Annotated in this window: 57 protein-coding genes (2 of these 57 running past the window's edge); 39 read left to right on the top strand and 18 right to left on the bottom strand. The window is 41.5% G+C overall.

The features are described from left to right. Positions 1 to 245, top strand: partial view of a CoA-disulfide reductase gene (locus D9X91_RS13355; RefSeq protein ID WP_121681138.1) — the final stretch only. Its footprint begins 1,396 nt before the window's first position; only the last 245 of its 1,641 coding nucleotides appear in the window; its start codon lies beyond the left edge, outside the window; it ends in the stop codon at positions 243 to 245. Between the two features lie 85 nt (positions 246 to 330). On the opposite strand, the gene D9X91_RS13360 is transcribed toward D9X91_RS13355, so the two are convergent. After that, the gene (locus D9X91_RS13360) at positions 331 to 1,260 is read right to left on the bottom strand and encodes an AraC family transcriptional regulator (RefSeq protein WP_121681139.1); all 930 of its coding nucleotides are present in this window, start codon (positions 1,258 to 1,260) and stop codon (positions 331 to 333) included. Positions 1,261 to 1,499: 239 nt separating this feature from the next. Here D9X91_RS13360 and D9X91_RS13365 point away from each other — a divergent pair, with 239 nt between their 5' ends. From D9X91_RS13365 to D9X91_RS13380, 4 genes are all read left to right on the top strand, one after another. Further along, positions 1,500 to 2,351: an aldo/keto reductase gene (locus tag D9X91_RS13365; protein WP_121681140.1), complete on the top strand. Its 852-nt coding sequence runs from the start codon at positions 1,500 to 1,502 to the stop codon at positions 2,349 to 2,351. Positions 2,352 to 2,565: 214 nt separating this feature from the next. Next, complete coding sequence (locus D9X91_RS13370; protein ID WP_121681141.1) at positions 2,566 to 3,711, top strand: MFS transporter; 1,146 nt, start codon at positions 2,566 to 2,568, stop codon at positions 3,709 to 3,711. A gap of 161 nt (positions 3,712 to 3,872) precedes the next feature. Further along, on the top strand, positions 3,873 to 4,811 hold the full coding sequence (locus tag D9X91_RS13375) for a hypothetical protein (RefSeq protein WP_121681142.1): 939 nt from the start codon (positions 3,873 to 3,875) through the stop codon (positions 4,809 to 4,811). 349 nt (positions 4,812 to 5,160) lie between these two features. Further along, the gene (locus D9X91_RS13380) at positions 5,161 to 6,141 is read left to right on the top strand and encodes a phosphotransferase enzyme family protein (RefSeq protein WP_121681143.1); all 981 of its coding nucleotides are present in this window, start codon (positions 5,161 to 5,163) and stop codon (positions 6,139 to 6,141) included. Positions 6,142 to 6,600: 459 nt separating this feature from the next. Here D9X91_RS13380 and D9X91_RS13385 read toward each other — a convergent pair whose 3' ends face one another. From D9X91_RS13385 to D9X91_RS13395, 3 genes are all read right to left on the bottom strand, one after another. Further along, a complete protein-coding gene (locus D9X91_RS13385; protein ID WP_121681144.1) occupies positions 6,601 to 6,990 on the bottom strand; it encodes a hypothetical protein in 390 nt (129 codons plus the stop codon). 93 nt (positions 6,991 to 7,083) lie between these two features. Then, positions 7,084 to 10,116 (bottom strand): efflux RND transporter permease subunit, encoded by a 3,033-nt coding sequence (locus D9X91_RS13390; protein WP_121681145.1) that lies wholly within the window; start codon positions 10,114 to 10,116, stop codon positions 7,084 to 7,086. Positions 10,117 to 10,260: 144 nt separating this feature from the next. Further along, positions 10,261 to 11,667, bottom strand: coding sequence for a pyridoxal phosphate-dependent decarboxylase family protein (locus tag D9X91_RS13395; RefSeq protein ID WP_121681146.1), 1,407 nt, complete (start codon positions 11,665 to 11,667; stop codon positions 10,261 to 10,263). A gap of 107 nt (positions 11,668 to 11,774) precedes the next feature. Here D9X91_RS13395 and D9X91_RS13400 point away from each other — a divergent pair, with 107 nt between their 5' ends. The 5 genes from D9X91_RS13400 to D9X91_RS13415 all read left to right on the top strand — a co-directional run bounded on the left by D9X91_RS13400 (position 11,775) and on the right by D9X91_RS13415 (position 16,859). Further along, positions 11,775 to 13,175, top strand: coding sequence for an aminotransferase-like domain-containing protein (locus D9X91_RS13400; RefSeq protein ID WP_121681147.1), 1,401 nt, complete (start codon positions 11,775 to 11,777; stop codon positions 13,173 to 13,175). A gap of 89 nt (positions 13,176 to 13,264) precedes the next feature. Next, positions 13,265 to 13,915, top strand: coding sequence for an SDR family oxidoreductase (locus tag D9X91_RS13405; RefSeq protein WP_121681148.1), 651 nt, complete (start codon positions 13,265 to 13,267; stop codon positions 13,913 to 13,915). 556 nt (positions 13,916 to 14,471) lie between these two features. Beyond that, positions 14,472 to 14,642, top strand: a complete 171-nt coding sequence (locus D9X91_RS22520; protein ID WP_158598318.1) for a hypothetical protein — start codon at positions 14,472 to 14,474, stop codon at positions 14,640 to 14,642. Positions 14,643 to 14,799: 157 nt separating this feature from the next. Next, a complete protein-coding gene (locus tag D9X91_RS13410; RefSeq protein WP_121681149.1) occupies positions 14,800 to 15,522 on the top strand; it encodes a response regulator transcription factor in 723 nt (240 codons plus the stop codon). After that, the gene (locus D9X91_RS13415; protein WP_121681150.1) at positions 15,519 to 16,859 is read left to right on the top strand and encodes a sensor histidine kinase; all 1,341 of its coding nucleotides are present in this window, start codon (positions 15,519 to 15,521) and stop codon (positions 16,857 to 16,859) included. The genes D9X91_RS13410 and D9X91_RS13415 overlap by 4 nt, the downstream gene beginning before the upstream one ends. A gap of 50 nt (positions 16,860 to 16,909) precedes the next feature. Here D9X91_RS13415 and D9X91_RS13420 read toward each other — a convergent pair whose 3' ends face one another. The 7 genes from D9X91_RS13420 to D9X91_RS13455 all read right to left on the bottom strand — a co-directional run bounded on the left by D9X91_RS13420 (position 16,910) and on the right by D9X91_RS13455 (position 22,997). Next, positions 16,910 to 17,686 carry a helix-turn-helix transcriptional regulator gene (locus D9X91_RS13420; RefSeq protein ID WP_121681151.1) on the bottom strand — a complete coding sequence of 259 codons (777 nt, stop codon included), beginning with the start codon at positions 17,684 to 17,686 and terminating at the stop codon, positions 16,910 to 16,912. 18 nt (positions 17,687 to 17,704) lie between these two features. Next, on the bottom strand, positions 17,705 to 18,280 hold the full coding sequence (locus D9X91_RS13425) for a LysE family translocator (protein WP_121681152.1): 576 nt from the start codon (positions 18,278 to 18,280) through the stop codon (positions 17,705 to 17,707). 81 nt (positions 18,281 to 18,361) lie between these two features. After that, the gene (locus tag D9X91_RS13430) at positions 18,362 to 18,715 is read right to left on the bottom strand and encodes a DUF3139 domain-containing protein (protein ID WP_121681153.1); all 354 of its coding nucleotides are present in this window, start codon (positions 18,713 to 18,715) and stop codon (positions 18,362 to 18,364) included. A 71-nt stretch (positions 18,716 to 18,786) separates the two neighbouring features. Beyond that, positions 18,787 to 20,067 carry an MFS transporter gene (locus tag D9X91_RS13435; protein WP_158598319.1) on the bottom strand — a complete coding sequence of 427 codons (1,281 nt, stop codon included), beginning with the start codon at positions 20,065 to 20,067 and terminating at the stop codon, positions 18,787 to 18,789. A gap of 291 nt (positions 20,068 to 20,358) precedes the next feature. Then, on the bottom strand, positions 20,359 to 21,504 hold the full coding sequence (locus D9X91_RS13440) for a winged helix-turn-helix domain-containing protein (protein WP_121681155.1): 1,146 nt from the start codon (positions 21,502 to 21,504) through the stop codon (positions 20,359 to 20,361). A 27-nt stretch (positions 21,505 to 21,531) separates the two neighbouring features. After that, complete coding sequence (locus tag D9X91_RS13445) at positions 21,532 to 21,798, bottom strand: hypothetical protein (RefSeq protein WP_121681156.1); 267 nt, start codon at positions 21,796 to 21,798, stop codon at positions 21,532 to 21,534. Positions 21,799 to 22,229: 431 nt separating this feature from the next. Continuing rightward, positions 22,230 to 22,997 (bottom strand): TSUP family transporter, encoded by a 768-nt coding sequence (locus D9X91_RS13455; RefSeq protein ID WP_121681158.1) that lies wholly within the window; start codon positions 22,995 to 22,997, stop codon positions 22,230 to 22,232. A gap of 210 nt (positions 22,998 to 23,207) precedes the next feature. Between D9X91_RS13455 and D9X91_RS13460 the strand changes: the two genes are divergently transcribed. The 7 genes from D9X91_RS13460 (at position 23,208) to D9X91_RS13485 (ending at position 30,280) form a co-directional block, all read left to right on the top strand. Further along, complete coding sequence (locus D9X91_RS13460) at positions 23,208 to 23,591, top strand: VOC family protein (RefSeq protein WP_121681274.1); 384 nt, start codon at positions 23,208 to 23,210, stop codon at positions 23,589 to 23,591. A 194-nt stretch (positions 23,592 to 23,785) separates the two neighbouring features. Further along, entirely contained in the window at positions 23,786 to 24,328 is a 543-nt protein-coding gene (locus tag D9X91_RS13465) for a DUF4865 family protein (RefSeq protein WP_121681159.1), read from the top strand. A gap of 109 nt (positions 24,329 to 24,437) precedes the next feature. Then, positions 24,438 to 24,596 (top strand): hypothetical protein, encoded by a 159-nt coding sequence (locus D9X91_RS22740; protein WP_199738111.1) that lies wholly within the window; start codon positions 24,438 to 24,440, stop codon positions 24,594 to 24,596. 468 nt (positions 24,597 to 25,064) lie between these two features. Continuing rightward, on the top strand, positions 25,065 to 28,190 hold the full coding sequence (locus tag D9X91_RS13470) for an MMPL family transporter (protein ID WP_158598320.1): 3,126 nt from the start codon (positions 25,065 to 25,067) through the stop codon (positions 28,188 to 28,190). Between the two features lie 244 nt (positions 28,191 to 28,434). Then, positions 28,435 to 28,950 carry a YehS family protein gene (locus tag D9X91_RS13475; RefSeq protein WP_121681161.1) on the top strand — a complete coding sequence of 172 codons (516 nt, stop codon included), beginning with the start codon at positions 28,435 to 28,437 and terminating at the stop codon, positions 28,948 to 28,950. 258 nt (positions 28,951 to 29,208) lie between these two features. Further along, positions 29,209 to 29,454, top strand: coding sequence for a hypothetical protein (locus tag D9X91_RS13480; RefSeq protein ID WP_121681162.1), 246 nt, complete (start codon positions 29,209 to 29,211; stop codon positions 29,452 to 29,454). A 91-nt stretch (positions 29,455 to 29,545) separates the two neighbouring features. Next, positions 29,546 to 30,280 carry a 2-phosphosulfolactate phosphatase gene (locus tag D9X91_RS13485; RefSeq protein ID WP_121681163.1) on the top strand — a complete coding sequence of 245 codons (735 nt, stop codon included), beginning with the start codon at positions 29,546 to 29,548 and terminating at the stop codon, positions 30,278 to 30,280. Positions 30,281 to 30,518: 238 nt separating this feature from the next. On the opposite strand, the gene D9X91_RS13490 is transcribed toward D9X91_RS13485, so the two are convergent. After that, the gene (locus D9X91_RS13490; RefSeq protein ID WP_121681164.1) at positions 30,519 to 30,749 is read right to left on the bottom strand and encodes a hypothetical protein; all 231 of its coding nucleotides are present in this window, start codon (positions 30,747 to 30,749) and stop codon (positions 30,519 to 30,521) included. A 264-nt stretch (positions 30,750 to 31,013) separates the two neighbouring features. Here D9X91_RS13490 and D9X91_RS13495 point away from each other — a divergent pair, with 264 nt between their 5' ends. Together D9X91_RS13495 and D9X91_RS13500 are read left to right on the top strand one after the other, a co-directional pair. Next, complete coding sequence (locus D9X91_RS13495) at positions 31,014 to 32,102, top strand: glycosyltransferase (protein WP_121681275.1); 1,089 nt, start codon at positions 31,014 to 31,016, stop codon at positions 32,100 to 32,102. 1 nt (position 32,103) lies between these two features. Then, positions 32,104 to 33,747 carry a glycosyltransferase gene (locus tag D9X91_RS13500; protein WP_121681165.1) on the top strand — a complete coding sequence of 548 codons (1,644 nt, stop codon included), beginning with the start codon at positions 32,104 to 32,106 and terminating at the stop codon, positions 33,745 to 33,747. A gap of 22 nt (positions 33,748 to 33,769) precedes the next feature. Here the strand turns inward: D9X91_RS13500 and D9X91_RS13505 are convergent, their stop codons facing one another. Further along, a complete protein-coding gene (locus D9X91_RS13505; protein ID WP_407644193.1) occupies positions 33,770 to 35,095 on the bottom strand; it encodes a collagen-like protein in 1,326 nt (441 codons plus the stop codon). Between the two features lie 495 nt (positions 35,096 to 35,590). Between D9X91_RS13505 and D9X91_RS13510 the strand changes: the two genes are divergently transcribed. The 8 genes from D9X91_RS13510 (at position 35,591) to D9X91_RS13550 (ending at position 44,446) form a co-directional block, all read left to right on the top strand. Beyond that, a complete protein-coding gene (locus tag D9X91_RS13510; protein ID WP_121681166.1) occupies positions 35,591 to 36,157 on the top strand; it encodes a DUF4256 domain-containing protein in 567 nt (188 codons plus the stop codon). 47 nt (positions 36,158 to 36,204) lie between these two features. Beyond that, on the top strand, positions 36,205 to 36,636 hold the full coding sequence (locus tag D9X91_RS13515; protein ID WP_121681167.1) for a GNAT family N-acetyltransferase: 432 nt from the start codon (positions 36,205 to 36,207) through the stop codon (positions 36,634 to 36,636). 143 nt (positions 36,637 to 36,779) lie between these two features. Continuing rightward, positions 36,780 to 37,637 (top strand): hypothetical protein, encoded by an 858-nt coding sequence (locus D9X91_RS13520; protein ID WP_121681168.1) that lies wholly within the window; start codon positions 36,780 to 36,782, stop codon positions 37,635 to 37,637. Between the two features lie 398 nt (positions 37,638 to 38,035). Beyond that, positions 38,036 to 40,357, top strand: coding sequence for an RNA polymerase recycling motor HelD (helD, locus tag D9X91_RS13530; protein WP_121681170.1), 2,322 nt, complete (start codon positions 38,036 to 38,038; stop codon positions 40,355 to 40,357). Positions 40,358 to 40,825: 468 nt separating this feature from the next. Next, positions 40,826 to 41,821, top strand: a complete 996-nt coding sequence (locus tag D9X91_RS13535) for a beta-propeller fold lactonase family protein (protein ID WP_121681171.1) — start codon at positions 40,826 to 40,828, stop codon at positions 41,819 to 41,821. A gap of 391 nt (positions 41,822 to 42,212) precedes the next feature. Next, on the top strand, positions 42,213 to 43,088 hold the full coding sequence (locus D9X91_RS13540; RefSeq protein ID WP_121681172.1) for an NAD-dependent epimerase/dehydratase family protein: 876 nt from the start codon (positions 42,213 to 42,215) through the stop codon (positions 43,086 to 43,088). Between the two features lie 136 nt (positions 43,089 to 43,224). Continuing rightward, on the top strand, positions 43,225 to 43,800 hold the full coding sequence (locus D9X91_RS13545) for a histidine phosphatase family protein (protein WP_121681173.1): 576 nt from the start codon (positions 43,225 to 43,227) through the stop codon (positions 43,798 to 43,800). Positions 43,801 to 43,954: 154 nt separating this feature from the next. Next, on the top strand, positions 43,955 to 44,446 hold the full coding sequence (locus tag D9X91_RS13550) for a magnesium transporter (protein WP_121681174.1): 492 nt from the start codon (positions 43,955 to 43,957) through the stop codon (positions 44,444 to 44,446). A gap of 190 nt (positions 44,447 to 44,636) precedes the next feature. On the opposite strand, the gene D9X91_RS13555 is transcribed toward D9X91_RS13550, so the two are convergent. Further along, the gene (locus D9X91_RS13555) at positions 44,637 to 45,071 is read right to left on the bottom strand and encodes a hypothetical protein (RefSeq protein WP_121681175.1); all 435 of its coding nucleotides are present in this window, start codon (positions 45,069 to 45,071) and stop codon (positions 44,637 to 44,639) included. A 29-nt stretch (positions 45,072 to 45,100) separates the two neighbouring features. Continuing rightward, a complete protein-coding gene (locus D9X91_RS13560; RefSeq protein ID WP_121681176.1) occupies positions 45,101 to 45,889 on the bottom strand; it encodes a GNAT family N-acetyltransferase in 789 nt (262 codons plus the stop codon). A gap of 207 nt (positions 45,890 to 46,096) precedes the next feature. On the opposite strand from D9X91_RS13560, the gene D9X91_RS13565 reads away from it, so the two are divergent. From D9X91_RS13565 to D9X91_RS13585, 5 genes are all read left to right on the top strand, one after another. Further along, entirely contained in the window at positions 46,097 to 46,426 is a 330-nt protein-coding gene (locus D9X91_RS13565; protein WP_121681177.1) for an HIT domain-containing protein, read from the top strand. A gap of 52 nt (positions 46,427 to 46,478) precedes the next feature. Beyond that, complete coding sequence (locus D9X91_RS13570; RefSeq protein WP_233569791.1) at positions 46,479 to 46,862, top strand: hypothetical protein; 384 nt, start codon at positions 46,479 to 46,481, stop codon at positions 46,860 to 46,862. A 110-nt stretch (positions 46,863 to 46,972) separates the two neighbouring features. Then, positions 46,973 to 47,632, top strand: a complete 660-nt coding sequence (locus D9X91_RS13575; RefSeq protein WP_121681179.1) for a hypothetical protein — start codon at positions 46,973 to 46,975, stop codon at positions 47,630 to 47,632. Positions 47,633 to 47,741: 109 nt separating this feature from the next. Continuing rightward, positions 47,742 to 48,107, top strand: coding sequence for a hypothetical protein (locus D9X91_RS13580; RefSeq protein WP_121681180.1), 366 nt, complete (start codon positions 47,742 to 47,744; stop codon positions 48,105 to 48,107). Positions 48,108 to 48,257: 150 nt separating this feature from the next. Beyond that, positions 48,258 to 48,917, top strand: coding sequence for an HAD family hydrolase (locus tag D9X91_RS13585; RefSeq protein WP_121681277.1), 660 nt, complete (start codon positions 48,258 to 48,260; stop codon positions 48,915 to 48,917). Between the two features lie 44 nt (positions 48,918 to 48,961). Here D9X91_RS13585 and D9X91_RS13590 read toward each other — a convergent pair whose 3' ends face one another. The 3 genes from D9X91_RS13590 to D9X91_RS13600 all read right to left on the bottom strand — a co-directional run bounded on the left by D9X91_RS13590 (position 48,962) and on the right by D9X91_RS13600 (position 50,886). Further along, complete coding sequence (locus tag D9X91_RS13590) at positions 48,962 to 49,648, bottom strand: HI0074 family nucleotidyltransferase substrate-binding subunit (RefSeq protein WP_267900816.1); 687 nt, start codon at positions 49,646 to 49,648, stop codon at positions 48,962 to 48,964. A gap of 475 nt (positions 49,649 to 50,123) precedes the next feature. Further along, on the bottom strand, positions 50,124 to 50,438 hold the full coding sequence (locus D9X91_RS13595) for a hypothetical protein (RefSeq protein WP_121681182.1): 315 nt from the start codon (positions 50,436 to 50,438) through the stop codon (positions 50,124 to 50,126). Then, positions 50,428 to 50,886, bottom strand: a complete 459-nt coding sequence (locus D9X91_RS13600; RefSeq protein WP_121681183.1) for a sigma-70 family RNA polymerase sigma factor — start codon at positions 50,884 to 50,886, stop codon at positions 50,428 to 50,430. The genes D9X91_RS13595 and D9X91_RS13600 overlap by 11 nt, the downstream gene beginning before the upstream one ends. 618 nt (positions 50,887 to 51,504) lie before the next feature. Between D9X91_RS13600 and pyrH the strand changes: the two genes are divergently transcribed. The 7 genes from pyrH to D9X91_RS13635 all read left to right on the top strand — a co-directional run. Beyond that, the gene (gene pyrH, locus D9X91_RS13605) at positions 51,505 to 52,242 is read left to right on the top strand and encodes a UMP kinase (protein ID WP_121681184.1); all 738 of its coding nucleotides are present in this window, start codon (positions 51,505 to 51,507) and stop codon (positions 52,240 to 52,242) included. Positions 52,243 to 52,392: 150 nt separating this feature from the next. After that, on the top strand, positions 52,393 to 53,397 hold the full coding sequence (locus tag D9X91_RS13610; protein WP_121681185.1) for a serine hydrolase domain-containing protein: 1,005 nt from the start codon (positions 52,393 to 52,395) through the stop codon (positions 53,395 to 53,397). Positions 53,398 to 53,755: 358 nt separating this feature from the next. After that, positions 53,756 to 54,343, top strand: a complete 588-nt coding sequence (locus D9X91_RS13615) for a GNAT family N-acetyltransferase (protein ID WP_121681186.1) — start codon at positions 53,756 to 53,758, stop codon at positions 54,341 to 54,343. Between the two features lie 270 nt (positions 54,344 to 54,613). Further along, positions 54,614 to 55,090 (top strand): GNAT family N-acetyltransferase, encoded by a 477-nt coding sequence (locus D9X91_RS13620; protein ID WP_121681187.1) that lies wholly within the window; start codon positions 54,614 to 54,616, stop codon positions 55,088 to 55,090. 110 nt (positions 55,091 to 55,200) lie between these two features. Continuing rightward, entirely contained in the window at positions 55,201 to 55,716 is a 516-nt protein-coding gene (locus tag D9X91_RS13625) for a GNAT family N-acetyltransferase (protein WP_121681188.1), read from the top strand. A 156-nt stretch (positions 55,717 to 55,872) separates the two neighbouring features. Beyond that, entirely contained in the window at positions 55,873 to 56,676 is an 804-nt protein-coding gene (locus D9X91_RS13630; RefSeq protein ID WP_121681189.1) for a nucleotidyltransferase domain-containing protein, read from the top strand. Positions 56,677 to 56,700: 24 nt separating this feature from the next. Further along, on the top strand, positions 56,701 to 57,671 hold the 5' portion of the coding sequence (locus D9X91_RS13635; RefSeq protein WP_233569793.1) for a serine hydrolase domain-containing protein. Its footprint extends 61 nt past the window's final position; 971 of the gene's 1,032 nt are visible here — the first part of the coding sequence; the start codon lies at positions 56,701 to 56,703; its stop codon lies beyond the right edge, outside the window.

The raw sequence follows: 57,671 nt of genomic DNA on the forward strand, positions 1-57,671 counted from the left end.
AAAAAGGCGGGTATCTGCTGGACGTGAGGGAACCGGAAGAAAGAGAGTGTGGCTTCATCACAGGATCAGTCAATATCCCATTAGGCGAGCTGAGGGACCGGCTGCAAGAGCTTCCGGATCAGCACATTTATGTCAGTTGCCAAGTCGGCATGAGAGGATACCTCGCCGTGAAAATCCTAATGAATCATGGGTTCAAAGCCAGCAATTTGAGCGGCGGTTATAAGACATACGTGTTAGGGAAGTAAGATGAAGAGAGGGGGAGAGGCCCTTCTCTTTTTCTATATAGTGAAGGACGCTCCATTTTCTCCACCAAAAAAGAACACCCACCCATTAGCTAGGGGATTCTGCATTGGTCGTTTCATCATTGTTCGCTCGCAGGCGCTTAATATCTTCTTTAGGCGGTAAGCCGAACATACGTGAATATTCTCGGCTGAATTGAGATGGGCTTTCATATCCTACCCGGAATGCAACGTCTGCTGCATCTTCAGCCTCGGATAATAACAGGCTCCGGGCTTCTTGAAGTCTCAGTTGTTTTTGGAATTGAATGGGGCTCATCGCGGTTACCTCTTTAAAGTGCCGATGAAGTGAAGAAACACTCATATTTGCTATTTCTGCAAGTTCCTCGATTTTAAAAGACTTTTCATAGTTTTTCATAATATGTTCGATCACGTCACTGATTTGATGAGTGGAACTGCCTTCAATTGCTATTTGTTTTAACATTCCGCCATGTTCCCCTTGCAGAACCCTATAGATAATTTCTTTCACAATTAGCGGGGCAAGTACCTTGATGTCTTTCGGAGTATCTATTAAACGAGATAATCTGGTTACCGCGTCCAGCAAGGACGGCTCTATTTTACTGACATACATACCTCTTTTGGCATTTACCTTTTTGTCGACTTCCAATTGGAATTCACGTAAAACCTCCAGGATTTCACTTGGTGTAAATTCTAGTTTGAGAGCCAGATAAGGAACTTCGGAAGAGGCTTCAGTGACTTGTCCTGAAATTGGCAGGTTAACAGATGAAACAAGGTAATCTGCAGGCCCGTACTGAAAACGCTCCTGTGATAACAATACCTCCTTCATTCCTTGAACCACAATGCATAACGAAGGCTTATAAATTCCGTAATTTGGTCCAGTATCATTAGAATAACGGGAGAAAAATAATGACGGAATAGCAGTCTTATGAGATCCGTCCCGTTCTGTGTGATTTTCTACGATATTGGCGAGCTCAACTCTTTGTTTAGATAATTGTTCAAACATAAAATCCTCCTTTGATTTCTTCCCCCATGATGGTTTCATTATAATGTAAATTCATTTTTTAAGTAAATGGACATGAGAGGATTGTGCAATCATCTGGCAGGATTATGATACCAGTCCAGATTTCATTTATTGCATAATGATGAAGACGGAAGTAACGATTTTATTTATGTTCGCGAAACTTTTAAATCATGCGGGTAAGTTGCAAAATCATCAATAATAAAATATAGGAGGAATTTGTTATGCAAAAAGTTATTTTAAACAATGGTGTCGAAATGCCAATACTCGGTTTTGGTGTCTATCAAATCCAAGATGAGAAAGAATGTGAACAAGCTGTTTATGAAGCTATTAAGGCAGGCTATCGTCTGATTGACACCGCTGCCTCTTATCTAAATGAAGAAGCGGTCGGCAAAGCTATTAAGCGGATCGGTGTTCCGAGAGAGGAATTGTTTATTACGACGAAATTATGGGTTCAGGATACAGGCTATGAACCCACAAAGAAAGCATTCGAAAAATCGCTCGAAAGACTGCAGCTGGATTATTTAGATTTGTACTTAATCCATCAGCCATTTGGTGATGTGTACGGTTCTTGGCATGCGATGGAGGAATTGTATCGCGAGGGCAAGGTTAGAGCCATTGGAGTCAGCAACTTCTACCCGGATCGTCTGACAGATTTGATTATTCATAATGACGTTGTTCCTGCTGTAAACCAGGTTGAAACACATCCTTTCAACCAACAAATAGAAAGTGCTAAATTGATGAAAGAGAACAATGTTCAAATTGAGTCATGGGGACCGTTTGCTGAAGGAAAAAATAACATGTTCCAAAACGAAATCCTAGCATCAATAGCCGAAGAGCATAATAAATCCGTTGCCCAGGTGGTTTTACGCTGGTTAACACAAAGAGGCGTCGTTGCGATTCCAAAGTCTGTTCATAAGGAAAGAATCATCGAAAACTTCAATATCTTTGACTTTGAATTAAGAGAAGAAGAGATGGAAAGAATTGCTGCATTAGATACGAAACAAAGCTTGTTCTTTTCGCATCAAGACCCTGAAATGGTGAAATGGATCGGGACCCGAAAACTTAATATTTAATGTTCTTTCTCAGAAAAACTCGCTGCCGTTCCGGTAGTGAGTTTTTTGCATTTCTTAGAATTTTTTCTACTATTTTCACCTTCCAGCCATTTTAGAGGAATGGGCAATGATATGGCAGGAATGTGATACCGGCCACCTGATCGCCTGGAGGATAATGATAAAGACAAAATGATGCACAATACTGATTTTTTATTTAAGGAGTTATTACAACGATATGAAAAACACTTGGAACATTTATATGCTGACGCTCATCAGCTTTTTTGTCGGAACTTCACAGTTTGGTATAGTCGGAATGCTGGATAAAATAGCTGATTCAGTGGACGTATCGATACCAACAGCTGGACAGCTGGTTACTGCATTCGCTCTCGCAAACGCAATCGGAACACCTATTATGATGATTGCTATTGCAAAAATGAATCAACGCAAGCAATTGTTGCTTGCTCTTATCATTATCATAATTGGCATCATTTCGACCATTACTCTTCCAGGCTTCGGCTTGCTGATGGCAGCGCGGGTCGTAATGGGGGTCGGAACTGGGATGTTTATCGTTACAGCCTATAATATTGCATCAAAGCTGGCTGCCCCTGGTAAGCGAGGCGGGGCGATGTCCAATATCTCGATGGGTTTTAGCTCATCTCTAGTATTTGGAGTTCCCCTCGGACGGGTTATAGCTGCGTCTTACGATTGGAAGACAATTTTCTGGATTATTGGCATTTTCTGTTCACTAGCTCTTTTCGCTGTTGCGCGAACGATCCCGAACATGGAAGGCGAGGGAGGCATTCCTTTAGGAAAGAGACTTACCTTATTGAAGAATCCGCTGCTCGCGGTCACTCTATCTGTCACTTTGCTTGTTTTCATCGGCTTTTCGATTATCGATACGTATATCACCCCTTATCTGTCTGCTGTTATTCCACCAAAAATTGAAATAAGTTTCATCCTCTTCGCAATGGGCATTGCAAGTGTGATTGGCTCCAAAACAGGCGGACTTTTCGCTGATCGAATTGGCGCATTCCGCACACTAATGGGTTCAATGTTCATACAAGTTCTTGCGATGGCGTTGCTGTCCTTTGGTTCTGGATCTACAATTGTCACCATCATCTTGTTAATGCTATGGGAAATAGCCTGTTGGACGTTTGGGGCAGTTCAGAACTTTAATCTAGTTTCGATAGCCCCGGAATCATCTGGAATTGTGCTCAGTCTGAACAGCTCGTTCGTGCAGCTTGGCTTTGCTTTAGGAGCCGGTATCGGAGGAATGGCTGTAGGAGGTTTCTCCATAATGGCAATCACTTATATTAGTGCAGCATTTGTCTTATGTGCTGCTGCCATCTTCATCGTTCGTTATCATCTGTCAAATAATTAGGTGCAGATTGATATTTCGATTCGCATGCTGTTATTCCCACGGTTGAAGCGATTCATTTTTTTAAATCTATAAGAAGAAGTTCAGGGCGACCAGTTGTAATGAGAGATTTGAAACTTTTTCCATTCCCCTCCCGTAGAATATGTTATACGGGAGGGATGTTTGTGTTTTCACAGATTAATGAGCGTCTTGTTCAGGTGAAACAGGACGTGCGGAAGAAAGAGAAAATTGAAGCCAAGCTAGCAGATTATCAAAAAGAGTCAGAAATGATAGAGGAAACGATTGCTGGGCTGCGCAGACAGTTTGAGTCCGAAAAGAAGGATGTCGATAAACTGGAACGCGTCAGTCTCGCCAATTTGTTTGCCACCTTGTCGGGAAAAAAGGAAGAGAAACTATCCAAGGAACAGCAGGAAATGATTGTGGCGCAGCATAAGCTGGAAGAAGCCGAGAAATCGAAAAAGGAAATAGAGGATGCCATCCAGGAACTAATTTTGAAGCGATCAGAATTGATACATGTAGAAGAGGAGTATAAAAGACTTCTCCGCGAGAAAGAAAATATGATTAAATACAGCGACTCTCCTTCCGCGGAAATCATGCTGGATCTGAGTGAGCAGGAAGGATTGCTTAAAGCCGGCCTAACGGAGCTATATGAAGCCATTGAAGCTGGAATAGAAGTGGATCGTGCGCTTGACCGGGCCATCGAATCCCTTCGGAAGGCAGAAAATTGGGGTACATGGGATATGCTCGGTGGCGGAATGGTTTCGAGCATGATTAAGCATGACCATATCGATGAAGCGGAAGATTACCTTCATAAAGCGCAAAAGAGATTGCGCCATTTTCAAAAGGAATTGTTGGATGTGGAGGAAACCATCCATCTGGAAGTCGGCATCTCTGGAATGCTGAAGTTTGCGGATTTCTTTTTTGACGACTTCATCGCTGACTTTATGGTCCAAGGAAAAATCAAGAAGTCGCTGGACCAAGCCATCCAACAATCCGATGATGTTTACGACATTTTGTCAAAGCTACAAGAGGAATATGAAGAAAAGGGACGGGAGCTGGAAATGCTCCAAAAGCAGAAACGTGAAATGATCGAGCGTTTGTAACGTTGATTCTTTTTCGAATAAGAGGAAACCCGGAAAAGTCCTGGATTGTTCACAAGTGGATAAAGCGATGCAAGAGATTTTAGGGGATATCCCCAACTCTGCATGTCTTTATCCACTTTTTTTATCTAAATTGTGGGAAGTGATGTTTCAATCATATTTTTTCTTTTTTTATAATAAACCATTTACATTATACGGTAAAATGATTATGGAAGATTTTTTCATTTTTTAAAATGATGGAAGGGGTGACGATTTTTGAAAAGAGTGGTTAAACAAAATCGTATGTTTATGAGAGGGCTTGCTTATTAGCGTAGTTTAGTCCTCTCATAAATAGTGGGAGGAAACAAGCAAAATGATGAAGTTAAATACCATGGATAAAGGGTTGGCTTCGGATGTCGTTGCCAAAAGTCTTATTCAAAATTGGGAACATGACGAAGGTACATTAAAGTTCTGGCGCGCCAGTTCGAACTTCGTCTATGTTTTCGAGAACAACCAAGAGCAGTATTTTCTGCGATTCAGCTTAGATCAAGAGAATTCAATCGGACAAATTCAAGCTGAACTTGAATTCATGGAATACTTGGAATCGAATCGTTATCCTTGTGTTTCTCCTATCCTTTCGAAAAATGGTAAGTATATAGAAACAGTGCAAAATTCAGAAGGAAAGTATTTCTCCGTTGTGTTTAGTTCAGCCAAAGGCATTGCATTGGATGAGGATATTAACGAGCTGCAATGCGAGGACTGGGGAAGGTCGCTTGCTGCTTTGCATCAATTATCGAGGGAGTACGAGCCTTCTGATAAGAAAAGATCGATTTGGCAGGATATTTTACGTAAAATTGATGCGATGTTACAGAGATACCCTGAAGAACAAGAAGCAATTGAGGAACTTGGCAAACTTACTGAACGGCTGACATCGTTTCCGATATCAGATAGTAATTTTGGTTTAATCCATTATGATTTCCAATTGGACAACATATTTTATCAAGAGAATAATCGATCGTTTTGTGTGATTGATTTTGATGATGCGGTTTATAGTTGGTATGCTCAAGATATTGTCACTGCTCTCGATGATTTTCTTGGCGATGATAGTAACTTGGAAGATCCTAAAGTGAAATCATTTTTAAAAGGTTACAGTTCTGTAATTCCGCTGGAAGAGGAGGACATTAGCCAGTTTCCATATTTTCGTAGGTTCATGAAATTATATACCTTCTCGAGATTGCTATGGTCGCTGGAAGGCTGCGAAGTGGAAGAATCACCTGATTGGCTGGATGGACTAAAGTCAAAGTTTAATCGTGTATTAGATGATTTGAGACAGGGGTTTCGAGAGCAGCATTGAGTAAATCGGATAACAGCACTTGTTATGAATGGATAACAAGTGCTGTTTATTTGTGGATTGTACACATGTGGATAAAGGCTTAGGGATTACCCCTAAGCCTTTATCCGCTTTTTGTTTTAAGGGAGAGGGGGCGGAGGGCGAAGTTTGTCGAGAAAAGTAGAATAATCGATATATCGGGATTTTCGTAGATATATTGGTGAATTTCGTAGATATATTGAGATTTTCGAAGATAAATGTGGCAGTTTCGTAGATATCCTGGAACGCTTGCTGCGCGTGGACATGAGGAGGACCGGCAATTCCGCCGCACAGGCCCATTTTGTAGCCATGTTAGGTGAAAAGCCACCGAAATCCTGCTATTTCTCATTCATTTCACACCAAATCGATCCGTTGAGTAGAAGCAGTATGCTTTAATTGATGCTATTTTTGCTTGAAGGCAGGTGATTCTCTCATGTTTATGATTTATTCCATCATATATCGAGTTTTTTCCATCACATATGGTAATTTCTCCATCACATATCGGGGTTTTTCCATCAGTAATGGAGATTTCACCAACAGGTATAGCATTTCACCATCAGGTATCGCACTTTCTCCATCATGATTTGCGTTTTTTCCATCACATAACGTGATTTCTCCATCACAATCCGCATTTATTCCATCACATATCGGGGTTTTTTCATCAGTAATGGAGATTTCACCAACAGGTATCGCACTTTCTCCATCATGATTTGCGTTTTTTCCATCACATAACGTGATTTCTCCATCACAATCCGTATTTATTCCATCACATATCGAGGTTTTTCCATCAGTAATGGAGATTTCTCCCTCAGGTATCGCAAATCTCCACCACATATCGCGGTTTCTCCATCATACCTGATAACCATTCCATCATGGAAATGAGCGTAAAAAAAACCGCAGACATTCATCATCTGCGGCCCTCCAAAATCATTGACTAATCGTAGTGGTCCCTTGGTTTGTTTGCAGCCTTTGTTTCTTGGCTTTTTTGAAATGGAATAGTTCATAGAACGTTGGGATGACAATCAGTGTCAATAGGGTGGATACGATGAGGCCGAAAATGACGACGACGGCCAGCCCTTTTGATACAAGGTTCAAACTCATTGCCGATTCATGCTCGATTAGAAGCGGCAGCATGGCGAATACGGTGGCGAGTGCTGTCATGAGAATCGGACGGAGACGGACGGCGCCGGCTTCCATGATGGCTTCGCGGATGTTCATGGTGGCTTCGTTGTGGCGGATCCGGTCGACGAGCACGATTGCGTTTGTGACCACGATTCCGACAAGCATCAGCATTCCGATTCCGGAAGAGATGTTAATGCTGGACTGCGTGACCACCAATCCCAACAATGAGCCGATCGCAGCAAGCGGCAGCGTAACCAAGATGGCAATGCTGGCGCGGAACGACTTTAATGTCACGAGCAGGATCATGAACACGATGCCGATCGAGAACATGGCCAGTTTGCCCAGTTCGGTCAAATCATCGGATGACTGCATCGCAGAACCGGTGATCTCGGCTTTTGTGTCTTTTCCAAATGTATCATTTTTGTCCCAAGTAGCGATCTCCTTTTGAATCTTGCCGGCTACATCGACCATTTTGTCAGGATCGACTGTAGCGGTTACTTGCAGATAGTGATGGCCGTCTTTGGAATAGATGGTGCCTTGCTGTTCTTTCTCTTCGACTTTGGCGATGGTCGATAATTGAACAGGTCCATCCGCTGTCATCAGCTGCAGATTTTTCAAATCGTCGGCTGATTGGATTTCTTTCAGTGCCCCCAATTTGACTGCAGTGGTCCGTCCGTCCACTTTGATGCTTCCGATCACGGCAGGTTGAATCATGGCGTAGATGGATTTGGAGATTTCCTGGGCGTTGGAAAGCTTTGAGTCAACCGTGATGGCAATGGTCGGTTTTGTATTTTGATCATTGCTTTCGGCGTTTAGAACGCCATCGATCGTGCTGATTTTTTTCCTGACGATATCAGCGGCTTTTTGGATGTCATCTTCATTCTTGCCGACGACATCAACGGAAACAGTCGTTTTATTCGGTCCGAGCATCCCAGCAGTGTCTGCCGTCAATTCCGCATTAGGGAACTGATCTTTTGTTTTTCGGATGGCTTTCACCAATTTAGCGGAATCCGTCCCTTCTTTCGGGAAGATCATGATTTGAGCGAGGCTCGCATCTTGGGTGTTGCCGTATTTGGCAGCATCCTCATTGATTCCCGCCAATGCGATTTGGGTTTTGATCCCTTTTTGTTCAGAAAGGATGCTTTCCATTTTGGAAATTCCGTCTTTTATCTCGTTGAATGGTGTTCCGTTTTGATAGTGGAGCCCGATGGCGATATAGGCGGAATCTTTCTGGTCGACGGACCCTTTCGGCATGCTGACGAATAAGCCGATCGATCCGACGACAACGACAACGACCAGCAAGATCGGAAGCCATTTATGGTTAAGCGACCATTTTAGGACAGATGGATAGAATTTATGCTGCTTGTGCTCTTTCACCTTTACTTTCTTCATCATTCGGCCGCTTAGCGCCGGCACCACTGTCAGTGAAACGAGAAGGGAAGACAGCAGTGAACATGTGATGGTGATGGCGAATGGAGCGACAAGGTCTCTTAATCCTCCCGAAATGATCATCATCGGAAGGAATACTGCGACGGTTGTCAGGGTGGAAGACGTGATGGCAGCTCCCACTTCTTTGACAGCCTCTACGAGAAAGGCAGGTGTCAGTTCATGATCTTTCTTGCGCCGGTATATATTTTCGACGACGACGATGCTGTCATCGACCAGCCGTCCAACGGATACCGCAATTCCTCCGAGCGTCAGAATATTCAAGGTGACGTCAAGGAAGGAAAGTAAAATCAGCGTGATGCACAGCGAAAGCGGTATGCTGACGATGGTGATCAACGTCATTCGGAAGCTTCGCAGGAAGAGCCAGATGATAAGTGTGGCAAATAATGCGCCGGTCAAAACTTCCCTTGTCATCGAATTGATGGAATCCAGGACGGTATTCCCTAAATTCATCATCGTTGTTGCTTGAAGTGTTCCCTTGTATTCTTTATTGATTTTTTTAACCGTTTCCTCCACTTGTTTGCCAAGGGTGACGGCATTGGATGTGGAATCTTTCTGGACGATGATATCGATAAAATCCTTGCCGTTCAAATGGGTGATGTTTTTTGTGTTTTTCTGCATGGAAATGTCCGCAACATCCTGCAATTTCGTGCTGTTGTTCAACTTGATGTTATTCAGGTCATCAAGTGATTCTACTTTTCCTGTCACGATGATGCTTGTTGCTTCATTGTTGATGGTCTGCTCTCCGACTGCAACGGAGGCATTTCTTCCTTGAAGAAGGGTATAGAGTTTCTCTAGAGGGAATTTCGCTGCTGCTAGTTTGGCAGGGTCGACTTTGATCAGGACTTGTTGATTTTCCCCACCGTTCGTGATGACATTCCCGACACCTTTCAGGTCTTGGAACATCGGCATGATCTCATTTTCAACGGTGTTCAATTCTTGATTGCCGATCTCCTTATCAAACGTAAGGCCGAGTTCGACAATCGGAATTTCAGATGTATTCAGGTTGACGACATATGGCTTCATCACGCCATCAGGAAGATGAACCATTGTAATTCGTTCTTGGATTGCCTGTTTTGCTTCTTTGACATCAACGTCAGAATCGAACGTGACGGTCATTTGTGAAAAGTTATTGCCTGTTTGTGCGGCAACGTTTTGTTTTCCTTTGACGCCGTTCAGTGCTTTTTCAATTGGCTGTGTCACCTGTTCATCCATGCTTACCGCATCCATCCCATTTCCAATGGCTGAGATGGTCACGTACGGCTGATCGGCAGATGGCATCAGCTCCATCGGGATCGTGGTATAGCTGATAATCCCAAAAATCATTGAGGCAAGTACTGCGAAAGTCAGTGCAGCTTTATTTCGCAATGCCCATTTTGTAAACCAAGTCATAAAGAACCTCCCCAAAACAATTGTGTTAAAAACAGGTAAATTATACCTTTATTTCCACATGTTGAATAGGGGTTTTTTTTGTTGTTTATTGAAAAATAATTTTACGAAACAAAGGGACTGGTGTTTCTCTTTCTTCCAGTCAGCTCAAGAACCGATTTCTTTCGTAATTCTTATAATTTCTTTTGCTGAAATTTCAATATCCTCATAGCTTGTCTTATAGGAACAGACGCTGATCCTCATAACTTTTTTGCCAAGCCAGCTGGCTCCACCGGCCCAGAAAACGCCAGATGTTTGGACTCTCTTAATCAGTTCTTCCGTTTTGATATCATCGCGGAAATGGATCAACACTTGATTAAAAACGACATCATTGAGCACGTCCAAGCCTTCATTCGACACTATGTCAGCAAAATACTTTGCTTTTTCATGAAGCTCATCTACAAGTTCTGCCACGCCTCTTTTGCCAAGCGATTTAAACGTGGCCCATAATTCTATCGATCTGGCCCTTCTGGACATCTCCGGCGTAAACAACATGCCATCTCGATGCTCGCTGTAGATGATATACGAACCTGTCATGTGCATCGCTTCGACTAACACATCCTTATGTCTACAAAGGATCAGCCCATTGTCATATGGAGCGTTCAATGTTTTATGGCCATCCGTGGACCATGAATCTGCAAGCTGCAAGCCTTTTGTTGCGTGCTCCATTTTGCTTGAAGCCAATGCCCACAATCCAAATGCTCCATCCACATGAACCCACGCCTTTTTTTCATTTGCCAATGAGCATATGGATTCGAAGTCATCAAACGCACCCGTATTGACGTTTCCGGCTTGCAAAATGATTAGCGTTTTATGATCGATTTCAGGAAGTTCATCCACCTTCATCCGTCCTTGATCATCACAAGGTACCCTGATCACCCTTTCGCCGCCAAGCCCGATGATGGATAGGGCTTTAAAAACCGTGGAATGAGCAGCTTCCCCCACCACGACGTTAATTTCAGGTGCATTAAAGAGGCCTTGTTTACTTGCGTCATATCCTAAGTTATTCAGCAAGTAGTTTCTTCCGGCTGTCAATCCGCATAAGGTGGCGGTGGAACTTCCGCCTACAAAGCCAATTCCGGTTTCAGCCGGGAGATTCAAGACATCTTTTGTCCATTTCTCACATACTACTTCCAGCTTGGATGCCACTGGAGAAATTACATACAGCGCTGCATTTTGGTCCCACGTATCCCCAAGCCACTTAGCTCCTAATGAAGCAGGCAGGATTCCTCCGTTTACAAACCCGAAATATCTTCCGCCCGTCTGCGCGACCGTTCCGGCTGAACCGTATCGATTCAAAATCTCGAGGATGGCTTCCGTTTTTTCTGGCTGATCGGCTAAATCTTCATGAAAGTAGTCTAAATTCTGTATATCTTCCGCTTGTGGGTATACATTTCGGTCATGGATCTCATTCATATATTGGAGTGAAAATTCTCGAGCTAGACTAAGCGTATCATCGAGCTTCTCCGACCTGATCGACTTCAAAATATCACTTTCAAAATAGTCTCTCCGCATGTCACTCACCGCCCCTTTGCACTAATATTGGTACAATTAAAATTGTATCCTTGTGAAAGTAGGTAATCAATCTTAGAATTGTATGCAATACAAAAGCAGGTGATGAAATGATTGACCAATATGGAAATGAAATTAATTGGTTTCCCAAACTGAGAGATGATGGCATCCCCAAATATAAACAAATCGCTCAATCGATAGAAGATGATATTAACAATGGGGTATTAAAGCCGGGAAGTGTATTGCCGCCGCAAAGGGTTCTTGCAAACTTTCTTGGAGTCAATCATAGTACAGTGACCCGGGCGTTTAAAAATTGTGAATCCAAGGGTCTCATAAAAGGAACGGTCGGGAAAGGAACTTTTGTCAGCATAGATGCAGGCATCCCTCAAGATCTATTAAGCAGCAATGCCCAATACATCATTGATATGGGAATGGTGTACCCTTTATATGAAGTGAATGACTTGATCGAATCCTACTTAAAAGAGATCTATGAAAATATTGATCATGCTTCATTCTTGAAATATATACCGCCGGAAGGAATCGCCAAACACCGATATATTGGCGCTCAATGGGTAAAGACGCTGGGGGTCGAGTGCAGTCCTGAACAAGTGATTATTACATCAGGTACACAAAACGCCCTTTCGATCATACTTGCGACCTTATTTGAAAAAGGGGATAAAATCATCGTTGATCAATATACCTACTCCGGTTTTAAAAATATCTCCCTTTTATTTGGCATCACACTCATTCCGATAAAGATGACGGAAGATGGAATGGGCATCGATGAGCTAGAAAGCATGTGTAAAAGGGAGCAGATCAAAGGGATATACATGACGCCTGACAATCACAATCCAACCTCCATCACATTATCAGAAGCACATCGGGAAAAAGTCGCAAAAATCATTGGGAAGTACAATCTACTGTTCATCGAAGACGGAGAATTTACTTTTAGTATAGAGGGGAAATATAGACCGATCAGTGCCTACGTACCTGAAAACAGTCTCTACATCGCAGGTACATCAAAGTCGATCAGCCCTGCTTTCCGGATTTCGTATATGGTTTCACCGCTGCCGTATGTAAAAAAACTAACGTTTGGACTGAACAACTTAACCTGGATGGCGTCTCCGTTAAATGCCGAGATGATTTCACAGCTTATTCAGTTGAACTACTACGACCATATAATCGAAACCAAACTGGCGATCATCCGAGAACGAAACTTGTTGGTGGATGAGGTTCTTGGAGGATATGACATCACCGGTTCCGATACTTCTTTTTTTAGATTTTTAAAACTGCCTGGCAGGCTGACGGGAAAAGAAGTTGAAATGAAATGTCTCGAACAAGGCGTTCAAGTCTTTTGCGCAGAAAGATTCCTCGTTCATACACAAGCAGCGAATCATGCTGTCCGCCTATCCGTAAGCGGTCCGCAAACGCTTGAAGATGTAAAAAAAGGCTTGGTCATTCTCAAAAATGTTTTGGAACAATTGAGCACCGAGTCGGAAACGATCATATAATTCTGCTTTTCCGAGCACATCCGCATGCTTGACGACCAGCCTTTCTGGGTATATTACCATTGTTAATATAAATAGAAAGGATGTATTTGATGAAAGTTCTTATTGTTGGAGCAAACGGACAAGTCGGGAAGCATCTTGTTTCCTTTATTCAAGATCATAATGAGTTGGAAGCGAAAGTCATGATTCGCAAAGAGGAGCAGGCGGCCCACTTCAAAGAGCTGGGGACGGAAACGGTCGTGGTCGATCTGGAAGATGACATCCCGTCCATCGCTAAAGCATTTGATGGCGTCGATGCGGTCGTGTTTACAGCTGGATCCGGTCCAAATACAGGCGCAGACAAAACGATTTTAATTGATTTAGATGGTGCCGTGAAAACCATTGAGGCAGCCAAAAAAGCCGGCGTGAAGCGGTATGTCATGATCAGTTCCTATGACACAACACGTGAAGCGATCCAGTCGGCTCCATCATCCTTTGCGCCATATGTAGTGGCCAAGCATTATGCAGACGAATGGCTGAGGGGTACGGATCTCGATTACACGATCATCCATCCAGGTGCGCTGACGAATGAAAATGGAACAGGGAAAGTGAAGGCAGCCACGAAAGTGGAAAGAAATGAAATCCCGCGTGAAGATGTGGCCAGTGTGATTGTGGCCTGTCTGGAAAATGACGAGACGATCGGAAAAGAGTTTCAAGTCGTGAGCGGTGAGATGGCGGTTAAGGATGCGGTTGGTTCTTTATAAATGAAAATGAATGTGCGTAGCCCCTTGCTTGATGCGAGGGGCTTTTTGTTGTGTATGTGGAGGAGGGGCTGGGCGTGGAGTTTGTCGAAAAATGAAGAATAATAGATATATCGGGATTCTCGTAGATATATTGGTCAATTTCGTAGATAAATTCAGATTTTCGCAGATAAATGTGTCAGTTTCGGAGATATCCGTGTAAGCTTGCTGGATCAAGAAGGAATTTTATTGAATGATTCGCCTTATTGGACTTAATTTACAGCGCATTGGTCACTTTTGCGGTCAGATCAGGCAGAATTCTGTACTAAATCTCGCTATTTTCTAATACAAATCACACAGCTGATTGCTCTTTTTGATGATTTCACATGAATTCCATCATGTTTTGAATTTATTCCATCACATTTCGCAATTTTTCCATCATAATACGCCTTGATTCCATCACTGTTGATGGTTTCTCCATCACATTAGCGGTTTTCTCCATCACATACATTTTTTCAACCAAAAAATTACATTAATGGTAATATAGTATTATACCTATACGGATAGGGGGAGGAAATCCATGAATTCAGTTCTCAGCAGTCTGCTCAAAATTGCCGCGTTTCTATCATTTGGAGGGTTGTTGGTCATGCTGGCGTTGAATGTTGATTTTCAACGGCTGGAGCTCACATTATGCTGCATCGGATCGTTAAGTGCCTTTCTTTTGATCCGTGATAGACGGAAGGTTTCATAGACAGAATCGCAAGCCCTTTATCATCTGTAAAGGGTTTTTATTATGGCCGCCAGAATCTATTCCTGATTTCACCCATTTTCACATCTTTTTATATTTATTTTATTTTTCAATGATAGGATAAAACTAAGAATTACAGAATAATTAAGGGTGATGATAGATGAAGAAAAAAATATTGGTCGTTGATGATGATGCAGATATCGTCAGGCTGATTTCGGACAGTCTGCAGTATGAGCAGTTTGATGTGGAAACCGCTCATTCGGGGAAGGAGGCCCTCGAAAAGATCGCTTCTGAGTCGATTGATTTTCTTATTTTGGATATTATGATGCCGGGAATGGACGGGTATGAGGTGTGCCGGAGGATTCGGCAGGACCATGATTTCCCCATTCTGTTTTTGAGTGCGAAGGACCGGGATTTTGACAAGGTCATCGGCTTGGAGATCGGCGGGGATGATTATATGACGAAGCCGTTCAGCATCCAGGAATTGACCTCAAGGATCAAGGCGCATTTTCGGAAAATGGACAGGCTTTATCAAAATTTGATTCCTGCGGATAAGGGTCAGGAACAAACTGAAGCCGCAAGCAGGCAGTCGCCAAGCGCGCTGCACATCAATGAAAAAACGTATGAAGCCTCTCTCAATGGAGAGAAGCTTGACCTTTCAACGAGGGAATTTCAAATTTTGTTCTTCCTTCAGCAGCATCCCCACCAGGTGCTGTCCAGGGAGCAAATCTACGAAAGCATCTGGGGCGACGAATTCGGGGAGATGAATACCGTCACTGTCCACATTAAGAATATCCGGAAAAAGCTGGGGGAGAAGAAAGAGGCAATCAAAACGATTTGGGGAGTCGGCTATAAGTTTGTGCCAGAGGTCTTGGGCGAATGAAGCTGAAGTATAAACTGCCCCTGATTTTTTCAATACTCATCATTCTCTTTGTTTCCTTAAGCGCCTTTTATATCCGAATCGATGTCTCACAGGTGGTCTTGACCAGGATCAATCAGGAGGTCAAGAAGCTGGATGCCGGCAATCAGGCTTTTGTCGATAATCAGGTTCGGCTCCACCCAAATCGGTCTTCGCTGGAGGCTTCGGTAAAAAAAGAAGCCAAAGCACAGCAAATGAATATCTTTTTATATGATCAGACATATGATCATGTTTTAGTGACGGCGGAAGGGACGAAGCGAAAAAACTTTCTTTATTCGCATCTATATCCGGTCAGGGACCAGGCAGGTAGGATCGCGTATTTTATGAAAATTGAGCGGCCATTATCGATCAAGGCACTGGTGACAAAGACGATTTTTACGAAAAGCTTTGTCCTCTTCCTGATCCTGTTATGCTTGATTTTCGTGGTGCTATTCTTATATTTCCAGCATTATATCACGCGGCCGATCGAGCGGCTGAACGAACGGTTATCGGCCGTCTCGCTGTCAAAGTCGCTCCCGGCGCTGTCGAGTGATCGCAAAGATGAAATCGGCGAATTATATACACATGTCAAAGAGATGGAAGAGCGGATTTATGAAACGCAGGCGGAACAGGTCAACATGGTCGGAGCCATTGCCCATGATTTAAAGACGCCGCTCACTTCGATCAATGGCTTTTTGGAATTGATCCAGATGCAGAAGGATTTATCTCAAGCACAAAAAGAGGAATACTTGCAGCTGATCCATAAAAAATCCCGTCACATCACACAGCTGGTCGATGAGTTTTCCCTGTACTCGAAAAATGAAATCGCACTTCAAAAGCTGCAGGTGAAACCGGTGAAAATGGCATCCTTTTTTGAAAATATCGCGGAAGAGTATGAGGCAGAGCTATCCGGGCTCGACTACGAACTGCACTGGAAGCACACATTTTCGCCAAACGATGAAGCGCTGCTGAATGAAACGATGATAAGAAGGGTATTCGGAAACCTGTTCAGCAATATCGTCCGGTACGGTGGGAAGGACTTGAGCGGCATCTATTTGAAAGGATTCATTGAGAAGCATAAAGCCATCTTGACGCTCGAAGACAATGGGATGGGGGTGCCTAAAGGACAGCTTCCATTCATTTTTCAAAAGTTCTTTACGGTCGACAAATCAAGGCAGCGGGAGTATGGCGGCACCGGATTGGGATTGGCATCCTGCAAATCGATCATTGAAAGGCACGGGGGTTCGATCGATGCATTTCAGTCGACGCATGGCGGGCTTGGAATCAAGATCGGGCTGCCGCTGGTGAGGAATGAGGAATGAAACAACAAGGACCCGATTGGATAATCGAGTCCTTGTTTTCGAAACCAGCTTCAATTCACCTGAGACATATACTCAAATGCAGTAGTTCCGTAGACGCTTTTAAAGTGTTTGTTTAGGTGGGGCAAATCAACAAAGCCGCAGTCGGCGACAGCTGTATAGATATCTTTTGTTTTTTCGATGACCTTTTTTGCGCGTTCGACTTTGCAGTTTAGGAAGTATTGATAGGGTGAAATGCCTGTATGATTTTTGAACAATCGAATAAACTGGAATTTTGATAGTTGAAGCTCATGGCAAATATCTTCGAGCTTCAGTACGTTTTTGAGGTTGGATTGAAGCATATCCTTTGCTTTTGCTATGAGAACGGTATCTTTTCGGTGGTCTGTAGAAAGATTCGTTTGAATGAGGCTTTCTGTGAGGGATAAGAGCAGTTCGCTGCACATCGCCTCGTCTTTTCCACTGAAGATGGCTTGAGTAAGATGGATGACTTTTTGTGCCAGGTTCGCATCATACACAATAGGATTTGAAAAACGTACGATCTCTTTTCTCTCAATAATCTCCAAGAGCAATTTCGGATCGATATAAAGCATGACATAATCGAGTCCGGTTTTATCATGCGCCATTCCGTCATGCGCCTGTTCTGGATTAAAAAGCATGACGCCATTTTGATAGGATAATTGTAAATTGCCATCCAGGGTATATTGTTGAATACCGCGCAGCGTCACGCCGACAGCATACTCCTTGTGAGAGTGGGTTTTATAGGTGAAATCCGTCATGCTTGCCGACAACGCCGTAACCCCTGCCGATTTTTTATAGATAAATTTGTTCATTGTAATCACCTCACTTGACTACATCCATATCATGACAGCAGAATAAGCCAAAAATAGTGCCATTACTACATTAACAATCTTACTATGTTTTTGTAAAACCTTCTTGAATATAGTGCCGAAGAGAACCCAGGTGATGAACGCTGAAAATCCGATTAGCGTGATGGCAAAAACGCTTATGGTCAACGCCGGGATTTGGATATAGTGGGGTAAAATAAAGCTGGGTATGACAGTCATGGCAAAGAGCAGCATCTTCGGATTCAAAAACTGCATCAGAAAGCCGGTTCGAAAGGTAGCCGTTTCATTCACAGCTGTCTTTGAGGCATTCTTTTTGACGATCTGATAGGCGAGGTAGAACATATACAAGCTTCCGACTACCTGCATCACAATTAAAATTTTGGGTAGGACAGCGATCAACAGCGTATTCAACATCGTGGAAACGGCAAGTAGGATACCAAAGGCAATCGTTGCCCCGTATGTAAAGTGCATGGCTTTCTTTGTCCCCAAATTATGTGCGGTGGATAGAATGACGATATTCGTGGGGCCTGGCGTGAAAGTGACGATCATACAGTAGATGATAAAAGATGTAAAATTCATGAGGTAAACTCCTTTCAATGGATCCTCATGTAATCTTACATCTTCAGCTTAATGGCATATAGTATGTTATTGCAGAACATGTCATTCCAGATGCCTCAACTTCATTTCATTCAGCCCATTTGAATCATATGTGCCGATTTGCACAATTTGTCCTTCCCGCTCATCGTACCAATACTGCACGTGGGGTTCATCGACAAATTCGACCAGAGTCGATAATAATGCCCCTTCTTTAAATACAACTTCAACATTCCTAATTTCATTGCGTGAGTAGCCTTCGTTGGATAAATGATCAAAGGTGTCTCTTTTCAATGCATGGGCATTATACTTGTATAAGCCAAACAAACCTAAGGGGACAAGGATGGTCAAAAGCAAAAGGACAATCATTCCAACGGCAATAAATTTCATTTTCTTGCTAATAACCTGATTGTGTTCCATGAAAATAGTCCCTTCTATAATTTCTACCCAACGGCTAATTTCGTGATAATTATAGGTTGTGCAAGAATAATTTATCCAAAAGATTTCTCTTCATGAAGCGGCTCTGAACCTTTTAAAATGGTCGATTCATTCTGTTTCCAAATGAGTTTCTGCAGTAGTACGCCGGCCATGCCGATGAGCGTGAGGCAGATACCGATGAATCGGAAGGCTGCCAGGACGCCGAACTGATTGATCATAAAGCCGCCCAGCAGGGGACCGATGATAAACAGGATGCTCAAGGTGGAGTCCATGATCCCCGACACCCTGCCGATCGCTGCTTTTGGCGGTTCTTTTTGAATGAGATAATTGATCGCAGTGAATGTCACCCCATTCCCGATTCCCCCGATAAAAGCGAGACAGATTGCCAGCACAATGAAGCTGTAATCGGCAAGGAAACCAAATCCCCCCGTCATGATGCCTAAAAGCATGGTTCCCGTACCGAAGAACCAGCCATACTTCCTGATATGCTTCATCCGGTTGAGGAAAAGAACGATGAGGAGGGAACCGATGCCGATGGCTGAGATCACCCAGCCTGTCAGTTCTGCCTTATTCGGGAATACGACACTGAACAAGGTGACGAACTGGGCATCGATCATTTGGATCGTCATGGTTGTAAGGATCCCGAAAAGAATGCTAGCACAAAGGATCCTGCTGGTGAAAACGATTTTCCAGCCTTCTTTCCAAGAAGTGAAAAAACTTAATGGTTTCGTATCGCTGAGTATCTTTTTTTCTTTAAACGTGGTATTGATCAAATGGATCCTGGTGAGGATGAAGCCGGAAAGGACGAAAGAAGCTGCGTTCAGCACAATCGAGAATCCGGGGGAAAAGATCCCCGCTACCGAACCGCCGATCAGCGGTCCCACCACCTTCACCAGCTGAAATAGACTCCCGTTGATTGTCACGGCCTTCATAATGTCCTCTTCGTCCACGATGTTTCTCATCAATCCTTGCTGCGCGGGCTGGCTCACTACGCCCACCGTGTTGCGGAGCAGAAGGACAGGCAGCGCAAGCAGTGGGGAAGAGGTGAATACTAGCAGCAGCGTCAAACATGCCCGGATCCAATCCGAATGGACAAGGATCCTCAGTTTATTTCTCCGATCTGCGAATACACCTGCGAACTGCCCTAATAGAATGCTCGGAATGGCGTACATGATCGGGATGAGGGCAATCAGCATCGGATCTGCCTTCCAGCTATATCGGAACAAAATCAGCACGGCGACGAAATCAAACCAGTTTCCCAGATTTGATAGTGCATTTGCCGTAAAGTATTTGATGAAATTTCGGTCTTGCCAAATAGAAGTGCTTTTCTTCATTTTTATTACCACCCGTCTTATCTTCTTATCATCAGAATAACGGATGAATATCAGAGGAATGTCAGAGGGGGGAATATTATTCAACATAATAAAAGTGCTATGGGAAACCTAATTGCCGTACTCAGTGGACTGGAGCGGAAGGTGCGAGACTCCTCGAAAATGCATACGCATTTTCTTCGTGCGGTGTTACTCGGGGAAGTGATATCAATGTCCTGCGGAATAACGAGCGAGTCGAGACCCCGCAGCCAAGCAAGGAGGCTCGACCGTTCGTCCGCGGAAAGACACGGCAATTTATTTCAAGTAATAATCCAATTGGCTCCCGATTTTGGGCTTCAGGTCGGCAAATCTGTATTTCTCATCGTACGTCTTCAATTGTTTTTGATACTCGGGATATAAGCTGCTATTAATCTGAAATTCTTTTAAAAAGAACAAGATGGTGTTCAAGCTGATTAACAGGCCGGGGATGTATTTGGCTTCTCGGAACAATTTGAATCCTTGATCAAAATATCGTTTTGCCTCGTCCTGCTTCCCTTGAGAAAGGGCTTGGATTCCTTTGACCACATAAAAACTGGCTGTTTCCCTTGAGTAGGGGTATTTTTCGAGCGTGATTTCCATATCCCGCATCTTTTCTGTAATGATGACCGAATCATTTTGAAGAAGAGCTAAATAGAGTTCGGTCAGGAGGATGAGCGGGAGGAACCCCTCGAGCTGATTTTCCTGAATTTCCTTTTTGGATTGGCATAGTAGCTTAGCCGCTTCGTCCAGCTGGTTTGTGTACAGCATCAGTGAGACACGGTTCAGCAATCTGAGTTCGAGCCGATGGAATTCCGGCATCTCTTTTGAAGCCAGGGCTTTCGTGAAATAATCAAGGCATTTCTTTTTGTCCGTTTCAATGTAGGAATAGATATGAAGGAAGTAGTAGCATTTTTCCCAAAAAGGAATGTCCAATGAATTAACAAACCACCAGAAATTCCCCTTCATGAAGTTGAGGTACAGCTGGCTTTGCAAATCAAGCTTAAATCCGAACACCGCCTGATTTTCTTCCAGGAGCTTCAAGGCATCGCCCTGGCCATAAAGGTGATATTTGTGAAAGAGCATTTTCATATTAGAGGATACTTCCAAGTCCGATAACAAGGGACTATCATCATGCTCTGTTTTGAGTCGCAGCACATAGCCTTTTCCTCTGATCGTATCGATGCTGACTACGGAAGAGAGGGTAGCGAGCTTTTTTCGGACACGGTAAATATGGTCATCGACGGTCCTGTCGGTTGGTGCCTCCATCGGCCAAACTGCATCAAGGAGCTCATCTCTCGTAAAGATTCGTGACGGATGCTCGTATAAAAACTGAAATAAATGAAATTCCTTGGGCAACAAAACGACTTCTTCGGAACGGTATTTCACTTTACAGCCATCGTTGAAAAACTTGATTGTCTCCATTTTTTCACCTTCAACAAGATTGATGAGTTACATTTCTCCCTTTTTTACATGCTCCTTATATGCCCGTGCACTTTTTAAATGGTCCGGAATAGGCGCTTGGGCATCCTTTTGGACTGAATCCTCTTGGGGCAATAGAGTTGAAATTCGTTTATGGATCGTATTGAGCAAATGCACTCCCCTAAAAAGACAGCCGGCAATAATTCCGAAAGCAAGGATGCCTCCGACAATCGGTCCCATCGCGAAAAAGGCGTATCCTAGAGCGGTACCTAGTAATATCCATAGAAATAAGTACATATAAAGTCACCTTTCAAAAAAATTGATCGAGTTACTCATTAATTCTTTCCTTGTAATCTGAAATATCTCCATCCTCAGAGGGCCACACACGAAACTTACTCCCGTCGATTTCCACCACAGCGCTGTAATAAGAAAACCATTCTCCCCACTGTCCGCTACTGTTTATGGATACTACTTCGTGAACCTCGGGATTCTTTTTTAGTATATTGCTTTTCACCTTACTCAACTTAATGCTTGTATATAGGCAAATAGAAAAGCAGCCGGAAATGAGTATAAAAATAATGCAAAGAACAATCATTATGATCTTCTTCATGATTTACAAACTTTCTCCTTAAGGCAAAAGTGTATTACTTTTTATTATGATATTAACATAAAATTCCATCAATTCCTTCAAAAAATCCTGTGCCCCTAGGTTCGGCACAGGATGAAAATCAATGTATAAAATCAAAAACATTTTTTGCCAGCAAAATAGCAGTTATGGCGATAAATAGGGCACGGACATAACTGCTGCCGCGCTGGATCGCAAATCTTGAGCCGCAGACCGCCCCAGTCAGTTGGGCGATTCCCATGATGAATCCGTATGTATAATTCACTTGCCCTAAAAGGATGAACATCATCAGCGCTGCGATATTGCTGGCAAAGTTTAAAAATCTTGCATTCCCTGCAGCCTGTATAAAATCGAACCCGATCAATAAAAATGAAAAGATTAGAAATGACCCTGCTCCAGGACCAAGGAATCCATCATAGAAGCCGATAGCAAAGATGGCAATCATAAAAAAAACGAAGTGATGGGCAGCCAATGTTTTAGGTGAGGATACATCACCCCAATTTTTCTTGAAGATGGTATAAATGGCGACTGCTGCGAGCATGACGAGCATCAATGGCTTTAGCACATCAGGGTTCATCAAATGGACGGTCCATGCACCGAATATCGAGCCGATGAAAGCGAGCGGGAATAATTTGGAGAGGGATTTCATTTCAAGTTTTCCCGACCGGTAAAACATGATGGTACTTGTCATCGAACCGATCGTCGCGGCCAGTTTGTTCGTCGCAACAGCTCCTGCTGGACTCAGGCCGGTAAACAATAGGGCAGGAAGTGAAATCAGTCCGCCGCCACCTACAACAGAATCAACAAATGATGCTAAAAATCCAAACGAAATCAAGATGATGAGAAGTGAGGGATCTAGGTGAGAATGCAAGTATATCAACCTTTCTATTAGTCACTACTAGAATAGTAACGAATAAATTGGTTGATGTAAATCGTGCAAATAAGCAGATATTCGTCACTCATTCCTGATGTCGAAAAATAGATAAGCTTCTTCGGTGGTTTTATTTGGAAATTTTAAAATAAAAAGAATAAGATTTCATTGTATAGCTCCAAAATGCAAATCCAAGGAGGATAGGTGATCGTGCATATTTCCAGATTAGATCATTTAGTGCTTACCGTGAAAGACATTGATGCTGCCTGCTCTTTCTATGAAGAAGTGTTGAATATGGAAGTCCAGACCTTCCTGGGAGACCGGAAAGCATTGAAGTTTGGCAATCAAAAGATCAATTTGCATGAATATGGGAAGGAGTTTGAACCGAAAGCACATAAGCCTTTGCCAGGTTCGGCAGATGTATGTTTCATAACTGAAACCCCAATAGAGGCATGGATCGAACACATTTTAAACAAAAATGTAAAGATTGAAGAAGGACCAGTAACAAGAACGGGGGCATTAGGAAAAATTAGATCCATCTACTTCAGGGACCCCGATCAAAACTTAATCGAAGTTTCAAATTGCGAAGAATAGAATCCTCCATTCAAAATAAATGGCTGTTTTCTAAAAGATTGTTGTTTTTTATAGATGTTTTTCGGAAATTTATCATCTGACGCCCCTCGAAAAGCGAGCATCCTGCAGCGAAAATCAACCTTGCAGAAGTATTGATGAATAGCAACAAACTTTACAAAAAGAGCCATATAAATAAAACAAAGTGGGTGAAGAACATGATCGCAATGCAATATAAAGTGAAGCTGCCGAAGGATTATGATATGGAAATCATAAAGAAAAGGGTTCAAGACAACAGCCATAAAACCGATGGATTTCCAGGACTCAATTTTAAATTGTATTTAATCACGGAGACCAATCAGAACGAAAATCTGTATAACTGCTATGCACCGCTGTATTTGTGGAATAACCATGAAGGAATGAACCAATTCATCTTTGAGGGCTACTTTGACAACATATTGCAGTCATTTGGCTGGCAGCAGATTCAAATCGGCGTCCCGTTGACCATCAACTTGGACGAAAACATTAATCAAATGAAATACGTCGTTGAATTATCAGGGAACATTTCTGAAAGGGGTTCATTAGGGAATACGCCATTTCCTTCTGCCACTGAATATGTGAAAAATGAACCTATTGGGGACCTGCTTGTATACAATCCCGACAAATGGGGATTCAGCCATTTCGGCTTTTATCAGGAGCAGCCACAGATTGAGGTATCCAAACATTTGACAGTCTATGAGGTTTTGCATGTTTCACGATGAGTTGAATTGAGAAGTGAGTGAACATTGAATTCCCAACCTTCGGACATATGAAATGCTCTTTTGTAAATAATAAGGAAGATTGATAAAAAATTTATGTAGGAGGGTTCTTATGCCAAAGGATCAGCAAACCAATCAAACTTCTGCGGCCAACATGACACCACCAACTTCCGGAACGAATCCACAGAAAGTAAAACAGGAAATTCAAAAAGACGTAAGTGAAGGAATCGGTGCCATGACTTCCCGAGAAGCTGGTGGGATGAGGGATTAAAAGCAGTTGCAATAGATAAAAGCCTGTATCAGGTGCTATTTGATACAGGCTATTTTTATAGAAGAAGTTTTTATGGGTTGCTTAAGGGGATAAGCGCCCGTTTGAGAGACGGCCCCTGAGAAACGGTCGCATAACAGGCCGAATAGAGCCCGTTAGAAAGTCGGCATCCGTCAAACGGTCGCATAACAGGTCGAGTAGCGCCTGTTTGAGAGGTGGCCCGCGGCAAACGGTAGCAAATCCATTCGAATAGCGCTCGTTTAAGTGACAGAACAAAGAAAACAGTCACTAATCCGGGCTTACCGCCACCATGTGACAAGCGACAATCACAAATCCACCTGGTCTCTAGCATCCACTCTTCACACTTTTTTATTTTTGTTTCATTTTTCATTTATGTTTCAATGCTAGGATTTTCGATATAGGTAATCTTAAGAGAAAAGCCAGTTGAAATCATAAATGAGGTGTAGAAAAGTGAAGAGACTATTGAAGGTTCGTTGGTTGATTGCAGCAATTTGGCTGGCGGCCGTTGTGTTCCTGGCGATAAGCAGGCCGGATGTGGGGACGCTGGTGAGGGAAAAGGGGCAGCCGAAGATCCCCGATAATTATTCCTCTGTCCAGGCGAAGCATCTGCTCAATAAGTTCAACGATCACGCCAAGTCGGCGAAGAGCATGGATGTGATCGTCGTATTCCATGAGAAAAAGAAGATGACGTCCGAGCAGATCGACAATGTGAAGGAACAAGTGCAAAAGCTGAAGAAGGATGGCGACGAGTTAGGCGTGATCCGCAACCTGAATTCCTTCGATCAGCCGGAATCAAAGAATCAGCTTGTTTCCAAAGATGGCACGACCATCATGGATGTCCTGACTGTCGATAAAAAAGACCGAAGTACGAATGAGGTACGGGAAGATTTCGAGAAAGAACTGAAGGGAAGCGATGTCCCTGTTTATTTGACTGGGAATGAACTCATCAATGAGGATCAAATCAAAACGTCGCAAAGCGGTGTGAAAAAGACGGAATCGATCACCATCATTCTGATTATCGTGATCCTGATCATTGTTTTTCGCTCGCCGATCACGCCGATCATTTCGCTCTTGACCGTCGGTGTGTCGTATATCGTTTCGTTCATTCTCGTCACCCTGCTCGTCAAGTACATGGACTTTCCTTTCTCCTCCATCACGCAGACCTTTATGATCCTCGTCTTGTTCGGAATCGGGACGGATTATAACATTTTGCTCTTGAGTAGATATAAAGAGGAATTGAGCAAAGGCGGAGGGAAGCTTGATGCCATTTCGGCCACGTATCGGACTGCCGGGAAGACGGTCTTTTTCAGCGGGTTGGCCGTCCTGGTCGGTTTCAGCATCCTGGTCTTGGCGGAGTTCTCCATTTTCAGGGCAGCCACAGCGGTCGCGATCGGCGTGCTGATCTTGATCGTCACCTTGTACAGCCTGCTGCCGATCTTTATGTCGATCATGGGGAAATGGATGTTCTGGCCAATGAAAGAGGCGCGCGGCCACAGCGAAAATAGACTATGGGGGGCGCTCGGCCGTTTCTCGCTAAGAAGGCCATTCATTTCGATCATCGTCATTTTATTGCTGGCGGTCCCGATCATCCTGAACTATCAGAATGCTTTGTCGTTCAACAGCTTGAAGGAAGTCGATCCATCCTATGAATCCGTGAAAGGCTTCGACATCCTTTCCGACGCTTTTTCACCGGGAAAAGCGATGCCGCTCACGGTCGTCGTGTCGTCCGAAAAGAAAATGGATTCGAATGACCGGCTTTCGGACATCGATGAACTCACCCAGAAGATATCCGAGGTGGATGGAGTCTCGAAAGTGTATGGACCGACGAGGCCAAAGGGAGAAAAGATCGAACAATTTTATATCCAGGATCAGCTCGGGTCCATCGATCAAGGCCTGGACAAATCCAACAAAGGGATTGAAGATATTTCAAATGGATGGAAGGATGTCCAGAAGCAGCTTTCCTCCTCCAGTTCGGATAACCCGAATGCGGGCATCGATAAGCTCGTCAAAAGCACGTCGGACATGACGGACAACCTTCACGCGGTTTCAGGCGCTTTGGAAAAAGTAAATAACGGAATTGCGAGCGGTGCACAAGGGGCAGAACAGATTCAGGGAGCGCTGGGACAGCTTGCCCAAAAGAGCAACGAGCTGAATGATTCAACGATCCAATTGCTTTCTTCCTATCGAAAACTGCAGAGCGGCTATTCGGAGCTGTCAACCCGCTATGCAAGCTTCCAATCGCAGTTTTCAACACTGAAAAATATCTCGGGACAAATGCAGAATTCGATCGCAGCCCTTAAATCCGGGCACCCGGAGCTGCAGAATGATCCGAATATGAGGTCACTGGAGTCGAATGCAAAACAGCTGGGGATGCTGTCGGATAAAATGGCGGGGGCCATGAAGCAGCTGAACACACAAATGAATACGCTGAATCAATCGTTCAAAAAAGCGGATGAGGGACTGACAGCGCTCACAAACGGGCAGGAAGAACTCTCCAAGGCGAATGCCAAAATTCAAGAATCGAGCGGCGAACTGGCGAACGGTCTGAAATCCGGAAGCAATGGACAGAAGCAGATCGTTCAAAACCTCGGCAAAATGGAAAACGGATTGGTTCAGATCAATAACGGACAAAAGCAATTGCAGGATAAGCTGAGCGGCCTGTCTTCCCAGATGCAAGGTCTTGATCAAGGACTGACGAAAAGCATCGACGGATTGAATCAAGTGTCGAGCGGACTGGAAAGTACGTCAGATTACTTTAAAGAAGTCGAAAAGAAAAACGTCACTTCATCCGTCTTCTATGTCCCGGAGGATGCGAAAAATGGCGACTTCCAAAAGTCGCTTGACGCTTATATGACAAAGGACAGAAAAGACTTTAAGCTCACAGTGGAATTGACGAAGGACCCTTATTCCAAAGAAGCGATCCATGTGGTGGATAACATTCAAAAAGAATTGAATCAAGAACTTGATTCGAGCCACCTTAAAGGCAGCAAGACGGGGATCGGCGGCGTCTCTTCGATTAATCGCGATCTTGACAGCATGTCAAGTAAAGACTTCTCCCGCACGGTGATGCTGATGCTGATCGGGATCTTCCTGATTCTCATCATCATCTTAAGGCGATTTTGGATCCCGGTGTTTATCATCATATCACTGGTCGGGTCCTACTTTACCGCGATTTCGATCACCGAATGGATCATCGTGAGCCTAACCGGCAAAGAGGGCTTAAGCTGGACCGTCCCATTCTTTGCCTTCATCATGATCGTCGCACTCGGAGTAGACTACAGCATCTTTTTAATGCTGCGCTATAAGGAACACGAGAATATGCCGCCCAAAGAAGGGTTATTGCTCGCAATGAAACGAATTGGCGGTGTCGTCATCTCGGCTGCGATCATCCTGTGCGGTACATTCGCCGCCGTCTATCCATCCGGCGTTCCGGCACTCGTACAAATCGCATCAATCGTCATCATCGCCTTGCTCCTTTTGGCATTCGGATGTTTGCCGATTTTCATCCCGGCGCTCATGGCCATTCAATTGAAGTGGACGCGGTCCGATACGAGAATGGAGGACAGGGGGAAGTAGCTCCAACAAAAAACTGTGGATAAAGTTTGCAAGAAAATTTGAGGGATATCCCCAAATTTTCTGACTTTATCCACTATTTGTGTGTATCTAGTGAGTTATCCACTGTTTGAATATTAAAACGTGGTACAACGAAAAAGAACCTGTCGCACTTTCCCTTTAACATGTTACACTAGTAATTTAATGGGCATTTAGTTACTTAAAAAGACGATTTGCCTTGCCGATCGTCAATTTTGGAGGCTTACAAATGGATATGAATAATAATGATATCTTAATTCGCTTAAGGTATGCATTGGATATAAAGAATACGGAGATGCTGGAGATTTTTAAGCTTGGAGGCGTTGATGTCACACGCGAAGAGTTGTCAAAGCTGATGACAAAAACGACCGACAGCGAAGTGGATGATATTTTGGATGAAGAGAGCAATGAATGCAGCAATGTTATGCTGGAGTCCTTTTTGAATGGCCTGATCATTTTTAAAAGAGGGAAGCAAAAGCCGAAACCGGGACAGCCTGAACGTCCACCGATGATGATTCAGGATGATCGCAGTGTGAATAATGTGATGCTTAAGAAAGTGAAAATCGCATTGTCTTTAACAAGTGAGGATGTGCTGGATATTCTGGAAGATGCCGGAGTCATCATCCGAAAAAGCGAATTAAGCGCACTCTTTCGAAAAGAAGGACATGTCAATTATGTCGAATGCGGCGATCGATACGCAAGGAATTTCTTAAAAGGGCTGGCTATGAGATATAGGGAGAATTAAGTGCCCCGCAGAGATTACTCACAACTGAAATATATAGAACCCCATTGTGGATAAAGTTTGTATAGGAAATTGAGGGATATCCCCAAATTTTCAGACTTTATCCACTTTTTTTGTGTATATGTACAGTTATCCACCGATTACAACGGAGCGTGTTGTCACTTTTTAAAGCGTATTTGCCGCCAACTGTTCTCAATGGAAGTAACTTATGATAAATTTGGTTTATCAGAATTTTCCAATTGGCATAGGGGGCAATAAGATATGAATAAGTTTGGGGTTTTGTCTGTTCTAATGGTGCTGATCAGTTTATTTGCGTTTTTTATCCTGAGAGGCCCGAATGCGGATCTATCGTTAATCATCATCATTTTAGGTTCACTGTCACTGCTCGGAATAATATCGGCGGTAATTTCAAAAAGGTGGCTATCAGGGATAGTCGGTGTATTAACGAATGGGGTGGTGCTGGTATTTGTGTATTTCTTATTGTTGGCGAAAGGAATAGGCGGGTAAATTGCACATATGGGAACTTCAACATAAATGGGGTTCTCTTTCTTTATGATCATAATCGATAAAACAATTAGGCAGGGGAGAGGTTGTTTATATGACGGATGCAGTATTTAATCAAAGCCCACACAAAGTTCGATTCGAGTGGGGAGCAGAGGGAGTTCGGTGCTTGGCTCCATTATCGGATGTGGTCGTCCTGATCGATGTTCTTTCGTTCACGACGTGTGTTGACATTGCATGTTCCAGAGAAGCGTTAGTATTTCCATATCGCTACAAAGACAAGTCTGCCGAATTATTTGCCAAGTCCAATGGTGCCCTTTTAGCTAAAAAACGTGGTCAAACTCCGTCTCTTTCTCCAGGTTCGTTGGTCGAGCTGGACCAAGAAGCCCGGATCGTATTACCCTCTCCAAATGGTTCAACATGCACCGTGATCGCCAAGGAGTCGAATGCTTGTACCATTGCTGGAAGTCTGCGGAATGCCTTTGCCGTAACCACCTATATTAAACATCATTATCCGGACAAAGTTGTCAGTGTCATTGCATGTGGTGAACTGTGGCCAAGTGGTGCGCTGCGGCCGAGTATTGAGGATTTGATTGGAGCGGGAGCCATTCTTAGCCAATTTGACCAATCAAACCTTTCTCCGGAAGCGAAGGTTGCTGTGAGTGCCTTCAAATTTGCTGAACATGATATGAGAGCGGTTTTGATGGATTGTTCATCTGGCCGTGAACTGATAGAAAAAGGTTTTCCTGACGATGTTTCGATGGCAAGTGAACTGAATGCAAGCCAAACCGTTCCTGTATTTTGTGATGGGGCATATAAGCGATTTATTTAAGGATCACTTGTCATGTTTATTGGGCAAGATCTGTCGTGGAATGTCGAATAATCGATAAATCGGGATTTTCGCAGATATAATTAATATTTCGCAGATATATTTATAATTTCGAAGATAAATGTAGTGATTTCGCAGATATCCTTCAATAGTCTGCAGCTGATGAATGAGAAATGGCGGACATTCCATTAAAAGAATCGCTATCTATCGAACATCACTATTGTTTTCTCAAAATTAAGCTCTATCTCTTGTCATCGAAAGAAGAAAGAGCTTCTTTTTGCTTTCTAATAGGAAGTATATACGATTCAATGATCGCCCAGATACCAACAATCATCAGGATATAGGGCGTAATTTTACTGAATTCCCCTCTGAAAAAGAAGTATCGAAATGCCGTATAAAAGCTCAAAAGAAATAAAAATGGTGTCAGTGTCTTCCAAATAATCGTTAAAACTCTTTCTAGCTTCTTATTCATAACCCTACTCCTCTTTTTTACCTTCGCCACATAATCGAGTGACATCTTCGTGGTCTGCCACAGAAAGTTTTTTATCCCTAGAGTTTATCTATCCTTACTCAAATGAAAGCAGTCAATATTAATAAAATACCATAAATAGTAAATGGGTTAACACATTTAAACAAAACAAAATCAATCGTCCTGGTTATCGCACAAGTATTTTCTTCGCATTCTTCTCATAAATCTTTATTGATGCCTTTTACATTCAAGGGGGGATCATTTGTGATGATGACGCTCAGTTTATGCATGATTGTGCGGAATGAGGAAAAGGTGTTGGGGAGATGCCTCGATTCGATAAAAGGTTTGGTGGATGAAATCAATATCATTGACACTGGCTCAACGGATGGAACGAAGGAAGTGGCTTCGAAATATACGGATCGGGTTTTTGATTTTAAGTGGATCGATGATTTTGCGGCTGCGCGGAATTATTCGTTCAGTAAAGCGACGAAGGATTTTATCATGTGGCTCGATGCGGATGATGTGATGGTGGAAGGGGATTATGATAAGTTTGCGGCCTTGAAGGTGTTTTTGCGGGACGATGTGGATGCGGTGTCGATGCCGTATATTTTGGCTCAGAATGAAAAAGGAATTGTCACACAAAGTGTCAGAAGGAACAGGATTGTGAAAAGGAGCAATGGATTTCCTTGGATTGGTGCTGTCCATGAATATTTAGAGGTAGGGGGCAATATCATCTCCAGTGATATTCATGTGGTTCATCAGAGCCAGAAAACTGGCGTCAGTACCCGCAATTTGGACATTTATGAAAAGATGCTTGCTGATGGAAGGGAGTTTACGCCGCGCGATTTGTACTATTATGCGAATGAATGTGTCGATCACAAGCTACATGAACGGGCCATTGAGTACTATCAAAAGTTTCTTGATACCGGGGAGGGATGGGTGGAGGATTGTATCAGTTCTTGTGCCAAAATGGCGGACTGCTACTTGGCGCTGGACGACCAGGATGGTGCGGTCGATCAGATTTTGAAGTCTTTTAAATATGATATTCCACGGGCAGACCAATGCTGCAGGCTTGGATTTATCCACTTATCAAGAGAAGAGTATGAAAAGGCTGTATTTTGGTATGAGGTCGCTGTGAATCTGGATTATGAAGCGGCAAAAGCAAAAGGGGGCTTCCTGAATCATAATTGTTATACGTGGCTGCCTCATTTGCAGCTGTGTGTCTGCTACTACCGCCTTGGGCAGATCGAAAAGGCGATACATCATAATCAAATCGCCAAAGCGTTCGACCCCACGAATCGGATGGTTTTATATAATGAGGAATATTTTCAGTCGTTGACAGAACGGGAGGAGTAATATGCCTACGAGCTTTTACCAGGCCATACCGGAAATCATTGAACATGTCCGCATGGATGGACCGGCATCGATCTTGGATGTGGGAGTGGGATTTGGTAAATACGGTGTGCTTCTGAGGGAAGTATTTGATATTCCATTTGAGCGGTATGAGAAGAAAAGCTGGCAGCTGAAAATCGATGGCATAGAGGGATTCGAAGGGTACAAGAACCCGCTTCATGAGCACGTGTATGATCAAGTCATCTATGGCGATGTCGAATCCGTCATTGATCAAATGGGGAGCTATGACACCATTCTGATGATCGATGTGCTGGAGCACTTTGAGAAACCGAAGGGACTGGAAATCATTCGCAAACTGCTCGCTCATGCCAATAAATCGGTAATCATTTCAACTCCGTTATATCCCGACCCTCAGGGAGATTATTTGGGAAACTCACTTGAAACGCACAAAAGCAGGTGGAATCTAATCGATCTCCTGTCTTTCGATTTTACGTTTAAGCAAGTGAACATAGATGAAAATGGAGCGCTTCTATTTAAAATCTTTCCGCATGAAAAAAAGGAGGAACCTCCCTCGCAGCCTCTGGTGAAAAAACTGAAGATTGCTTACGTCCTTCCCCATCTGAATTTGACCGGCGGATTGAAAATGCTGCTTCACCAAATGGAACATTTAAGAAGGAGAGGACATGAAATTTATGCCGTCTATAAGGGAGATCCTGGAACAAGGGCCGTCCCGAACTGGCATCCAATCGAAGTGGATGGAGAAATCATCGTTCCACGCCATGACGGTTATAAAAATTACATTGAACACTGTGACATCATCGTTGCCGGCTGGTATCAGCAACTTCCTGAATTGATGGAAATGGCTGATAAAACCCTTTACTGGGAGCAGGGGCATAACTGGCTGTTTGGCGATTATCCAAACCTCTATGAAGCCCAGTGGATCAGGCAGGAAATGAACACTCTCTATCAATCTACGATCACGATGGCAAGTGTCTCCTCAACTGTTTCCGGTATTTTAAAAGCACGTTTTCAGAAGGACGCAGAAATTATCCCGAACGGGGTGGACACCGATTTTTATTTCCCTTTAACGGAGGAACGAAGGGAAGAGGTATTGACCATCCTCCTTGTGGGGAATCCATTTTTAAAGTTTAAAGGATTCGATGTGGCTCTAAAGGCGCTTCGCCATGTCAGGAATTTAGGGCATCACTTCAAAGTGAAGTGGGTATGCCAGCACAATCCCGAGATCGGGCATGTTCCATTTTCGATCGAGTATGTGGTTCATCCAAGCCAAGAAGAACTGAGGAACCACTTCCAAACGGCGCACATTTTCCTGTTCACTTCCATGTATGAAGGCTTTGGCATGCCGCCGTTGGAAGCCATGTCATGCGGCATTCCTGTCATTACGACAAGATGCGGCGGGATCAATGAATATGCAGACGGCGATAACTGTCTGCAAGTCGAACCAGGCGACCATTTGGGAGCGGCCCAGGCGATCATTTCCTTATTAGAAGACAAGGGAAAACGAGATGAGTTGAGGAGAAAAGGAAGGAATACAGCGTTAAAATTCAGTCTTCATGAGGTCATCGGAAAATTAGAGCATTTTATGTACAAGATGAATCATCGAATTGATGAAACAGGGACTTATTAAGGGTCCCTGTTTCATTTTGCACCTATATACTGGTATTGAGGTAAACGGCATAGATGGCGCTTGTGGTAATATTAGGGGTCGAATATAGACAAATTGCATCGTTTCGGGCAACGGGATTGCCAGCCATATTAGCGGTCCAAGTGACTGTTGCCGTGGTCAAAGCATATGGAGCATTGTTGGATACATATACCGGCTGTGCCCCGACATCCGTCGGCCTGATGGAAAAAATAATCGTTCCGGTAATGGACGCTGTCACAGTCAGTGTAATGGTCGATATGATATTTCCTGCGGCAGGGGAAGCTGCATTGTTTGGAACATTCTTGCAGACTTGAAAGAGATAGCTCCCAGCCATTAAGTTATTAATATTGATGGAGCATGAAAATCCTACTAGGCTTCCAGCCGTACCAGTAACGACATATGGGAGGACGTTGGATACAGCACCGGGAGAACCCGCAATCCGTTGAAAGCCTGAGTTCGTTCCTCCAAATAGAATGGTTTTTGTAGTGGTGTTCGGTGTTGATCCAGTGGCACCCGTAGCGCCGGTAGCGCCCGTAGCACCAGTAGCACCAGTGCTGCCAGTGGACCCGGTCGCCCCCGTAGCCCCGGTAGATCCGGTGGCTCCAGTCGCTCCGGTAGCTCCAGTGGCACCCGTGGTTCCAGTGTTTCCGGTCGCCCCGGTGGCCCCAGTAGCACCTGTGTTTCCGGTTGTTCCAGTCGCTCCTGTAGCGCCCGTTGCTCCAGTGCTTCCGGTTGCCCCAGTAGCGCCAGTACTGCCTGTTGCACCTGTAGCCCCAGTGTCGCCAGTGGCTCCAGTTACTCCAGTCGCCCCGGTAGCGCCGGTGCTACCTGTCGCGCCTGTGTCTCCAGAAGGTCCAGTGTTTCCTGTTGATCCCGTTGGCCCCGTGGCACCGGTAGCCCCAGTGTCGCCAGTGGCTCCAGTTACTCCAGTCGCCCCGGTAGCGCCGGTGCTACCTGTCGCGCCTGTGTCTCCGGAAGGTCCAGTGTTTCCTGATGGTCCCGTTGGCCCAGTAGGACCTGTATCCCCGGTAGGCCCAGCAAGTCCCATCGGACCTTGATCCCCCGTCGGTCCAGTCGGACCTGTATTTCCGGTAGCACCACCAGCGGGGCCGGTATCTCCGGTTGGGCCCTTTGATCCCGTCGGTCCAGGTGCACCCGTCGGCCCTGTCGCACCTATTTCACAAATACAAAAACTTTTATGACAGCATGGGCAGCATGAGGGAGGAAGGTGGCATCCATGATGATGCGGATGCTTATGATTGCTTAAATCATCTTGATATTTTTTTATAAAATCATAATTCTTTCCATTGTGGTTTCCTTTCTTATACAATTCTTTCACCTGCTTTTAGCAACTTATTGATATAATATGCAAATGTGAAAATTGAGTATGGACGTTTGAAACACCCTGAAAGGTATTATCTTGAGATAGAGGGGTAGAGTTTGTCTCAATTGGTCAAGTGGAAGTAAGTAAACTTTTCAAATAGCGAATATGCAGCAGTCCTTCGTTCAATGGAACTTGTCGAAAAATGTCGAATAATCGATAAATCGTGATTTTCGCAGATATAATTAATATTTCGCAGATAAATTCAGGATTTCGTAGATAAATGCGGCAGTTTCGTAGATATCCCTTTTAGCGAACAGTGAATGGACGTGAAATGAAGGCTGGAATTTAATTTCCATCTCTATTTTTCAATTCTCAGGTTCCAATCAATAGCACAAACAGAGAAAAAAGCACCTTCTAATGATAAAAAGCAGTTCCGCGACTGTCCTCGTTATTCGTACTCTTTTCTTATATAATTAGAGGAAAAGCAAAGGGGAGACGAATATGACGACGAAAAATAATGAGCTGTCATTGGAGCAGCGCGAAGAACTGCTTGGAACGTTGAAAGCGCGTTTTGAAAAAAACATGAACCGGCATGAAGGGCTGAAATGGGCGAAAGTACAAGATAAGCTTGAAACGAATATTGAAAAACTGTGGTCGCTCCATGAAATGGAAGCCACTGACGGTGAACCGGATGTTGTCGGCTATGATCAGCAGACGGGCGAATATGTTTTCTACGATTGTTCAGCGGAAAGTCCTAAAGGCAGAAGAAGCATATGCTACGACCGTGAAGCGCTGGAGTCAAGAAAGAAGCACAAACCAGAAAATAGTGCGATGGATATGGCAGCTGCCATGGGCATTGAAATGTTAACAGAAGAACAATATCGCGAGTTTCAGAAGCTTGGAAACTTTGATCTGAAATCGTCGAGCTGGGTGAAGACGCCTGATCATATTCGGAATCTTGGAGGGGCCATCTTTTGTGACCGCCGCTACGACACGGTCTTTGTGTACCACAACGGAGCAGAATCCTATTATGCTGCAAGAGGGTTCCGCGGCTCGTTACGGGTCTAAATCGGCGACAGGGAAACAAGGAAACGGTCCAAGAGTGATGTGTTCACGTGATTCCGGATTCTTTCCTTGCCAATTTGTCATTAGAACAAACGCTGCAGCGGTTTTTAGGCATACTGGATGGAAAGGAAGCATTTTGTTTCGTTGCGGTTCAAGAAGATAAGATTGTCGGGTTTGCGATCGGTTCATTTCCAGACTATGCCCCTGATGGGTTCGTAGGAGAGTTAAATACCGTCTATGTCATGCCTGATTTCCTGAACAGAGGAATCGGAAAGAAGCTGTTTTGCTCGGTGATTGAGCAATTTAAGGAATACCAAGTCAATTCGATGTTCTTGACAGTATTCCGGCATAATTTCGAAGCAAGAAAAGTGTACGAAGCTTTGGGTGGAACACTGTTAAAAGATTATCCTGCGACAATAAATGGCCAAGAACTCGAGATAACTATATATGGATGGTCAGATTTGTCGATACTTTCATTCTAGATTAGGACAAAGACCGATTGCTGCTCAATCGGTCTTTTCTCATTCCTCCTGTCCATCCATATATTGGCTTCCACGGACGCTTGATTTTTTTGTTAAAATTTCCTTGGAGTATCTAATTATGACAATCGAAGGAGCATCAAGATTTGAATCAACCAAAAGCAATTATCAAACGAAAATTCATCGGAATCCCATTGGCAATCATCATTTCACTTTTTATCTTGCCTTTGATCATAGGGATGGAGCAAAGCTATGGAGAATCATTGATTTCATACGGAGCATTTGCGCTTCCATTCATTCTATTATTTGGCGTGCCGGTACATATTATTTCTACATTCCTAGCCCTAAAAGTCCCTCGCTATAAAACGTTATTAAACTTTGTGATACATATTGGGTCCGCATACTTGGTGGCTTTCTTGCTGTTCAAAAGCGAATGGTACTTTATCAGTGTATGCACGGCATCAATTGCGGCGATCTTTTTCGCGGTCGATGAAGTGCTGTTCCGTCCGAACAATAGCCGAATAAAGAAGGTTCTGCTTTCTCTCGTGCCAATCGCAGTATGGGCAGCGGTATATTCACCGATTATGATTGGATCCATTCAAGCCAAACATACCTTAGCGGAGATTAATAAGGAAGGAAAGCCCATACCTGAAATCACGGTTAATGGTGAAACAAAAAGCTTCCTTAAGGCTACATATTGCTGGGACAGCGACAACAGCAGCGGCTGTCCGGAGAATGACCATCCTTTTCTCCTAGGCAAGCATGATAGTGAGAAGTATATATTCGATGCACCCGGAAAATCGAATATTTCCATTCATTTAAAAGGTACAAAGCAAGATTATAGTCTCGTCATCTATTACATTGAAGGAAATGAAACGAAGAAATTAACCACAAAAAAACATCAATTTAGCCTGCCGGCAGACGTTCCCGACCAATACGTCAAAGCCATGGTGATTACGGAAAACTCTAGGAAAATATCCTTATGGTTTGGCATTAGGCATTGATAGGTGGGGAAGCGAGTCCTGTGGGCTTGCTTCTTTTTTGTTTGGGGTTTTCTAATAAAAATATCATTTGGTGTTGATTAGAGCGAGCATCCTGCCGTGGATAACATAGCACCCATTGATAGATAGCAGCTACCTTACGAATTAAGTTTTTTTGAAGGAAAGCGGAAGGAGGGGCAACATGCAAAAGCCCCCTTAACGGCGTAACGTCGCTAAGGGGGCTATAATCGATCAAAAATAAAAAAGCACCTATTGAAAAAAAGATGCTTTCGTGGTAAATTTATATAGTTAATCGTTATATAATTAAAATTATTTAATATTTTCCCTATAATAATTATATAACAAAACCTGTTCGTTCGTCAACACCTGTATTATAAATTTTTTTCAAGGAGTGTTTGCCTATGGATCCATTATTTCAGCAGGAGCAAAAAAGAGTGGATAGCGTGATGGAAATCATCGAGGAGCAGATCGACCGGCTGGAGGAGGAAACCTCGCGTCGAAGAGATGAAGTCGTGAATATCCGCAGGCACTTTTGGGATGAAGTCAAGGTCAATACGGATACGTTCGATGACTATCTGGAGACGATCATCGGTTTGCGGCAGGAGGCTCAGGCTCTATCTGTCACCCAAAGCACCCATAGACATGCTTACAATAAATTGACTGCACTGCGGCGTATGCACGATGCGCCGTATTTCGGCCGGATTGATTTAGTCGAAGAAGGAGAATCGTCTCCAGAACCAATTTATATCGGAATCTCCACATTGACCGATAAGGAGGGGGATGATTTTCTCATCTATGACTGGAGGGCACCGGTCTCCAGTGTTTACTACGATTATGAGCCTGGTCCCGCCCGATACGATACACCGGGCGGGGAAATCAAAGGCGAATTGAAGAAAAAGTGGCAGTATTTGATCCGGGGCGGAGAGCTGCAGTCGATGTTCGACACCAGCCTCACCATCGGGGATGAAATTTTGCAGCAGGTGCTGGGCAAAGGCACGGATAAGCATATGCACAATATTGTCGCGACGATCCAGCAGGAGCAAAATCGGATCATTCGCCATGATAAAAAGCGGCTGTTGATCGTACACGGTGCAGCCGGCAGCGGAAAGACATCGGCTGCCCTTCAGCGGATTGCCTACTTGCTCTATAAATATCGAGACCGTCTGAACGCGGATCAAATCATTCTTTTTTCACCGAATTCGATGTTCAACAGCTATGTGTCCAACGTGCTGCCTGAACTCGGCGAAGAGAACATGCAGCAGGTGACGTTCCAAGAGTACCTAGTCAATCGCTTAAGCAAGGAATTTCAAGTGGAGGATCCTTACGAGCAATTGGAATATGTGTTGACCGCATCAGACGACCCACTATATGAGACAAGGGTCGCGGGCATTCACTTTAAGGCTTCCAACCGTTTCTTCGAGGAGATCCATTCATACAGAGGTTCCCTGGAAACGTCCGGAATGATGTTTAAGAACATTGTCTTCAGAGGAGAACCGATCGTGACAGCAGAGGAAATGAAAGAAAAATTTTATAAAATCCACTCATCGCTTCGTTTTCATAACAGGCTGGAGAAGTTGAAGGAATGGCTGATGAAGAAAATGACGGAAGTTGAAAAGGGAGAACGGACGAAACCATGGGTCGAAGAGGAAATCGAGCTGCTTTCGAACGCAGAATACCATAAGATGCGTACCATTTTAGCAGAAAAAAGCGGCTATAAAAGGGAAGAGATCGCCGATTATGAGGTGGAGCCCGAAGCACTTGCCCGCTTGATTGTCCGTCGGAAGTTCAAGCCGCTTCGCAAAAGAATCCGTTCCCTTCAATTTATCGATGTGAAAGGGATGTACAGGGAGCTTTTCGCTGGCCGACCACTGGAAAGCAGAATTCCTGACGAGTGGCCGGGGATTTGCAAGATGACGATTGAATTGCTGAATGAAGGGAAGCTTTCCTATGAAGACGCGACGCCGTATTTATTATTGAAGGAACTGATTTATGGCTTTCGGATCAATGGATCGATCAAGCATATCCTGGTTGACGAGGCGCAAGACTACTCCCCGTTCCAATTCGAGTTTTTGAAGCGGTTGTTCCCTTCGGCGAAGATGACGGTGCTCGGGGATTTCAACCAAGCGATCTTTTCACACGCAAGTGAAATGACGGATTTTCACGATTTGGAAAGCCTCTATGGTCCTGAGGAAACGGAAGTCATCAACATGACGCGGAGCTACCGATCGACCAAACCGATCATCGAATTTACAAGGAGCCTTGTTCCAAACGGAGACCGGATCCTTCCGTTTGAACGCGAAGGAAAGAAACCCGGGTTGATTCAATTGCAAAATCAGGAAGAGCTTCATCACAGCATTGAATCTAAAGTGGCTGAGCTTCGGGCCACTGGCTATCACAGCATCGCGGTCATCTGCAAATCGGCAGAGGAAAGCAGGCGTGCATACGAAGGCTTGTCCGGCATCGACGGCATTAAGCTCATGCGAAAAGGCGCAATGGAATACGAGCAGGGTGTGGTCATCCTCCCTTCCTATTTATCCAAAGGAATCGAGTTTGACGCAGTCATCGTGTATGATGCATCCGAAGAGGCCTACGGATCAGAGAATTTGCGCAGAACCTTCTACACCGTCTGCACCCGCGCGATGCATGAACTTCAGCTCTACAGCCTGGGGGCGCCAAGTCCATTTATGAAGAAAGCAATCGATGAAGAGTTTGTACGGGTTTGATACGAAAAAGCAAGGGGATGAGTCCTCTTGCTTTTTTTGATTCGCCATCAGGATGATCGCTTTCTGAAGGACTGACGACGAGCTTATGGGGTATATTTCTGAATGCAAGAATAAATAAATGCTATTCCATTAAAGGGCCATTAATGGAACAACTTTTAATACGGTGTAGACTTTATATTGTGCAACAAAAGATTTTGTGAAATGAAAAAACGAACGCATTTTAAAGGAAAGTGGATTAATTTTCAGAGGTCGTCATCTACAATTATGGACAAATTGTTAAATAATAGTGAACGAAATTTATAGGAATTTTACATTCGGATTCGAAAACGATAGCGTGAAGGAATTGATTTGGCTATGAAACAAGGAAAAAGGTTTGGCCGCTAAAATAATCATTACTCTTAAAATCACAAACACTTTCACTAATCATATACTAGTTAGTAGAGGTGGTAATATTTAAGGAGAGATACAATGAAAATTAATAGGAAGAAGCACTTCCATAATAAAAAGTGTGTACTAATACGTAAGAAAAAGATTTTTGCTTACGTAACTAACTTTGGCGATGATACTGTTTCAATGATAGATACCAAAAATGATAAAGTTACAGGTACTATTCCAGTGGGAGATCAACCAGATGGGATTACTATTTCCCCTCTAGTTAAACATGCATATGTTTCCAATACTAATAATAACTCTGTTTCAGTTATAGATCTTTCTAGCAACAAGGTGGTCAATGAAATACCTGTTGGTGAGGGGCCGGTCGGCATAGCTGCGACTCCCAATGGAAGAAAAGTGTATGTAGCGAATTTCGGTGGTACAACCGTCTCAATCATTGATGTATGCAAGCAAACAGTGAAAAATATAGAAGTAGGAAATAACCCATTTGAGGTGGCATTTAGTCCAGATGGTAGAAAGGCATATGTTGCTGTAACAGTAAGTAACTATGTTGCAGTAATAGATACAAAAAAAGAATCAGTTATAGATAGGATTCCAATAACTGATGGAGAATTCCCACGAGACCTTGCGGTAACTCCGAATGGGAAAAAGCTATACGTGGCCAATCGCGGAAGAGGTGAGCCTAGTACGGTTTCTGTTATTGATCTTAAGGAAAATTTAGTGACGAATACAATAAATGTAGGTATTAGACCGAATGGTGTAGCTGTTACACCAGATGGGAAGAAGGTTTATATAACTAATATTAGTAGTGATAATGTAACAGTAGTGAATGCATTTGATGATTCAATTATTGCTACGATTGATGTTGGAGATGGTCCAACGGATGTTTGTATTACCCCCAATGGAAAAAAGGCTTATATCACTAACTTTAATGCAGGGACCGTCTCGGTTATTTGTATTAGAACTGATATGGTTATTACTACGATTACTACAGGAAAGCAAACAAGCGATTGTGCTATTACTCATTCATGTTTTCCTTCACTTCGTATAGACAATTCAAAAACTGATTAGAAAAGACTTTTTGATTGAACTGCTGAATGAAGGAAAGCTTTCCTGCGAATACGCGACGCCATATGAGGCGCAGGACTTTCTATACCGTGCACCCGCGCGATGCATGAACTCCCGCTCTACAGCCTGGGAGAGACAAGTTCATTTATAAAAAAAGCAATTGATGAAGAGTTTGTTCAGGTTTGAGAGGAAAAGGCAAGGGGATGAGTCCTCTTGCTTTTTTTTATTTGAGCGAGAAGAGTATTGATGTGATTTAGAAATTAATGGATAATTGTTGGTGAAATGATATCCAGTCCGGAAATGTAAGATCATCCTTTCGAGGAGAAAAATGTAAGATGATCCTTTCGAGGAGAAAAATGTAAGATCAGCCTTTCGAGGAGAAAGAGGTAGTGATATGGAAATAAAGAATAAGAGAGTTTTAGTAACCGGGATTACAGGTACACTTGGAAAAAGTGTGGCGATGCGTTTAATGGAAGAAGCGGAGGAAGTAAGGGGGCTTGTGAGAAATACAATTTATCCTGAAACATATAAAGGATTGACCGTAGTTCAGGGAGATCTATCAAATAAAGATTCATTACTAGAAGCCTTAAGAAATATCGATATTGTGGTACATTGTGCAGCGTACTTGGGTGATGACTTAGAGGAAGCCATGAAATCAAATGTGGTTGGTGTTGAAAATTTGGCAAGTGCTTCATTAGAAATGGGTGTGCAGAAATTCATCCATATCTCCACGGTATCTGTTTATGGTGAACCAAATCAAGGGCACATAAGCGAAGCTCATCCTATAGTACAAGCCCACGAAGAACCTTACATTCACACAAAAGATCAATCTGAACATATTTTAAGAAAATATGTGGAGAAAGGTCTCGATGTGGTTATGTTAAGACCAGGTTCAATTTGTGCAGAGGAAAACTCTTATTGGGGGGACAGACAGGTTGATAGAATGATAAAAGCTGATGTAGTAGATTGGGTGCATCCTGAAGATATGATCGCTTGGATACATACTGATAATTTAGCTGAACTAATTCATTTAGTGATTAGAAAAGCAAAAAGTGGAGAAGTTTTTAATGCCATTGATGGCAACTTTCCTGAAATGGAATTCCGTCAGAAAATAATCAAGACTTTAGGAAAGAACCAAAAGATACCGAATAGAGATGTAGAGCGTCCGATCTATTCTAACAAAAAAATTATGGACCTAGGTTATAATCCAACAAAAACATTTGCTGAAACAATATCAAACTTAGAAAATATGGCTGCCAAGAGTAAATAACAGCACAACTTACTCAAGAAAAATTAAAAGTATATTTAAAGTAACAGAATTTCTTGTTTTACTATATGGCGCATTAGCTGAAGTGACCTTCGTTTAAGGGCAGGATAATGGATAAGAAATAAAGGAGGAGGTACTGGTGGAGTTAGTATTTATTAGACACGGACAAGGAGAACACACATTGGATTTACCAGCGAGTTTACAAATTCAAGACCCTGCTTTAACTAGACAAGGTGCATTTCAAGCCGAATCACTTCAAACTCAAATTACTCCAACTGAAAGAGATATTATAGTCATCAGTCCTGTTAGAAGAACATTACAGACAGCATACATTTTAAGCGAAGGCATAAGGTGCAGAAAAATCGTGAGCCCACTCGTTTCACCAAGAATGTTTCCTCAGAACCCAGAGTGGAAAACACTCCCTTGTGATAAGGTTTTAAATAAGAAAGTGATTAAAGAAGAGTTTCCGGGATTCACTATTGAAGAGGGCCTTTCAGAAGAGCTGTGGACTTCTGGAATCAATACAATGGCTGAACAAGAATTTAATGTACTTGCACAAACTTTTCTTGATTGGTGTAAAAGCCAAAGTGTTGAGCGTATATACGTGGTGTCACACGATGGGACGATCACTTCGTATAGACAATTCATTGTCGGAAAAAAACTGACCAGAAAAGACTTTTTAAAGGATGCAGGATGGATTAAACAAAGTTGTTAATCTTCAGCAGAAGGGGGCTTTTCCTCAAGAAAAGCATACCATCTTTTTTTTAGGATAGCTTTTTCATTTGATATTGGCTTGGATTGGCAAATAAACAGTTCAATTTAAAAGAAATCATCTATTTACGATAATTCTTTTAGGATGTGATTATTAAATGAGCTCCTTTGTTTTTTTAGCAACAAATTATGAAATGCCAGAAGTAGATAATACAAATGCTAAATATATTACTGTTAAGGAAGCTATTGATTTAGGAATAAAACCACATGAATTGGTGCCTTGGGAAAAGATGGACCCTAATGCCCGAATTTTATACGTTGAAAATGAAGATGATTTAAATGAATTGGTCATTAGTAAGGATTACTCCTATAACGTAAGAGAATATACAAGTTATGCGTTTATTTATAAAGTGGATTTTATTTTTACGGAATTAAGGACTATGCAATTTCTAGAATATCTAAAAGCAAATATCAAAGAAGGGCAAAAACTAGAAATATGGAGAGTATGGATTGGTCAAGGAGATGATGAACTTCATATACCATATACTAGATATAGTTATGAGGAATTATCCCTAAATCATTTAATACCATTGTTTAATTGGGAGCACGAAAAATTTAAATTGCAAAATTGTTTAGTAATAGAAAGATAAAGCAGATGATTGTGTTAAATCACCTGCTTTTTATTGTTATTTTTATTGCGTTTTATAGTATCAATTCAGTTGTGAAATGACATTTTCTACTTCAAAACAGAACCCGTTATAATCCAATATCGGGCTTTTTTTTGCTGAAGAAAATTATTGTAGGGATAAAATGTTTTTCAGTTAACATAAATAAGAAAATTTATTTATAATTAAAAACCTTAGTTGCCTTCTTTTTCTCATCGATCCATAAAATAGATTTATACTTTCCTTTTTTCAAAATAATGCTTTGAAGTGAAAATTGCCTTCCAGAAGAAAAACTGGCATCCCAGTTCTCTTCCCTTATAAGATCACCCGTTTTAACTTCTACGATTTGTAGAACTGCATGATGCCCTGCTCCAAGTTTATTTGGGAATAATAGGACAGCCCACAAACCCTCCTTGGTCTTTACATTTGACACAGAATCAAGAAGTTGTCCATCTTCCATATCAAAGTTATAGCCCAGCTTGATTTGATAATCAGAAGGAAAAACCACCTTTGTCTGTGGATGGAAATAGAAATTAATGACTTTATAAACAATGAAAGCAGCTAAACAGCATAAGATCATGCTCGAAACGATTACAATCTTTTTTTTCATCTTTTCCTCCTGCAATAAGAAAAAAACTCCTAGTATCCCTGAATTTCTTTTATGCTTCTCCCGCCCAAAAAAGCATGTCCCATTTTTAGTTTGAGAACAGTCTTAAATCCATATTTTTGATAGACTTTTTCTATTTTTTCATTAATCGGAAACACCCAAAGGTTTTCTATCCCCTTTTTAGCAACTTCCGCTTGAATATGATGAATCAAATCACCGATTAATCCTCGCCCTCTATATTCCGCCAAGGTGGCAACGCTTTCCATTCGTGCCTGATGATCATGAATAAAAATACAAGCTGTTGCACAAGCAATGCCATCATACCGTAGTAAATAATAGATAATGCTAGGATGATTAAATTCTACCTCAAAAGCTTTTTCCCTGACGGCTTGGCCGCCAAATTCTTTAATACTGCATTCGATATGTAATGCTTCTGAATAATTCGCTTCTGTCACCAATTCGATTGTAATTTCCTTGCGTGTTTCCTTTTCCAAAACCTTTTGATCCCACAATTGAACAGGGCTGATTAATTCTTCGAATCCGAATTGATTCCATTTCAGTCGATCAACCAATTCTTGTTGGGCATCTAGATCATAAATATAGAATCTAGGTATGATTTTTCTGGAAGTAAAGAAATTAGTCACTTCATCAATGACCAATTGAGGATTATCGATCACGGTGCTGACATGTGCATGATTTGCGTCATAATAATTTACTTGACTTTCATTGTGAAAAATTGCACCCCAGGACGTATCTATACGTTTTGCATTGATCTCAAGAAATGCTGAATCAAGTGAAATAACGTCTTTTAAGTTCATCATTTTAATACTCCTTAACATGTTTGGATATTTATTAAATTTTAACATAAAAATCCAATTTACATTAGGAAATCCCGCTTTGGCCCTTTTTTGCTGAATAAATTATTGTAAGGATAAAAGGAATTTGAAATAATTGGTATTAGATGAATGGCGAGATCGTTGACCTAGCAAAAAATAAATAGAAAATGCTTAGGAGGCTGGGAAGATATTATGACAGAGGATTTTTATTGTGATGAAGTATTGAGCGGCAAAACCAAGGTTAATAGAGTATTGGAGACAGATAATGTATTGGCTTATTATCATACAAAACCTTTCTACCCGGTTCATATAGTTGCAATACCAAAGAAGCACATCTCTTCATTGATTACATTGGATGAAAGTGATAACGAATTGTTGCTTGAACTATTGGGTGTAATTAGAAAAGTTGCTGCCATGGTTACCGAAGAACACGGTGCTTGTAGAGTGATTACGAACCTGGGTAAATATCAAGATTCCAAGCACCTTCATTGGCATGTAGTCTCTGGAAAGCCATTGGGGTGAGTTATTAGGCTAACGACGCAGTAGAATTAAGAAAAAATGTGAGATTTTGGAGGTGCTTAAATCGCGAAAAGCTATTTTTATTGTAATTTTGGGAGTTATATTGGTTGGATGCAGTCATTATAAGACTATGCATTCTTCTGGAGAAAGTGCCCACTGGAAAGGGGAATACTCTGCGAAATATAATGATTCAAAAGAAGATACGAAATATTTTTTTAGCTTCAAAAATGCAAAAAAGGATACTCTGTTCAAGGACTTCGCGGTTGATATAAATGGAAAGGAATATAAAGGAGAGTACAATAAAGGAACGTACAAAGTTTCCACTTCTTGCTCTGGAGTCTCAGGAGCTTGTCGAGATCCTGAAAATGAACCAATCAAGGTATCAATTAATTGGGATGATAAATATAAAGAAACCTTCTTTTTAAAACCAGATAAATAAATTTTTAGTGCGATAGATGAAGATTGGGGAGCTTATCTCCAGCTTTATTGATATTCCATATTGTGCGGTTTTACGGAATAAAGCAAGTAAGCGGGGGAGTATATAATAGAATGCAAAGCCTCATTAAAAAGTTCATTTTGGATAGAACCCAACTATTAAAAATTGAAGAGTTGAAATTGCCAGAGCAAGCGATCAATGAGTTTGATGAATTATACAGTAGATTGATATCAACAGGCGATGGCAATGAAATTACTTATAATAGCAGCTACCCTTTATTTCTGTTTTTGAATTACGTCATTGAGAATAAAAATGTACTAGTACACGGCTCGAATCGTTCTTCAATCGACAATTTTGAACCAAGAGATAGTTCTCTCTTTAATGGGAAACCGATTAAGGCGATCTTTGCCTCATCTGACGGCGTATGGTCGTTGTTTTTTGCCGTGATAAATAGAAAAGGGTATGAGGGCTCGATTCGTAATCTATGTTTGACGGTCCCTACGAATATAGGCATAAAACGGTATTATTATTTTTCAAAGAATCATCATAACGCAGGAGATGCTTGGACAAATGGAACGATATATTTTTTCTCAACTTATCATTTCAAACAAGGCGGGATCAGGGATGAGTGGGTGTGTGAAGAAAAAATAAGACCACTTGCCAAGTTATCGGTTACCCCGGATGATTTCCCTTTTTTAGATAAAGTCAGCATCCATAGCGAAACAGATTCAGCGGTCAAAACGATTTTGAAAGCAATATTTATTCGGAAATAACTATTAGGGGCATTGTGAAAATTTTACGTCGAACAGACTTTTGGGATTTTATGTTAAACTTAAAATGAATATATTTAGTTTTAATCACAATTAGTGAAGGAGGTATTTGGTGCCTAGAAGGGCGAAAATCTTAACTTTTATAGTCATTATTTTATTTATTGGACTATGTTTTAAAGCAATTCCTGTGCTCGCCACAGGAGGAGGCAATTTACATCAAGAAATTCATTGGATGGTATATGGTTATGACCGGGTATGGTATCATGACCGAACTTATTTACAACCAACCAAAGAGTATACGCCCACACAAGCAGTTCAAAAGTTTGGCCAAGGAAAAAGGCTTTATCCAACTGGGGAAAAGGTGATTGGACTCCCTGTTTATTCCTCACACAAAAAACAAGATGGATTGACGACTCTATTAATCCTCAAAAAACATAATGGGAATTTTATCGTTTATACGCTTAGCGGTGGTCCCTAATATTTTTCCTGAAATCAGAAAAGCAGTTTCGTTTTCACCTTAAACGGAACTGTTTTTGATTGGGATACCGGGTTGATCTATTTAATTTTATTGAAAAAGGGATGGAGAATAAAAGTTAAATTTAATAATTTCAATTAGGTGGGGATCATAATAGACACTTATAAATTTATTTTATTTGATTTAGACGGGACGCTTTCAGATCCAAAGGTTGGAATAACTAAATCGGTCCAATATGCGTTGCATAGAATGGGGATTGATGAGCCTGCTGTTGACAAACTAGATGGTTTTATTGGGCCGCCATTGCAGGTTTCATTTAAAGAACACTTTCATTTTAATGAAGTAGATACACAAAAAGCGATAGATTTGTATAGGGAAAGATTTAAGGAAAAAGGAATGTTTGAGAATAAGTTGTATCCCCATATTTCATCACTATTAAAATTACTACAAGAACAGGAATTTACTTTAATTGTGGCCACTTCTAAACCTACTGTATTTGCTGAGCAAATATTAAAGCATTTCAAGATTGAGAAGTATTTTGATTTAGTTGTAGGAAGTGAACTTGATGGAACAAGAGCGGGGAAGACACAAATCATTCAATACATATTAGATTATTATCAAGAACATAGACGCAGTGATTTTGTTATGATCGGAGACAGAGAGCACGATATTATCGGGGCAAATAATACTGGTATAGCTTCTATTGGCGTGACATATGGATATGGTTCTTATGATGAATTAAGACAGTCAAACCCTACTAATATAGTAGAAAGTGTGGAGGAGTTAAAAGGTTTTCTGATGGGGACTGGATGAAAGGCCGGAGGGACGAGGAACCTGTCTCTCCGTCCCTTCCTGCTTCACTCGATTCTTTCATTCATTTCAGTTGCTAGTGCATCAAATAGATGAATGTAAATATCTTTTATATGGTTATAAATTTCAACGGCGATTGCTTCATCATAGGTGTGTGGGGTCCGGTTACGATCTTCGAGCATTTTAAGCCATCCATCACCCTCTTTAATCAGTCCATTTTTAAAAGCTTCCCTGATGGTCTTCCTTGGACTGGGAACTTCTAAGATCCCATTGAATTCTAAATAGGCTTTCATGATCTTCCAGGATAGTTCATAAGTAAATTCAAAACGTTGGATTGTGGCGTCAATGACGATATCATCCTTTGCCGGATCCCTTTCCAATGATTCATGGAGCTTCTTTATGGCTCTTTCTAAATCGACTAATTTATCGCTTACCTTATTCAAATTATCCACCACTTTTCCATTAGGATTTGTTAAAAATATGGTTTTGCCTTCTTTATCTATGTATCCCTTTAGATTGCTATTGCCGATTTTTTGGTAATCTAAAACATCGAACGAATAGATGATGTCAGATTCCGAAAGGTCATCCATAATACTGAAAATAGTTTCATTATCCCTTCTGAACACGATTGCTAGGTCTATATCCGATGGAAAGGATAAGGGGACAGGTTCCGTGTCCCAGCTAAGAAAATAAATTGAGTTAACAAGTGTTAAGGGGACATTTAAATAAAGCAATAGGCTTATAAATGATAAAGTGATTAAATCATATGACTAAATACAGCGAGGAAATCTGGCATGGGACAACCATTCTCGCTATTCCCAAGTTCCCTTGATTCTATAGCCAAACCTACCTTATTAATAATCTTTTTTTGCAGTCGATCCATCGGGCTTAAATGTTAATACGGTAACTACTTTTGTTTTCTTCGTAACATATGATAAAGTGGCCATTTTAGCTTTGGATCCATTCCAAATTATGGTGAAATTTATTCCGGAATTCAAATTTTTAAATCTATCAATATCTATGTCTCCTGGCGGTATGTCACTTTTGGGCACCATTGAATTGTTATATAGCTCAAATTTCCATGCATCTAATTTAATCCCCTCTGGATCTTGAATACTTAAGGTCTCGTAACGATTCCCGAAGGTTTTTTTACCTCGTCCCTCGTCATTCCTACAGAGAAATTAGATTTTAACTCTTCCACCTTATTATTTATGGTAGCCTGACTCGGCAGCGAAAATGCTTTTTATTTTGATGTATTGTGCGATCAATTTTGGAGGTGGAGTTGCCTTCAGAAGTGGAAATATCATTAATGCCACTTTGATGAATTCCTAGACCGATGACAAAGAGACAAATTAAAGAAACAACTACTGTACTTATTACTCTCGGAAAAAAAGTTTTATTTAATATCTTCTTCTCATTTAAATTGCTGATTTGTTCCATAATATTTTCTTTTTCTTCGTTCTTGAAAATCGGATAAGGACTGATTGAATCATCAATGAAATTCTTGAATTTTTTATTCTTCATCAAAGATCCCTCCTAACTTTCGTTCAAGAATATTTCGGCCTCTTGCTAGTCTTGTTCTCACAGTTGAAGAGTTTATGTTAGTGATTGCAGCTATTTCGCTTAAACTAAAATCTTTATAATAATACAACAAAATAATTTCTCTATATTTAATAGGCAGCTTAAATACTTCAGTTGAAATATAGTTGCTTCGTTCTTTCATAATAAATTCTTCTTCTACACTGTTATCATGTTTTATGAAAAATAAATTATTAGAAAGAGTTGTTTTTTTGTAATGCCAAGATCTTAAATAATCCTTGGTTTTATTGACTGCAATTTTATAAATCCATGTTTTTAAGCTTGATTTTTCTTTAAATGTATCAATTTTTAAGAATACAGTGATGAATACCTCTTGCGTTAGATCTTCAGGTTGCTGCCATTCTCCAACGTAGCTAAAAATTAAACGCTTAATTTCTTAACCAAAGGCATTCATCAAATTCCGCAAAAAGTCTTCTTTACTTCCATATGCTTTTTGTTCCAGCAAGGATAACCACCCCGAGATATTCCATTTAGCTTTATAGACGTAGCCCTACTGTAAAATGTCCCATTTCCCCTTCCCTTTCTAAAATTTTTTCATCAAAAGCAGACTATTACTAATGTTATTTATATTTTCACATTAGAATAAAGCGCACCTTCATTTTCAAAGTCAGCATTTGTTCAGTGCAAAATAAAAGTACAGAGGTTTGAAATGATTTTGTACATAACTTTGCAATAAAAAAGACTTGCCAGCCCCAGGGGGACGAGGAGACAGTTCCCGTGTCGCGGCATTGAAACCAAATTGAGCTAGTGAATGTTATTCGAGCGAGGCACCTGCATCCGCCCCTCACGGATTGATAGCTGCTTGAATAATAGTTTCCAATATTGTAAAATAATTAAAGTTTTAACTATTCTGAAAAAGAGGGGTGGAAGGGATGAACTTTAAAGATTCGCGTTTGCCGATTAACCCCATTCATTCTTTTTACTATATGAATTTTAATATTAGGAGTCAAAGTTCAATATACTTTGGCTCTTTTATTTTGAGGAGGATCCTATGACCAGGTATAAAAGAGTTTTAATTAAACTAAGCGGTGGGGCATTAGCAGATGAAAACGGCGAAAGCTTCGGAGTGGACAATTTAGAACACATAACCAATGAGATCATATCCCTGGTCAAAATCGGTGTGGAAGTTTCTATTGTGGTCGGAGGCGGCAATATCTTCAGAGGGAATCTAGCAAGCCAATGGGGGATCGACAGGGTCGAGGCTGATAATATTGGCACTCTAGGCACGATTATAAACAGCCTGATGCTGAGGGGAGTGCTGAAAGCGAAGACCAAAAAAGAAGTGCGGGTGATGACATCCGTGCCCGCACCGTCTGTAGCAGAACCGTATATTCGCTTAAGGGCGATGCACCATTTAGAGAAAGGTTACATCGTTATTTTTGGTGGAGGCAATGGTCAACCGTTTGTGACGACCGATTATCCAAGTGTACAGCGGGCTGTCGAAATGAATTGCGAAGCACTATTTGTTGCGAAACAGGGTGTGGACGGTGTATTTACTTCTGATCCGAATGTCGATGAAGACGCCAAAATGTATCGTCACTTAAACTATCATGATGTAGTTCGAAATAATATAAAGGTTATGGACCAATCAGCCCTATTGCTTGCCAGGGATTTTGAATTGCCTGTCCATATCTTTAATTTTAATCAAGCAGGCGCAATGGAAAGACTATGTTCTGGAGAGGAAATAGGCACCTTAATCGGCCTTGATGAAACCGCTTTGCAGGAGTGATTCGATCTTCAATGCCCAAGGGGACAGTTCCATGTCCCGGTAATGAAGCCAAAAGGAAAGGGACGAGGAACCTGATCCTCCGTGTCGATGTTTCATAAATAAAATTGGTAATTAGTTAAAGGCAGGCCAATTGAAAAAGGAGAACCTAAAGTGGAGAATCTTAAAAATATCATAAACTGGGTAGAGGATATAAGAGAAAAAAATAAGAGTAGTGCTTCTTCGTTATATATACTAAAAAATAACGAAGTGATTTTAGAACATTATTGTGGTTATCATTCTAATTCTGCTGGTGCACTTCCCATCAGCACATCTTCTCGATTCAATGTAGCATCTGCAAGAAAAAGCTATCTCGGTTTAGCAGTGGCATATGCTCTTTATGAAGGGAAAATAAAAAGCCTTGATGACTTCGCAACTGAATATTTAGAGGAAATGGATGAACAGCTCCTTGGGAAGACCACATTACGGCATCTAGTCACTCATTCCCACGGGTTACACGAAAAAGACGATGGTACTATTTTTAGAGAATTTGCCCCAGGGCATGGGTGGGCTTATAGAGGGATTAATGTGTTAATGATGACGGAGCTGGTAAATAAACTTTTTAATAAAAGCTTTCCGGAACTATTAAACGAGAGAGTATTTATCCCTTTAGGTTTACAGAATACTGGTTGGCAAACCACGGAGGATGAAGCACTGGTAAAAGAAATTATTAATCCAGATGAAGAGGGGCATTATAAGTTGGGGAGTTCCAGTGATGGGACACAATCCAACCTGTATACTACGGCCTCAGAGTTTGCGCAATGGGGAAATCTACATTTAAATAAAGGCTTTGGGAATGGCAAACAGATCATTCCAGAAGAAGTTATCAAAATTGCGACTCAAATTCATAGTCCCTCTTACCGGAATCATAACCTCCCTCAAAATGGAATGTTCTGGTATGTACAGGGGGCTCCTGCCAAGTACAGCGAGATCGGGGATAGGGTCCCAAAAGGTTCTTATCAAATATTAGGAATAACAGGGCCAACTCTATTAGTTATTCCCCAATACAATTTGGTCGTGGCAAAAATGTATAACAAGCGCTATAACTACGGCGGGGACAATTATCTTTATTACTTAAAAGAATTTAGTAATATCGTGGCTGATACATTTAGAGAATAATTGTTTTGAAGAAAATATACTTTGAGTAACGGTGAAAAAACTGCTAACGCTACGTTTTAGCAGTATAACGTACATTTAGTTAGATAAGAAAAATTTCTCTTTTATATTCTTGGAATTAATTGTATTATTATCTTGTCAGGAAGTATAAGGAAACGAAGGAGGGGATTGTGATGAAAACAATAAAAAAAATAAAGCAAATTGATACGATGGTTTCTTTCCCCTCATTAAACACGTAAGAAATAATAGCTATTATTAAAACAAACAAGGCCTTCGTATGAAACGGAGGTCTTTATTTATGTTTTATTTTCCATCCTGATAAAAGCACAATCTATTACGAATATAAGGAGAGAAATGCTATATGGAGATTAGAAGATATAGATCAGAAGACGAAGAAGGATGGGTTCGCTGTAGAGTACTTTCATTTTTAGATACAGCTTACTTTGATAACGTATTAAAGGAAAAAGAAACATACGATTATCCATCGATTGAGTTAGTAGCCGTGATCGATAATCAAATTGTAGGTTTATTGGATATTGAGTATGAAACGCAGGAACGTACAGTTTGTTCAAGGGGAAAAGGAATGGGTGGAATGATGTGGCATATAGCGGTCCATCCGGATTTCCGCCGAAGAGGGATAGGAGGAAAATTACTCTTAGAAGCTGAAAGAATTTCTAAAAACATTGGATTGAACCGTATTGAAGCATGGACGAGGGACGATGAATGGGTGAATCGATGGTACGAGCATAACCATTTTAAAAAAGTAGAATCGTATCTTCAAGTATTCATTGATGGTGGAGAAGAATTAAAGGGAGTAATCAAAACTGAAATTCCTAAGTTATACCCTGTTCAAACATTTGCTCATTATATCGGTGAGGATATAGGGATGATTAAGCGTTCATTCAAGCGAGTGCACGAATGCTATTGTTTCGAGAAGCAGTTGGTATAGCTTTTAAATCAACGGGGAATTGCTGAAGATCGGATAATGGATCTTCAGCTTTTTCTTTATTGGAATAAATTTCTTGATATAAACAAAGTGATTTGAAATAATTGGTAATATGTTGGCGGTGAGATGAGAGATTATCTTGTAGGATCAATATGCTCTATAGTTTTGTGGGGGAAATTGAGATGACACTATTAGTCGAGGGGACAGGGGACGTGTCCAGGTCATGAAAAATAAATGTTATTGGAACAAAAGTTCAAAGGGGGATGAAGATTCATGAATTATAAAATTAGAAAAAGAACAAAAGAAGATGTCCATGAATTCATTACTTGGACGTATGACGGCATATATTCTTTTTACGATAATAATATTCAAGAAGAAAAGATTAATGGATTCCTTCAAAGCATAGATAATGATCAGTTCTATTCAGTCATCGATGATCAAGGTCAATTAATAGGGAATTGTGAGTTCTTTAATGTAGGGGAAGCTCCTGAAGAGATTTTAGCGGTTGGTGTTCAAATGAAACCTTCTTTGACTGGAGAAGGGAACGGTTTAACGTTTATACAAGCAATCATTGACCAAGGGAGAGAACTTCTAGGCTATGACCACTTAGAACTGGCAGTGGCTCACTTTAATAAGCGGGCAATAAAACTTTATGAAAAGGCAGGCTTTAAAAGAAAGGGAGACTTTCAAAATAATATAAGAGGTGAAAACTATAATTTCATCATAATGGAAAAGGATTGGGGAGAGTAAGTTTGATGGGATTAATGTTTAATATTTTTGTGGAACTTACTTATTAAACAAACGCCGTAGGTTAGCTGTAAGTGGTTTTTGTTGTTAATCATTCACAAAGGTGTGTTCTTATGGATGTTAGAAGAGCGGGAAATGAAGATGCTCCAGGAATTGCGAAAGTTCACGTTGATAGTTGGAGAACGACTTATAAAAACATAATGTCAGATGAGTTTTTAATGAAGATATCATACGAACAAAGAACAGATTTATGGAATAAAAATATTTCTAAAGATGGTAATTATGTATTTGTAGCAGAAAATAATAATGGAGATATTGTTGGATTTGCGGATTGTGGAAAGAGAGAAAATAATGAGGTAGAAGACTCTGGTGATTTAACATCTATATATATCCTTGAAGAATATCAAGGAATAGGAATTGGAAAAGAGCTAATGAAACAACTATTTCTTCAATTCCAAGAATTGAACTACAATAAGGTTTTTGTGGAAGTATTAAAAGATAATAAAGCACGTTTTTTCTATGAATTTTACGGTGCAAAATTACTAAAAACAGAAAAAATAAAAATTGCTAGTGTTGAATTAGAGCTTCTCATATATGGATGGGATAATGTTAAAGATGTTGTTATTTAATCATTTTATTTTCACTATCGGGGCTTTAATTGAATGAGTTATATATCATATCAAATCAAAAAGCTCTTAGGTTTGAATATTTCCTAAACTTTATTATTTATTATGATATTTGTATTGCGCCATTCAATTAAAGGTGAATAAAAAAGGAGGCACTAAATGGTTTATAAATGGGAAACGTGCCCTTCTAAGGTTAGAGCTATTATATTTAATCTAAAAAATGAAATTATGAAAATACTTAACGAAGATATTATTGGTTTTTATATTCATGGTTCTTTGGCTATGGGAGGATTTAACCCGAAGAAAAGCGATATTGATGTTTTAGTCGTCACTCCAAAATCAATAAAAGTTGATGCGAAAAGGAAATTAGCGAAGCTCTTATTAATGTATTCTAATTCTCCATTTCCAATAGAAATAAGCTTTATCAACAAAGATCAATTAAAAAACTGGCTTCATCCTTGTCCCTTTGATTTTCATTATAGTGAGGTTTGGAGAGGGAGGTATGAAAATGATTTGTTAAAGGGAACAGACAATTTTTTAAACGACAGTATTAACACTGATCCAGATTTAGCAGCTCATGTAACTATAACCAAAAATAGAGGAATATGTGTAGAAGGCAAACCTATTGACCAAGTGTTCCCTTTAATTCCATGTGGAGACTATACAGCCTCAATAATTGGAGATTTTCAAGAGTGTATAGAGAATATTGAAGAAGATCCAACTTATTGCACGCTAAATTTGATTAGAGTGTTTTGGTATTTAAAAGAGGGAGTCATTTCATCTAAGCAGGAAGCTGGGGAATGGGGATTATTAACACTCCCGAAAGAGATGGGGGATACAATTAAAAAAGTAATCGATTGTTATGGAACGGAAAAAGATGCTAATGGTTTTGAAAAAGATGAACTATTGGTGATAAAAGATTATATAGCGAAAAATGTCCAAGCATTGAAAAAGGGTTTATAGAGTAGTTTTTATGGGGTGAGTGAATTGGGATTCGATGATATTAACATGAAAGAAAGAATGAAGCATTATCATGTGATGGGTTTAAGCCTTGCTTTGATTGAAAATGGAGAAGTTAGCGTGGTTGATCAATATGGTTTGAATGAAACAGGAACCACGAATGCTGTAAAAACAGATTCCATCTTCAATGCCTGTTCAATAAGCAAGTTCTTAACAGCGATGATCGTTATGGTGTTAACAGAAAAGGGAGTGCTTGATTTAGATGAGGATGTAAACAGTAAGCTGAAATCTTGGAAAGTTCCTGATTTTGAACTTATTACTAGTAAAAAAGTGACTTTGCGTCATTTACTGAGTCATCAATCAGGAATTATCGATCCAGATGATAGTATTTCTGAGCTCAATCCTAGAGAAGGAATTCCTTCAATGGTTGAGTTACTTGAAGGGAAGACACCATATTGTAAAGCGCCAATTAAGGTGACTTTTGAGCCTGAAAGTGATTTTCACTATTCCGATGCTGGATTTTGTATTATACAAATACTGATTGAAGATGTAACCGGAAAGTCTTTTGAAGATGTAGCAACCGAACAAATCTTTAATCCGTTAAAAATGGACAATAGCTTTTTCGCGAAAACTACAGAATTAAACGAGACCTTTTCCTGCGGGCATAACAAAGCTGGCCATTTAGTTGATGGAAAATATACTGTTTATCCTTATCCAGCGGCATCTGGACTATGGACAACCCCTGCAGATCTAGCGAGATTGGTAATCGAATTAATGAATTCATTAAAAGGTGAAAGTGAAATTGGACTTTCTCAGCTGAAGGCATCAGAGATGATTCACTCTCAAGGTTGTAAAGAGTGGACGGGGCTTGGCGTATTTTTAGATGGTGCAGAAAAAGGAATTGAAATTTCATCCCTTGGGTGGGGAGTCGGCTACCAATGTATGATGGCTGCTGCTCCTTATATGGGGAGTGGTTTGGTGATCATGACGAATACAGA

Origin of the sequence: Falsibacillus albus, assembly GCF_003668575.1 — a bacterium.
Lineage (GTDB): Bacteria > Bacillota > Bacilli > Bacillales > DSM-25281 > Falsibacillus > Falsibacillus albus.

Excerpts from the sequence above, each read along its gene's own strand:
- D9X91_RS13360 (WP_121681139.1), bottom strand. The coding sequence starts at position 1,260 with ATGTTTGAACAATTATCTAAACAAAGAGTTGAGCTCGCCAATATCGTA.
- D9X91_RS13365 (WP_121681140.1), top strand. The coding sequence starts at position 1,500 with ATGCAAAAAGTTATTTTAAACAATGGTGTCGAAATGCCAATACTCGGT.
- D9X91_RS13370 (WP_121681141.1), top strand. The coding sequence starts at position 2,566 with ATGAAAAACACTTGGAACATTTATATGCTGACGCTCATCAGCTTTTTT.
- D9X91_RS13380 (WP_121681143.1), top strand. The coding sequence starts at position 5,161 with ATGATGAAGTTAAATACCATGGATAAAGGGTTGGCTTCGGATGTCGTT.
- D9X91_RS13385 (WP_121681144.1), bottom strand. The coding sequence starts at position 6,990 with ATGTGGTGGAGATTTGCGATACCTGAGGGAGAAATCTCCATTACTGAT.
- D9X91_RS13390 (WP_121681145.1), bottom strand. The coding sequence starts at position 10,116 with ATGACTTGGTTTACAAAATGGGCATTGCGAAATAAAGCTGCACTGACT.
- D9X91_RS13395 (WP_121681146.1), bottom strand. The coding sequence starts at position 11,667 with ATGCGGAGAGACTATTTTGAAAGTGATATTTTGAAGTCGATCAGGTCG.
- D9X91_RS13400 (WP_121681147.1), top strand. The coding sequence starts at position 11,775 with ATGATTGACCAATATGGAAATGAAATTAATTGGTTTCCCAAACTGAGA.
- D9X91_RS13405 (WP_121681148.1), top strand. The coding sequence starts at position 13,265 with ATGAAAGTTCTTATTGTTGGAGCAAACGGACAAGTCGGGAAGCATCTT.
- D9X91_RS22520 (WP_158598318.1), top strand. The coding sequence starts at position 14,472 with ATGAATTCAGTTCTCAGCAGTCTGCTCAAAATTGCCGCGTTTCTATCA.
- D9X91_RS13410 (WP_121681149.1), top strand. The coding sequence starts at position 14,800 with ATGAAGAAAAAAATATTGGTCGTTGATGATGATGCAGATATCGTCAGG.
- D9X91_RS13415 (WP_121681150.1), top strand. The coding sequence starts at position 15,519 with ATGAAGCTGAAGTATAAACTGCCCCTGATTTTTTCAATACTCATCATT.
- D9X91_RS13420 (WP_121681151.1), bottom strand. The coding sequence starts at position 17,686 with ATGAACAAATTTATCTATAAAAAATCGGCAGGGGTTACGGCGTTGTCG.
- D9X91_RS13425 (WP_121681152.1), bottom strand. The coding sequence starts at position 18,280 with ATGAATTTTACATCTTTTATCATCTACTGTATGATCGTCACTTTCACG.
- D9X91_RS13430 (WP_121681153.1), bottom strand. The coding sequence starts at position 18,715 with ATGGAACACAATCAGGTTATTAGCAAGAAAATGAAATTTATTGCCGTT.
- D9X91_RS13435 (WP_158598319.1), bottom strand. The coding sequence starts at position 20,067 with ATGAAGAAAAGCACTTCTATTTGGCAAGACCGAAATTTCATCAAATAC.
- D9X91_RS13440 (WP_121681155.1), bottom strand. The coding sequence starts at position 21,504 with ATGGAGACAATCAAGTTTTTCAACGATGGCTGTAAAGTGAAATACCGT.
- D9X91_RS13445 (WP_121681156.1), bottom strand. The coding sequence starts at position 21,798 with ATGTACTTATTTCTATGGATATTACTAGGTACCGCTCTAGGATACGCC.
- D9X91_RS13465 (WP_121681159.1), top strand. The coding sequence starts at position 23,786 with ATGATCGCAATGCAATATAAAGTGAAGCTGCCGAAGGATTATGATATG.
- D9X91_RS22740 (WP_199738111.1), top strand. The coding sequence starts at position 24,438 with ATGCCAAAGGATCAGCAAACCAATCAAACTTCTGCGGCCAACATGACA.
- D9X91_RS13475 (WP_121681161.1), top strand. The coding sequence starts at position 28,435 with ATGGATATGAATAATAATGATATCTTAATTCGCTTAAGGTATGCATTG.
- D9X91_RS13480 (WP_121681162.1), top strand. The coding sequence starts at position 29,209 with ATGAATAAGTTTGGGGTTTTGTCTGTTCTAATGGTGCTGATCAGTTTA.
- D9X91_RS13485 (WP_121681163.1), top strand. The coding sequence starts at position 29,546 with ATGACGGATGCAGTATTTAATCAAAGCCCACACAAAGTTCGATTCGAG.
- D9X91_RS13490 (WP_121681164.1), bottom strand. The coding sequence starts at position 30,749 with ATGAATAAGAAGCTAGAAAGAGTTTTAACGATTATTTGGAAGACACTG.
- D9X91_RS13495 (WP_121681275.1), top strand. The coding sequence starts at position 31,014 with ATGATGACGCTCAGTTTATGCATGATTGTGCGGAATGAGGAAAAGGTG.
- D9X91_RS13500 (WP_121681165.1), top strand. The coding sequence starts at position 32,104 with ATGCCTACGAGCTTTTACCAGGCCATACCGGAAATCATTGAACATGTC.
- D9X91_RS13510 (WP_121681166.1), top strand. The coding sequence starts at position 35,591 with ATGACGACGAAAAATAATGAGCTGTCATTGGAGCAGCGCGAAGAACTG.
- helD (WP_121681170.1), top strand. The coding sequence starts at position 38,036 with ATGGATCCATTATTTCAGCAGGAGCAAAAAAGAGTGGATAGCGTGATG.
- D9X91_RS13535 (WP_121681171.1), top strand. The coding sequence starts at position 40,826 with ATGAAAATTAATAGGAAGAAGCACTTCCATAATAAAAAGTGTGTACTA.
- D9X91_RS13540 (WP_121681172.1), top strand. The coding sequence starts at position 42,213 with ATGGAAATAAAGAATAAGAGAGTTTTAGTAACCGGGATTACAGGTACA.
- D9X91_RS13550 (WP_121681174.1), top strand. The coding sequence starts at position 43,955 with ATGAGCTCCTTTGTTTTTTTAGCAACAAATTATGAAATGCCAGAAGTA.
- D9X91_RS13555 (WP_121681175.1), bottom strand. The coding sequence starts at position 45,071 with ATGAAAAAAAAGATTGTAATCGTTTCGAGCATGATCTTATGCTGTTTA.
- D9X91_RS13560 (WP_121681176.1), bottom strand. The coding sequence starts at position 45,889 with ATGATGAACTTAAAAGACGTTATTTCACTTGATTCAGCATTTCTTGAG.
- D9X91_RS13565 (WP_121681177.1), top strand. The coding sequence starts at position 46,097 with ATGACAGAGGATTTTTATTGTGATGAAGTATTGAGCGGCAAAACCAAG.
- D9X91_RS13575 (WP_121681179.1), top strand. The coding sequence starts at position 46,973 with ATGCAAAGCCTCATTAAAAAGTTCATTTTGGATAGAACCCAACTATTA.
- D9X91_RS13595 (WP_121681182.1), bottom strand. The coding sequence starts at position 50,438 with ATGAAGAATAAAAAATTCAAGAATTTCATTGATGATTCAATCAGTCCT.
- pyrH (WP_121681184.1), top strand. The coding sequence starts at position 51,505 with ATGACCAGGTATAAAAGAGTTTTAATTAAACTAAGCGGTGGGGCATTA.
- D9X91_RS13615 (WP_121681186.1), top strand. The coding sequence starts at position 53,756 with ATGGAGATTAGAAGATATAGATCAGAAGACGAAGAAGGATGGGTTCGC.
- D9X91_RS13620 (WP_121681187.1), top strand. The coding sequence starts at position 54,614 with ATGAATTATAAAATTAGAAAAAGAACAAAAGAAGATGTCCATGAATTC.
- D9X91_RS13625 (WP_121681188.1), top strand. The coding sequence starts at position 55,201 with ATGGATGTTAGAAGAGCGGGAAATGAAGATGCTCCAGGAATTGCGAAA.
- D9X91_RS13630 (WP_121681189.1), top strand. The coding sequence starts at position 55,873 with ATGGTTTATAAATGGGAAACGTGCCCTTCTAAGGTTAGAGCTATTATA.